Annotated in this window: 57 protein-coding genes and 2 pseudogenes (2 of these 59 running past the window's edge); 27 read left to right on the top strand and 32 right to left on the bottom strand. The window is 66.6% G+C overall.

All coding sequences use genetic code 11. The features are described 5' to 3' along the window. The 5 genes from F1D61_RS29000 to F1D61_RS28980 form a co-directional block, all read right to left on the bottom strand. Window positions 1-255, bottom strand: the 5' portion of a protein-coding gene (locus tag F1D61_RS29000; protein ID WP_203155506.1) for an urease accessory protein UreE. The gene continues 246 nt to the left of window position 1, outside the view; 255 of the gene's 501 nt are visible here — the first part of the coding sequence; its start codon is at window positions 253-255; its stop codon lies off the left edge, out of view. A gap of 28 nt (window positions 256-283) precedes the next feature. Next, window positions 284-2011, bottom strand: coding sequence for an urease subunit alpha (gene ureC / locus F1D61_RS28995; protein WP_203155504.1), 1728 nt, complete (start codon window positions 2009-2011; stop codon window positions 284-286). Next, on the bottom strand, window positions 2011-2571 hold the full coding sequence (locus F1D61_RS28990; protein ID WP_203155502.1) for an HD domain-containing protein: 561 nt from the start codon (window positions 2569-2571) through the stop codon (window positions 2011-2013). Before F1D61_RS28990 ends, ureC begins: the two co-directional genes overlap by 1 nt. Further along, window positions 2568-3188, bottom strand: a complete 621-nt coding sequence (locus tag F1D61_RS28985; protein WP_203155499.1) for an urease subunit gamma — start codon at window positions 3186-3188, stop codon at window positions 2568-2570. Before F1D61_RS28985 ends, F1D61_RS28990 begins: the two co-directional genes overlap by 4 nt. An 85-nt stretch (window positions 3189-3273) precedes the next feature. After that, window positions 3274-4137, bottom strand: coding sequence for an urease accessory protein UreD (locus F1D61_RS28980; protein WP_203155497.1), 864 nt, complete (start codon window positions 4135-4137; stop codon window positions 3274-3276). Window positions 4138-4321: 184 nt separating this feature from the next. On the opposite strand from F1D61_RS28980, the gene F1D61_RS28975 reads away from it, so the two are divergent. After that, window positions 4322-4780, top strand: coding sequence for a cupin domain-containing protein (locus F1D61_RS28975; RefSeq protein ID WP_203155496.1), 459 nt, complete (start codon window positions 4322-4324; stop codon window positions 4778-4780). 29 nt (window positions 4781-4809) lie between these two features. Here F1D61_RS28975 and F1D61_RS28970 read toward each other — a convergent pair whose 3' ends face one another. The 5 genes from F1D61_RS28970 to ileS all read right to left on the bottom strand — a co-directional run bounded on the left by F1D61_RS28970 (window position 4810) and on the right by ileS (window position 12251). Continuing rightward, window positions 4810-6105, bottom strand: a complete 1296-nt coding sequence (locus F1D61_RS28970; RefSeq protein WP_203155494.1) for a M16 family metallopeptidase — start codon at window positions 6103-6105, stop codon at window positions 4810-4812. Window positions 6106-6185: 80 nt separating this feature from the next. Continuing rightward, window positions 6186-7541, bottom strand: coding sequence for a M16 family metallopeptidase (locus F1D61_RS28965; protein WP_203155492.1), 1356 nt, complete (start codon window positions 7539-7541; stop codon window positions 6186-6188). Between the two features lie 421 nt (window positions 7542-7962). Continuing rightward, complete coding sequence (locus F1D61_RS28960) at window positions 7963-8619, bottom strand: hypothetical protein (RefSeq protein ID WP_203155490.1); 657 nt, start codon at window positions 8617-8619, stop codon at window positions 7963-7965. Between the two features lie 130 nt (window positions 8620-8749). After that, window positions 8750-9247 (bottom strand): signal peptidase II, encoded by a 498-nt coding sequence (gene lspA / locus F1D61_RS28955; RefSeq protein ID WP_203155488.1) that lies wholly within the window; start codon window positions 9245-9247, stop codon window positions 8750-8752. 28 nt (window positions 9248-9275) lie between these two features. Continuing rightward, window positions 9276-12251 (bottom strand): isoleucine--tRNA ligase, encoded by a 2976-nt coding sequence (ileS, locus tag F1D61_RS28950; RefSeq protein ID WP_203155487.1) that lies wholly within the window; start codon window positions 12249-12251, stop codon window positions 9276-9278. Between the two features lie 364 nt (window positions 12252-12615). Between ileS and F1D61_RS28945 the strand changes: the two genes are divergently transcribed. Next, window positions 12616-12855 carry a type II toxin-antitoxin system Phd/YefM family antitoxin gene (locus tag F1D61_RS28945; protein ID WP_203155485.1) on the top strand — a complete coding sequence of 80 codons (240 nt, stop codon included), beginning with the start codon at window positions 12616-12618 and terminating at the stop codon, window positions 12853-12855. Between the two features lie 3 nt (window positions 12856-12858). Beyond that, window positions 12859-13323, top strand: a complete 465-nt coding sequence (locus F1D61_RS28940) for a type II toxin-antitoxin system VapC family toxin (protein WP_203155483.1) — start codon at window positions 12859-12861, stop codon at window positions 13321-13323. Window positions 13324-13340: 17 nt separating this feature from the next. On the opposite strand, the gene F1D61_RS28935 is transcribed toward F1D61_RS28940, so the two are convergent. Further along, window positions 13341-13952: a cadmium resistance transporter gene (locus tag F1D61_RS28935; protein WP_203155481.1), complete on the bottom strand. Its 612-nt coding sequence runs from the start codon at window positions 13950-13952 to the stop codon at window positions 13341-13343. Window positions 13953-14029: 77 nt separating this feature from the next. Here F1D61_RS28935 and F1D61_RS28930 point away from each other — a divergent pair, with 77 nt between their 5' ends. Beyond that, window positions 14030-14269, top strand: coding sequence for a hypothetical protein (locus tag F1D61_RS28930; protein ID WP_203155479.1), 240 nt, complete (start codon window positions 14030-14032; stop codon window positions 14267-14269). Between the two features lie 23 nt (window positions 14270-14292). On the opposite strand, the gene F1D61_RS28925 is transcribed toward F1D61_RS28930, so the two are convergent. After that, window positions 14293-15288: a bifunctional riboflavin kinase/FAD synthetase gene (locus tag F1D61_RS28925; RefSeq protein WP_203155477.1), complete on the bottom strand. Its 996-nt coding sequence runs from the start codon at window positions 15286-15288 to the stop codon at window positions 14293-14295. Between the two features lie 307 nt (window positions 15289-15595). Between F1D61_RS28925 and F1D61_RS28920 the strand changes: the two genes are divergently transcribed. Together F1D61_RS28920 and F1D61_RS28915 are read left to right on the top strand one after the other, a co-directional pair. Next, window positions 15596-15979: a response regulator gene (locus F1D61_RS28920; RefSeq protein ID WP_203155475.1), complete on the top strand. Its 384-nt coding sequence runs from the start codon at window positions 15596-15598 to the stop codon at window positions 15977-15979. Between the two features lie 279 nt (window positions 15980-16258). Continuing rightward, window positions 16259-16789 (top strand): protein phosphatase CheZ, encoded by a 531-nt coding sequence (locus tag F1D61_RS28915; protein WP_246775592.1) that lies wholly within the window; start codon window positions 16259-16261, stop codon window positions 16787-16789. Window positions 16790-16852: 63 nt separating this feature from the next. Here F1D61_RS28915 and F1D61_RS28910 read toward each other — a convergent pair whose 3' ends face one another. The 3 genes from F1D61_RS28910 to F1D61_RS28900 all read right to left on the bottom strand — a co-directional run bounded on the left by F1D61_RS28910 (window position 16853) and on the right by F1D61_RS28900 (window position 20523). Further along, window positions 16853-17758: a TIGR01459 family HAD-type hydrolase gene (locus F1D61_RS28910; RefSeq protein ID WP_203155473.1), complete on the bottom strand. Its 906-nt coding sequence runs from the start codon at window positions 17756-17758 to the stop codon at window positions 16853-16855. A 102-nt stretch (window positions 17759-17860) separates the two neighbouring features. Next, window positions 17861-19537 carry an adenine deaminase gene (gene ade, locus F1D61_RS28905; protein WP_203155470.1) on the bottom strand — a complete coding sequence of 559 codons (1677 nt, stop codon included), beginning with the start codon at window positions 19535-19537 and terminating at the stop codon, window positions 17861-17863. A 74-nt stretch (window positions 19538-19611) separates the two neighbouring features. Next, window positions 19612-20523: an EAL domain-containing protein gene (locus F1D61_RS28900; protein ID WP_348649402.1), complete on the bottom strand. Its 912-nt coding sequence runs from the start codon at window positions 20521-20523 to the stop codon at window positions 19612-19614. Between F1D61_RS28900 and F1D61_RS34550 the strand changes: the two genes are divergently transcribed. The 4 genes from F1D61_RS34550 to F1D61_RS28885 all read left to right on the top strand — a co-directional run bounded on the left by F1D61_RS34550 (window position 20522) and on the right by F1D61_RS28885 (window position 24706). Continuing rightward, window positions 20522-20662, top strand: coding sequence for a hypothetical protein (locus tag F1D61_RS34550; protein ID WP_246775591.1), 141 nt, complete (start codon window positions 20522-20524; stop codon window positions 20660-20662). The genes F1D61_RS28900 and F1D61_RS34550 overlap by 2 nt on opposite strands. Before the next feature lie 788 nt (window positions 20663-21450). Continuing rightward, window positions 21451-21681: a heavy-metal-associated domain-containing protein gene (locus F1D61_RS28895; protein ID WP_246775590.1), complete on the top strand. Its 231-nt coding sequence runs from the start codon at window positions 21451-21453 to the stop codon at window positions 21679-21681. A 147-nt stretch (window positions 21682-21828) separates the two neighbouring features. Further along, the gene (locus F1D61_RS28890) at window positions 21829-23670 is read left to right on the top strand and encodes a sensor histidine kinase (protein ID WP_203155466.1); all 1842 of its coding nucleotides are present in this window, start codon (window positions 21829-21831) and stop codon (window positions 23668-23670) included. Window positions 23671-23791: 121 nt separating this feature from the next. Then, a complete protein-coding gene (locus tag F1D61_RS28885; RefSeq protein ID WP_203155464.1) occupies window positions 23792-24706 on the top strand; it encodes a peptidoglycan-binding domain-containing protein in 915 nt (304 codons plus the stop codon). Between the two features lie 37 nt (window positions 24707-24743). Here F1D61_RS28885 and purB read toward each other — a convergent pair whose 3' ends face one another. From purB to F1D61_RS28865, 4 genes are all read right to left on the bottom strand, one after another. After that, a complete protein-coding gene (gene purB, locus F1D61_RS28880) occupies window positions 24744-26054 on the bottom strand; it encodes an adenylosuccinate lyase (protein WP_203155462.1) in 1311 nt (436 codons plus the stop codon). A gap of 435 nt (window positions 26055-26489) precedes the next feature. Beyond that, the gene (locus F1D61_RS28875) at window positions 26490-28382 is read right to left on the bottom strand and encodes an autotransporter domain-containing protein (RefSeq protein WP_203155460.1); all 1893 of its coding nucleotides are present in this window, start codon (window positions 28380-28382) and stop codon (window positions 26490-26492) included. Window positions 28383-28538: 156 nt separating this feature from the next. Then, a complete protein-coding gene (locus tag F1D61_RS28870; protein WP_203155459.1) occupies window positions 28539-29291 on the bottom strand; it encodes an arginyltransferase in 753 nt (250 codons plus the stop codon). A 159-nt stretch (window positions 29292-29450) separates the two neighbouring features. Next, entirely contained in the window at window positions 29451-29969 is a 519-nt protein-coding gene (locus F1D61_RS28865; RefSeq protein ID WP_203155456.1) for an RDD family protein, read from the bottom strand. A 719-nt stretch (window positions 29970-30688) separates the two neighbouring features. Between F1D61_RS28865 and F1D61_RS28860 the strand changes: the two genes are divergently transcribed. Then, a complete protein-coding gene (locus tag F1D61_RS28860) occupies window positions 30689-31528 on the top strand; it encodes a transporter (RefSeq protein ID WP_203159330.1) in 840 nt (279 codons plus the stop codon). Window positions 31529-31549: 21 nt separating this feature from the next. On the opposite strand, the gene F1D61_RS28855 is transcribed toward F1D61_RS28860, so the two are convergent. From F1D61_RS28855 to hemB, 3 genes are read right to left on the bottom strand one after another with little or no spacing between them, the layout of a single operon-like run. Then, a complete protein-coding gene (locus F1D61_RS28855) occupies window positions 31550-32791 on the bottom strand; it encodes a threonine ammonia-lyase (protein WP_203155455.1) in 1242 nt (413 codons plus the stop codon). A 47-nt stretch (window positions 32792-32838) separates the two neighbouring features. Next, complete coding sequence (locus tag F1D61_RS28850; protein WP_246775589.1) at window positions 32839-33222, bottom strand: hypothetical protein; 384 nt, start codon at window positions 33220-33222, stop codon at window positions 32839-32841. Between the two features lie 14 nt (window positions 33223-33236). Continuing rightward, window positions 33237-34286 (bottom strand): porphobilinogen synthase, encoded by a 1050-nt coding sequence (gene hemB, locus F1D61_RS28845; protein ID WP_203155451.1) that lies wholly within the window; start codon window positions 34284-34286, stop codon window positions 33237-33239. Between the two features lie 473 nt (window positions 34287-34759). Between hemB and F1D61_RS28840 the strand changes: the two genes are divergently transcribed. From F1D61_RS28840 to ldtR, 3 genes are all read left to right on the top strand, one after another. After that, window positions 34760-35812, top strand: a complete 1053-nt coding sequence (locus tag F1D61_RS28840; RefSeq protein ID WP_203155449.1) for an enoyl-CoA hydratase/isomerase family protein — start codon at window positions 34760-34762, stop codon at window positions 35810-35812. Window positions 35813-35816: 4 nt separating this feature from the next. Then, window positions 35817-36278, top strand: coding sequence for a DUF6163 family protein (locus F1D61_RS28835; protein ID WP_203155448.1), 462 nt, complete (start codon window positions 35817-35819; stop codon window positions 36276-36278). A gap of 174 nt (window positions 36279-36452) precedes the next feature. After that, entirely contained in the window at window positions 36453-36968 is a 516-nt protein-coding gene (gene ldtR, locus F1D61_RS28830) for a transcriptional regulator LdtR (protein WP_203155446.1), read from the top strand. Between the two features lie 95 nt (window positions 36969-37063). Here the strand turns inward: ldtR and F1D61_RS28825 are convergent, their stop codons facing one another. After that, complete coding sequence (locus tag F1D61_RS28825) at window positions 37064-37831, bottom strand: hypothetical protein (protein ID WP_203155444.1); 768 nt, start codon at window positions 37829-37831, stop codon at window positions 37064-37066. Between the two features lie 734 nt (window positions 37832-38565). Beyond that, a complete protein-coding gene (locus F1D61_RS28820; protein WP_203155442.1) occupies window positions 38566-38856 on the bottom strand; it encodes a hypothetical protein in 291 nt (96 codons plus the stop codon). Window positions 38857-39004: 148 nt separating this feature from the next. Here F1D61_RS28820 and F1D61_RS28815 point away from each other — a divergent pair, with 148 nt between their 5' ends. Continuing rightward, the gene (locus tag F1D61_RS28815; protein WP_203155440.1) at window positions 39005-39382 is read left to right on the top strand and encodes an H-NS family nucleoid-associated regulatory protein; all 378 of its coding nucleotides are present in this window, start codon (window positions 39005-39007) and stop codon (window positions 39380-39382) included. Between the two features lie 29 nt (window positions 39383-39411). Here the strand turns inward: F1D61_RS28815 and F1D61_RS28810 are convergent, their stop codons facing one another. From F1D61_RS28810 to F1D61_RS28790, 5 genes and pseudogenes are all read right to left on the bottom strand, one after another. Beyond that, complete coding sequence (locus tag F1D61_RS28810) at window positions 39412-39813, bottom strand: hypothetical protein (protein WP_203155438.1); 402 nt, start codon at window positions 39811-39813, stop codon at window positions 39412-39414. Window positions 39814-40109: 296 nt separating this feature from the next. Then, entirely contained in the window at window positions 40110-40268 is a 159-nt protein-coding gene (locus F1D61_RS28805; protein WP_203155436.1) for a hypothetical protein, read from the bottom strand. Between the two features lie 276 nt (window positions 40269-40544). Then, a pseudogene (locus tag F1D61_RS35470) lies at window positions 40545-40742 on the bottom strand (N-6 DNA methylase); the annotation flags it as partial. A gap of 331 nt (window positions 40743-41073) precedes the next feature. Next, window positions 41074-41343, bottom strand: coding sequence for a hypothetical protein (locus F1D61_RS28795; RefSeq protein WP_203155434.1), 270 nt, complete (start codon window positions 41341-41343; stop codon window positions 41074-41076). Window positions 41344-41455: 112 nt separating this feature from the next. Next, entirely contained in the window at window positions 41456-42304 is an 849-nt protein-coding gene (locus F1D61_RS28790; protein WP_203155432.1) for a DUF5677 domain-containing protein, read from the bottom strand. A gap of 214 nt (window positions 42305-42518) precedes the next feature. Here F1D61_RS28790 and F1D61_RS28785 point away from each other — a divergent pair, with 214 nt between their 5' ends. Genes F1D61_RS28785 through F1D61_RS28775 form a run of 3 tightly spaced genes read left to right on the top strand, consistent with a single transcriptional unit; the run spans window position 42519 to window position 44148 of the window. Next, entirely contained in the window at window positions 42519-43241 is a 723-nt protein-coding gene (locus F1D61_RS28785) for a hypothetical protein (RefSeq protein WP_432443332.1), read from the top strand. A 2-nt stretch (window positions 43242-43243) separates the two neighbouring features. After that, window positions 43244-43681 carry a hypothetical protein gene (locus tag F1D61_RS28780; RefSeq protein WP_203155430.1) on the top strand — a complete coding sequence of 146 codons (438 nt, stop codon included), beginning with the start codon at window positions 43244-43246 and terminating at the stop codon, window positions 43679-43681. Then, window positions 43678-44148 carry a hypothetical protein gene (locus F1D61_RS28775; protein WP_203155429.1) on the top strand — a complete coding sequence of 157 codons (471 nt, stop codon included), beginning with the start codon at window positions 43678-43680 and terminating at the stop codon, window positions 44146-44148. The genes F1D61_RS28780 and F1D61_RS28775 overlap by 4 nt, the downstream gene beginning before the upstream one ends. A gap of 385 nt (window positions 44149-44533) precedes the next feature. Here the strand turns inward: F1D61_RS28775 and F1D61_RS28770 are convergent, their stop codons facing one another. Next, window positions 44534-45217, bottom strand: coding sequence for a hypothetical protein (locus F1D61_RS28770; RefSeq protein ID WP_203155427.1), 684 nt, complete (start codon window positions 45215-45217; stop codon window positions 44534-44536). A 261-nt stretch (window positions 45218-45478) separates the two neighbouring features. On the opposite strand from F1D61_RS28770, the gene F1D61_RS28765 reads away from it, so the two are divergent. From F1D61_RS28765 to F1D61_RS28740, 6 genes are all read left to right on the top strand, one after another. Beyond that, entirely contained in the window at window positions 45479-46489 is a 1011-nt protein-coding gene (locus tag F1D61_RS28765) for a DUF4238 domain-containing protein (RefSeq protein ID WP_203155425.1), read from the top strand. Between the two features lie 770 nt (window positions 46490-47259). Beyond that, entirely contained in the window at window positions 47260-47403 is a 144-nt protein-coding gene (locus tag F1D61_RS28760; protein WP_203155423.1) for a hypothetical protein, read from the top strand. Between the two features lie 200 nt (window positions 47404-47603). Then, window positions 47604-47942 carry a hypothetical protein gene (locus tag F1D61_RS28755; RefSeq protein WP_203155421.1) on the top strand — a complete coding sequence of 113 codons (339 nt, stop codon included), beginning with the start codon at window positions 47604-47606 and terminating at the stop codon, window positions 47940-47942. Continuing rightward, the gene (locus F1D61_RS28750; protein WP_203155419.1) at window positions 47939-48223 is read left to right on the top strand and encodes a hypothetical protein; all 285 of its coding nucleotides are present in this window, start codon (window positions 47939-47941) and stop codon (window positions 48221-48223) included. The genes F1D61_RS28755 and F1D61_RS28750 overlap by 4 nt, the downstream gene beginning before the upstream one ends. A 394-nt stretch (window positions 48224-48617) precedes the next feature. Beyond that, window positions 48618-49280 carry a hypothetical protein gene (locus F1D61_RS28745; RefSeq protein WP_203155417.1) on the top strand — a complete coding sequence of 221 codons (663 nt, stop codon included), beginning with the start codon at window positions 48618-48620 and terminating at the stop codon, window positions 49278-49280. A gap of 529 nt (window positions 49281-49809) precedes the next feature. After that, the gene (locus F1D61_RS28740) at window positions 49810-50199 is read left to right on the top strand and encodes a hypothetical protein (RefSeq protein ID WP_203155414.1); all 390 of its coding nucleotides are present in this window, start codon (window positions 49810-49812) and stop codon (window positions 50197-50199) included. A 203-nt stretch (window positions 50200-50402) separates the two neighbouring features. Here the strand turns inward: F1D61_RS28740 and F1D61_RS28735 are convergent, their stop codons facing one another. Together F1D61_RS28735 and F1D61_RS28730 are read right to left on the bottom strand one after the other, a co-directional pair. After that, window positions 50403-50975, bottom strand: a complete 573-nt coding sequence (locus F1D61_RS28735; protein WP_203155413.1) for an SLATT domain-containing protein — start codon at window positions 50973-50975, stop codon at window positions 50403-50405. A 1-nt stretch (window position 50976) separates the two neighbouring features. After that, window positions 50977-52284, bottom strand: coding sequence for an SMODS domain-containing nucleotidyltransferase (locus F1D61_RS28730; RefSeq protein WP_203155412.1), 1308 nt, complete (start codon window positions 52282-52284; stop codon window positions 50977-50979). A gap of 212 nt (window positions 52285-52496) precedes the next feature. Between F1D61_RS28730 and F1D61_RS28725 the strand changes: the two genes are divergently transcribed. The 3 genes and pseudogenes from F1D61_RS28725 to istA form a co-directional block, all read left to right on the top strand. Beyond that, window positions 52497-53117, top strand: a complete 621-nt coding sequence (locus tag F1D61_RS28725; protein WP_203155411.1) for a hypothetical protein — start codon at window positions 52497-52499, stop codon at window positions 53115-53117. A 522-nt stretch (window positions 53118-53639) separates the two neighbouring features. Continuing rightward, entirely contained in the window at window positions 53640-54095 is a 456-nt protein-coding gene (locus F1D61_RS28720) for a hypothetical protein (protein WP_203155410.1), read from the top strand. A 110-nt stretch (window positions 54096-54205) separates the two neighbouring features. Next, a pseudogene (gene istA / locus F1D61_RS28715) lies at window positions 54206-54524 on the top strand (IS21 family transposase); its annotated part runs 1175 nt beyond the window's last position; the annotation flags it as partial.

Genomic DNA, 54524 nt, shown 5'->3' with positions numbered 1-54524 from the left:
GTCGGTCGGCGCCCGGATCTCCAGCAGGCGCTCGGGCGCCGCCTCGACCCAGATGAGCCGGCCATCCTCGAGCCTCAGCGCGTCGCCGTCGTCGAGCACCACGGGCTCCGGCAGATCGAGCAGGAAGGTAAGGCCGCCGACCCCCCGCATCGCCATGCGGCGGCGGTGGCGGTCGCCGGAATCGAGCACGATGCGGTCGACGATCTCGCCGGAGCCGAGGGCGTCGCGGCGGATGACGCGGGTGGCGCGGATCATGGGGGACGGAAACCGCCTTTCAGGTCGCTCAGAACAGAAAGTAGCGCTGCGCCATCGGCAGCACCTCGGCGGGCTCGCAGACCAGCAATTCGCCGTCGGCGCGCACGTCGTAGGTCTCGGGATCGACCTCGATCACCGGGGTGGCGTCGTTGTGGATCATGCTCTTCTTCGAGATGCCGCCGCGCACGTTCTCGACCGCGACCATCTGCTTCATCACGCCGAGCTGCTCGCGCAGACCTGCCTCGATCGCGGCCTTCGACACGAAGGTGAGCGCCGTCGAGGCCGGTACCCGGCCGAAGGCGCCGAACATCGGCCGGTAATGCACCGGCTGCGGCGTCGGGATCGAGGCGTTGGGATCGCCCATCGGGGCCGCCGCGATGGCGCCGCCCTTGACGATCAGGTCCGGCTTCACCCCGAAGAAGGCGGGCGACCACAGTACGAGGTCGGCGAGCTTGCCGACCTCCACCGAGCCGATATGGCGCGAGATGCCGTGGGCGATGGCGGGATTGATCGTGTACTTGGCGACGTAGCGCTTGGCGCGGGCATTGTCGTTGCCGGACGAATCGCCCGGGAGCGCGCCGCGCTGGCGCTTCATCTTGTCGGCGGTCTGCCAGGTGCGGATGATCACCTCGCCGACCCGGCCCATCGCCTGGCTGTCCGACGACATCATCGAGAGCGCGCCGATGTCGTGCAGGATGTCCTCGGCGGCGATCGTCTCCTTGCGGATCCGGCTCTCGGCGAAGGCGAGGTCTTCCGGAATCGACGGGTCGAGGTGGTGGCACACCATCAGCATGTCGAGATGTTCGTCGATGGTGTTGCGGGTGAACGGCCGCGTCGGGTTGGTGGAGGAGGGCAGCACGTTCGGCAGCCCCGCCACCTTGATGATGTCCGGCGCGTGGCCGCCGCCCGCTCCTTCCGTGTGGAAGGCGTGGATGGTGCGGCCCTTGAAGGCCGCGATCGTGTCCTCGACGAAGCCCGATTCGTTGAGCGTGTCGGTGTGGATCATCACCTGGATGTCGTGGGCGTCCGCCACCGACAGGCAGCAATCGATCGCCGCCGGCGTGGTGCCCCAATCCTCGTGCAATTTCAGCGCGCAGGCGCCGGCCCGGATCATCTCGACCAAGCTGTCGGGCTTCGAGGCGTTGCCCTTGCCGGCGAACGCCAGGTTCATCGGGAAGGCGTCGGCCGCCTCGATCATCCGGGCGATGTGCCAGGGGCCCGGCGTGCAGGTGGTGGCGAAGGTGCCGTGGGCCGGGCCCGTGCCGCCGCCGAGCATCGTGGTGATGCCGGAATTCAGCGCCTCGTCGATCTGCTGCGGGCAGATGAAGTGGATGTGGCTGTCGAACCCGCCGGCGGTGAGGATCTTGCCCTCGCCGGCGATGACCTCGGTGCCCGGCCCGACCACGATGGTGACGCCGTCCTGGATGTCCGGGTTGCCGGCCTTGCCCAAAGCCGCGATGCGCCCGGCCTTGAGGCCGACATCGCATTTCACGATGCCCCAATGATCCAGCACCACCGCGTTGGTGATAACGGTGTCGACGGCACCGCCGGCATTGCTCGCCTGGCTCTGCCCCATCCCGTCGCGGATCACCTTGCCGCCGCCGAACTTCACCTCCTCGCCGTAGCGGGTGTGGTCCTGCTCGACCTCGATGACGAGGGCGGTGTCGGCGAGGCGGATGCGGTCGCCCTTGGTCGGCCCGAACATCGCCGCGTAGGCGGCGCGGGGGAGGCTGGCGGCTTTCGGGGTGTTGGACATCAGACCGCTCTCCGCGCCGCATCGGCGGATTGATCGAAGATGGATTCGAGGGCCGCATTTGTGCCGCGGCACCCGGCCACGACGCGTTCGGCCCAGGCGACGTAATCGAGGAGCCGTGTGCGATCCCAGTCGTCGGGCGGACTCGACGCGAGGGAGCGCAGGTTGCTGATCTTGTCGGCGATCTTGATCGCCTTGGCATCGGGCGACTTGTGTGGCCCCCGCTCGACCTGAAGGCGCTTGCGCTCCGCCTTGGGCAGCGACTTGTCGTCGGTGACCTCGGTTACGAGGTCGGCGACGACGGGTCCGAAGAGGACCGTGAGTTCCTCGTGGGTCGTGCCGGTATCCTCGATCGAGTCGTGGAGCCAGCCGGCGGCGACCAGCCAGGCATTCGGCGCGTCCGCAGTGTCGGCGAGGAGCGCGGCGACCTCCGCGAGGTGGTTCACGTAAGGCTCCCGCGCGGCACCCTTGCGGCGCTGGTCCGCGTGCCGGCGGGCCGCGAAATCGGCCGCCCGCGCGACGAGCGCGACGTGCTCGCGAAGAACCTTATCGTAGGGGCTCACAGCGCCCCCATCACGTCGCCCCGGAACCCGTACACCGCGCGCCCGCCGCCCATCGGGATCAGCACCACCTCCCGGGTCGAGCCCGGCTCGAAGCGCACGGCCGTGCCGGGTGCGATGTCGAGGCGCTGGCCGCGGGCCTTGTCGCGGTCGAAGCGGAGCGCCGGGTTGACCTCGAAGAAGTGGTAATGCGAGCCGACCTGGATCGGCCGGTCGCCGGTATTGGCGACCTCGATCACCGTGCGGGGCGCGCCTTCGTTGAACACGATCTCGCCGTCCGGCGTCGTCACCTCGCCCGGCACGTCGGCGGCGGGGGTGCCGCGGATCGGGTGGTGGACGGTGACGAGCTTGGTGCCGTCCGGGAAGGTGGCCTCGACCTGGATGTCGTGGATCATCTCGGGCACGCCCTCCATCACCTGGTCGGCGGTGAGGACCTGGGCGCCGAGCCGCATCAGCTCGGCCACGGTGCGGCCGTCGCGGGCGCCCTCGACCACGAAATCGGTGATCAGCGCCACCGCCTCGGGGTGGTTGAGCTTCACGCCCCGGGACAGGCGGTTGCGGGCCACCATGGCCGCCATGGCGACGAGGAGCTTGTCCTTCTCGCGGAGGGTCAGCAGCACGGTCGGGTCTCTCCGGTCAGTGTGGCCCCCATCCTTCGCCGAGGCTTGAGCGCGAGGCAAGATTTGGGAGGCAAGATCCGAGCCGTCACGTCTGCCACACCCGCGGCAGCGGCCGGCCGCGAAACCCTTCGAGGATCCGCGCGGCGGCGAGGCGCAGGGGGCCGATCTCCCGGCCGAGCAGGCGCAGCACCAGCATCCCGTTCCAGGCGCTCGCCCCGGCCTCGACCGACAGGGCCTCGCAGCCCGACGCCGCGATCAGCTCGCGAACCTGGTCGAGGCGGCTCTCCGCATCGGGGCCGAGGTGCAGCAGGGTCGCCATGGCGCGGGCGCCGCCGGCCACCGCGCGCTTCCCCAGCGTCTCGGCGATGTCGGCCTCCAGCCGGAACGTGTCGGCGTAGACGAGCCGCCCGGCGCGGCGAAGGCGCCAGGAATCGGTCAGCGCGCCGTCCCGCATCACCTCGCCCTTCGCGGCGCGGCCGAAGACCAGGGCCTCGAACAGGGTGAGGCGCGCGTCCAGGGCGATCTCGGCGGAGAAGCTCCGGGCGAGGCGGGCGCCGTCGAACAGGATCGTCTCCTGCGGCAGCCAGGCCAGGGCGGCCTGCGCGTCCAGGGTGAGCGCCACGTCGAGCCGCGTCACCGGCCCGTCGGACCGGTAGATCTTCTCCGCCGCCGTGGTGGTGAGGACGAGGTCGGACCCCGGACCGAGCCGCGCCTCGACCGTGAACCGGTCGCCGCAGGCGATGCCGCCGGCGCTGTTGAGCAGGACGGCCTCCATCGGCGCGATCCTGCCGGGCCCATGTTCCGGCCGCGGCAGGCGCAGGCGCAGCGGCCCGGATTCGGCGAGGTCGGTGGTCCGCGTGGCGCCGCCCGGCATCCGCGCCACGCTGAGCGCGACGTGTCCGATCGAGCGCTGGCGGCGGAGGGCGTCGGGAAGGGAAGATTGCTGCATCACAGGCCCGGAGGCGGGCGCGGACGGCCCTTTCCGCCCCGCTTAGACCGCGCCGGCTGCCCGTCAGGCAAGCCCCTACGCGGTGCTTCGGTCAGCGGCCGATGCCGATCGATGCTCAGCGAAGGTGCGCGCCGAATGGCTCGAAGCCGCTTAAAGTCGCCGTCGCTCACGCGGAGGACGCGCCATGTCATCTGACCAAAAGTCATCTGATGCCCTCTCGTCGGAGGGCACCTGCCGGGTCGTGCGCCCTGGCTCGACAATCGTCGGCAAGCAGGCGCTGACCTACGCGCCGGCGGTCTCGGCCGAATCGGTCGGATCGCAGGGGCTGCACATGCAGCTCGTCACTCTGCCGCCGGGCGCACGGGCGAAGGCCCACCTGCACGAGGCGCACGAGACGGCGCTCCACGTGCTCTCGGGGGTCGCCGGCACCTGGTACGGTCCCCGGCTGGAGCACCACCTGTGGAGCCGGGCCGGCGATTTCGTCTACATCCCGGCCGGGGTGCCGCACCTGCCCTACAATGCCAGCCGCACCGAGACCTGCACGGCGGTGATCGCCCGCACCGACCCGAACGAGCAGGAGAGCGTGGTGCTGCTGCCGGACCTGGATGGTCTACGGCCGCCGGAGGGGGACGTGATGGCGTAGGGCCGGCCGCAGGCGACCGGCCCGCGGGCTCACATCGCCGTCGGCCGCCCGGCCGCCACCACCAGCAGCTTCCCATCACCCAGCGTCCGGGCCGCCGCGCGGCGGATGTCGGCTTGCGTCACCGCGCCGATCAGGCCGTTGCGGCGCGAGATGTAGTCGATGCCGAGACCCTCGAAGGCGATCTGGACCAGCTGGTGGGCGATCTTGGTCGAGGTGTCGAAGCCGAGCGCGTAGGAGCCGGTGAGGTAGTCCTTGGCCTTCTGCAACTCGTCGTCGTCGGGGCCGTCGCTCGTCAGGCGGGCGATCTCGTCGGCGATCACCGTCAGGCACTCGGCGACGCGCTCGTTCTTGGTCGCGGTGTAGCCCCAGGTCATTGAGGCGGCGCGGTGGCTCACCAGCGAGGTGCCCACGGAATAGGCAAGGCCGCGCTTCTCGCGCACCTCCTGGAACAGCCGTGAGGTGAAGGCGCCGCCGCCCAGAATGTGGTTGAGCACGTAGGCCGGGATGAAGTCGGGATCGCGCCACGGCACGCCGTCGGTGCCGAAGCGCAGGACCGATTGCGGCACGTCGAGATCGACGACGATGCGCCGGCCGAGGCCCGTGATCCTGGTCGCCGGCACCACGGTCAGGTCGCCGCCCTCCGGCAGGGCGCCGAAGGCGGCATCGAGGGCGCGCAACAGCGCTTCCTCGTCGATCGCGCCGACGGCAGCCACCTTGACCCGGCCGCGGGCGATGAGCCGGCGATGCATCGCCACGAGGTCGTCGCGGGTGATCGACGACACGCTCTCGATCGTGCCCGACGAGGGCCGGCCGTAGGGGTGTCCCGGATAGGCCTCGGAGAAGAAGCGGCGCGAGGCCATCACGCCGGGGTCGTTCTGCTGGTAGCGCAGGCCGGCGAGCATCTGGGCCCGCACCCGCTCGATCGCCGCCTGGTCGAAGCGCGGCTGGGCGAGCGCCAGGGCGAGCAGCTCGATCGCCTCGTCGGCGTGCTTGACCAGCATCTTGAGCGAGCCGCCGATGGCGTCCGGCCCGGCATGGAAGCTCAGCTCGATGGCGCGGGCGGCGAGCCGCTCCTGGAAGGCGTCGGAATCGTGCGGCCCGGCGCCCTCGTCGAGGAGGCGGGCGAGCATCTGGGCGGTGCCGGCCTTGCCCTCGGGATCCTGCGCGGCGCCGCCCTCGAAGGTGAAGGCCAGCGCGATCAGCGGGACGACCGGCGACGGCACGTGCCAGGCCTCGATGCCGCGGGCCGAGAGGACGGGGCGCGCCTGGGTCGGCGACGAGGACGAGGCGGCGACAGTGCGGGAGACGGCGTCGGCCGGGGTCATGAGGACCTCTTGTTATCTCGGACAAAAAGACGGTCCGCCCGGCGGCCGGCAGAGGCCCCGGGCGGTCATAAGGATCGGGATCAGGCCGCCGCCGGGCCCTTGATCAGGTAGCCGGTGACCGAGCGGGCCGGCACCAGGTAGCGCTCGGCGACCGCCGCGAGGCGCGGGGCCTGCACCGACTCGATCTCGGAGGGCCAGCGCCGCACCTCCTCGATGCTCTCGCCGATGGCGAGCGCCGAGCCGAAGATGCGGGCGAGCGAGGACTGGCTGTCGGAGGAATAGACCGTCTCGGCGACGAGGCGGGTCTTCGCCCGCTCGATCGCGGTGGCGGACAGGGCCTCGGAGGGGGCGCGGGCGAGCGCCCGGTCGAGGGCTTCCTCCAGCTTCTCCAGGCTCACGCCCTCCGCCGGCACGGCGTAGACCGAGAAGCGGGTGTCGTCGATCGCCGAGCCCATGTACCAGGCGCCGGCATTCACCGCGACGCCCTGCTCCAGCACCAGGCTGCGGTAGAGGTAGGAGGTCGGCCCGCCGCCCAGAACCTCGGCCAGCAACTCCAGGGCGTGGCTCTCGCCATCGCGGGCGGTCACGCAGGAGGGGGTGAGGTAGAGGCGCTGCAGGGTCGGCTGCTCGACCTTCGGGTCGGCGACGCTCAGGCGCCGCGCGGCGCGGGGCTCCGGCTCCCGCGGCCGCACCCGCTGCGGCCGGGCGCCGCGTGGCGCCACCACGCCGTAGGTGTCGTCGGCCAGCCGCCGGACCTCGTCGGCAGTGACGTCGCCGGCCACCACCAGGATGGCGTTCTCCGGGGTGTAGAAGCGGCGGTAATAGTCGAGGGCGTGGGTGCGGTTCAGCTCCTCGATCTCGTGCATCCAGCCGATGATCGGGATGCCGTAGGGGTGATGGACGAACAGCGAGGCCGCCATCGCCTCGGAGAGCTGGGCCGCCGGGTCGGTCTCGACCCGCATCCGGCGCTCCTCCAGCACCACGTCGCGCTCGGGGGCCACCACGGCGTCGTCGAGGATCAGGCCGGTCATCCGGTCCGCCTCGAAGCTCATCATGGTCTTGAGGTTCTCGCGCGCCACGCGCTGGAAATAGGCGGTGTAGTCGAACGACGTGAAGGCGTTCTCCTGGCCCCCTAAGCTCGACACCGCCTTCGAGAAGGCGCCGACCGGATGGGTCTCGGTGCCCTTGAACATCAGGTGCTCGAGGAAGTGGGCGATGCCGGACTGGCCGAGCGGATCGTCGGCCGAGCCGTTGCGGTACCACACCATGTGGGTGACGACGGGGGCGCGGTGGTCGGGCACCACCACCACGTCGAGGCCGTTGTCGAGCACGAAGGACGCCACTTCGGGACCGCCCGCCTCCGCTCGGCCGAAGGGCGCCGCGTCGGTGCGCAGGGTGGCGCTGACGGGGCAGACGAGGCCGGGGGCGGGGCGCATCCTGACTGGGGGCATCCTGATCTACCTTAGCCGGGCGGCCGGGGGGCCACCCGTGTTGGATCGTGAACCGGCTCACTTAAGAGAGGCTTGCGGCTCATGCGAGTCACGGGCCAGCGGGGCGTCCGAGCCGGCCGGCGGGCCAGCCACCGGGGTCGCTGGCCGTTAGAGACCCTGTTCTAGAGCATTTTGTGGCAGGGGGGACCCGAGAACTGCGGAGAAATGCGCTCGACGCAGATCGGACCCGTTATGGTCCAGTTTAAACCTGAACGGACATTCATCGGAAGCTTGACCCTCCCGCGGCCGAGGCGGTCCTTGGGGCAATCCGGCCCGGATTCCTGCGGACCGGTCGGGTCTCGACCAGCGAAAACCCCGGGCCGCCTTGGCGGCCCGGGGTCTGGAACTCACGACGATCTCGGAAAAGTTACTGGCGCGAGCGCAGATAGGCGCCGGGATCGGCCTGCTCGCGGTCGCTGATCATCGCGTTCGGGCCGCGCTCGGTGCGGGCGAGCTTGCCGTTCGGCGGCTTGCGGTAGCCGGTCGGCGGCTCGGTCAGCGTGTCGCGGGAGGGCTCGACGTCGGGGAGGTTGGGGTCCTCGTCCTTCTTGCCGGCCAGCAGCTGCATCGGATTGAGCCAGAACGATTCCTTGACGTTGTCGCCGGGCTTGTAGGTCGGCTCCGTCGTCACGCTGGCGCCCTCGCGCCGGCCGCTCCGCATCTCCTGGATCGGCAGGGTGGCGTTGTTGTCGCTCATCCGGCCGCCATAGCCGCGGGTGATCGGCTTGCGGTCCTCGGCGGCGCGGCGCTCGCGGGCGCTGGTCTCCGGGTCGGTGGGCCATTGCGGGTTGGCCTCGCGCACGGCGCGGCGGTCGACTGGCGGCGGCAGGGCGGCCTTGTCCATGTGCGGCGGCAGCACCAGGGGGGCGCGCTCGCGATAGGTGATGGTCGGCCGCTGGGGCTCGATCAGGCCGATCGACGACAGGGCGTTCTTCATCGCGACGCCCTCCTGGGCGTGCGCGCCGGCCGAGACCGCGAGGCCGGCCACCGTCACCGCGGCGAATATCGTGCGCTTGTCGAGCATGCTGGCCCCTGCCTGTTCCGCCCCATGATTTACCAGCTTGGGTGGTGGCGGTTTCGGGCGAAGGTATGGCGTGGCCGTATCGGGCTGCAATGCCGGCAACCGGCGTTGCAGCCACGACACACAGGCAGTTTCAGGTCCGCTCGCCGGTTGCCGGGGTGCGTCGGCGCTCCAGCACCAGCCCGTCATAGAGGAGCCCGACCACCCCGAAGACGATGCCGGCATCCGCCACGTTGAACACGTACCAGGACCAGGCGCCGGCATGCAGGTGGACGAAGTCGAACACCGCCCCGTAGGCCGCCCGGTCGATGGCGTTGCCGATCGCCCCGCCGACGATCATGCCCAAGGAGCCGGCGAGCCAGCGGCTGCCGGCCCGCGCCATCCACACCGACAGCGCGACCGAGGCCACCAGCGACACGCCCACCAGGACCCAGCGCCCGAGCGCCGAATCCTGCTGGAACAGCCCGTAGGAGACGCCGCGGTTCCACACCACGATCAGCTGCGCGAAGGGCGCGAGCACCACCGGCTCGCGCACCGGCAGGTCGGCGACGAAGAGCAGGCCGAGCTTCGTCGCCTGGTCGAGGACCAGGGTGACGAGCGCGACCAGCAGCCCGAAGGGGAGGGGACGCATGATTGTTCCTCGCCCTGTCCCTGCCCCCTTACTCGGCGGCCTTGGCGTGGAGCGCGTCCCACTCGCGCAGGGCCTGCGCGTCGCGGGGCGTCACGTCCGGGTAGTCCGGATCGCTGCCGACGCTGTCCAGCACCTTCCACGAGCGGGCGCATTTGCGCCCTTGCGCCAGGGCCGGCACCACCGCGACGCCCTTCACCTCATCGAGTCGGAAGGCCTCGGCCGGACCCTCGCCGGCCTCGACCGCGATCCGTGAGGTGATGCACACCTCCGCGAAGTCGACGCCGTCCAGGCTCGCCAGCAGGTCGGGATCGGCGACGAACACCGTCGGCGCCGCCTCCAGGCTCGCGCCGATGCGCTTGCCCGCGCGCTCGATCTCGAGCGCACCCGTCACCACCCGGCGCACCCGGCGGATCTTGGCCCAGCGCTTGGCCAGCGCCTCGTCGCGCCAGGAGGCCGGGGTCTCCGGCAGGGTCTCGGTATGGACCGAAGCGGTCTCGGAGGGGGTGCGCGCGAGCCAGGCCTCCTCCGCCGTGAAGGCCAGCACCGGGGCGAGCCAGACCGTGACCCGCTTGAACACCTCGTCGACCACGGTGAGCGCGGCCCGCCGGGTCTGCGACGAGATCGGGTCGCAGTAGAGCGCGTCCTTGCGCACGTCGAAGTAGAACGACGACAGGTCGCCGGTCATGAAGCCGTTGAGCAAGGCCACCACCCGCTTCGTATCGAAGGTGCGGAAGGCGTCGCGGATCTCGCTGTCCAGCTCGGCCAGCCGATGCAGGATGAAGCGCTCCAGCTCCGGCATGTCCTCGAGAGCGACGCGGTCCTCGGGCCGGTGATGGGCGAGCGTGCCCAGCATCCAGCGCAGCGAGTTGCGCAGCTTGCGGTAGGTCTCCGAGAAGGTCTTGATGATCTCCGGGCCGATGCGCAGGTCGTCGGTATAGTCCGACGCCGCCACCCACAGGCGCAGGATGTCGGCGCCCGAGCCCTTGATCACGTCCTGCGGCGCGACGACGTTGCCCTTCGACTTCGACATCTTCTCGCCCTTGGGGTCGAGGACGAAGCCGTGGGTCAGCACCACGTCGTAGGGCGCGCGGTCGCGGGTGCCGCAGGATTCGAGCAGCGAGGAATGGAACCAGCCGCGATGCTGGTCCGAGCCCTCGAGATACATCACCGTGTCGTCACCGCCGTCGCGGCGGCGGCGGATGCCGGCGAGACCCGGAAACTCCGTCGGATCGTCGAGGGTGAAGGCGTGGGTCGAGCCGGAATCGAACCACACGTCGAGGACGTCGGTCACCTTCTCGTAGGCCGCCGGGTCGTGCTCGGGGGCGAGGAACCGGGCGCCGTCGGCGTCGGTGAACCAGGCATCCGCCCCCTCCGCCGCGAAGGCGGCGTGGATGCGCGCGTTCACCGTCTCGTCGCGCAGGATCTCGCCGGTCTCGCGGTGGACGAAGACCGTGATCGGCACGCCCCAGGCGCGCTGGCGCGACACCACCCAGTCCGGGCGGTTGGCGATCATGCCGGTGATGCGGTTCTGGCCTTGCGGCGGCACCCACTGGGTGACGGCGATCTCGCGGAGCGCCACGTCGCGCAAGGTGGCGCCGTTCAGCGTCTCGACCGGCTTGTCGAGGGCGATGAACCATTGCGGCGTGTTGCGGAAGATGACCGGCTTCTTCGAGCGCCAGGAATGCGGGTAGCTGTGCTTGAGCGTGCCGCGGCCGACCAGCGTCCCGGCGGCGGTGAGCGCCGCGATCACCGCCTTGTTGGCGTTGCCCTTCTGGCCCTTCTCGTCGAGCACGCGGGTGCCGGTGAGGCCGGGGGCGGCCTCGGTCAGCACGCCGTCGGCATCGACCGTGTAGGGGATCGCCGTCTCGATGCCGCGCTCACGCAAGCTGCGGCCGTTCGCCATCCAGACCTCGAAATCCTCGCGGCCGTGGCTGGGCGCGGTGTGGACGAAGCCGGTGCCGGCGTCGTCGGTGACGTGCTCGCCCTCTAACATCGGCACGGCGTGGGCGTAGCCGTCGTTCCAGGCGGCGAGCGGATGCGCCAGCGTCACGCCGGCGAGGTCGTCGGCGGAAACGTCGCTCAGTCGCTCGAAGGATTCGACGCGCGCGGCCTTGAAGACGTCGCCCGCCAGTTTGTCAGCAACAACGTAACGAACACCAGGTTGAGACCAGTTCTCTTGAGGAGCAGCAACGACACGATACAGTCCGTAAGACACTTTTTTGGAATAGGCGACGGCCCGGTTGGCCGGGATCGTCCACGGGGTGGTGGTCCAGATGACGACGCGGGCGCCCTGCAAGTCGGGGGCCGTCTTCGACTCGACGACCGGGAAGGCGGCCCAGATCGTGTCGCTGACGTGGTCCTCGTACTCGACCTCGGCCTCGGCGAGCGCGGTCTTCTCGACCACCGACCACATCACCGGCTTCGAGCCGCGATAGAGCTGGCCGGTGGTGGCGAAGGTCATCAGCTCGCGGGCGATCGCGGCCTCGGCCGGATAGGCCATGGTCAGGTAGGGATGGTCCCAGTCGCCGGTGACGCCGAGGCGCTTGAACTCCTCGCGCTGCACCGAGAGCCAGTGCTCGGCGAAGGTCCGGCACTCGCGCCGGAACTCGACCACCGGCACCTCGTCCTTGTTGCGGCCGGCGGCGCGGTACTGCTCCTCGATCTTCCACTCGATCGGCAGGCCGTGGCAGTCCCAGCCCGGGACGTAGTTGGCATCGTGCCCGAGCGACCCTTGCGTGCGGACGACGATGTCCTTCAGGATCTTGTTGAGCGCCGTGCCGATATGGATGTGGCCGTTGGCATAGGGCGGGCCGTCATGCAGCACGAATTTCGGCCGGCCGGCGGCCGCCTCGCGGATGCGGGCATAGAGATTCGTGCGCGCCCAGCGCTCCAGGATCTCCGGCTCGCGCTGCGGCAGGCCGGCCCGCATCGGGAACTCGGTGACCGGCAGGAACAGGGTCTCGGAATAGTCGCGCCCGGCGGCGGCGGATTTGGGCTCGGTCATGGGGTCAAAGGCTCGTCTGGGGCGCGGACGCGCAGCCCGTTGAGGGAATCGCAGCGGCGAAACGGCAGCAACCCGGCCTTCCGCGCGGCCGCGAGCGGCCCTCAGGCGGAAGCCGGGCTCGTAATTCGCCGGATGGCGACGCAGCGCGGGTGCGATTCGGTCATCCGGCGCTTCTAGCAGCGGCGGGCGGACGGGGGAAGCGGGGTGATGAGGTTAGGCTGGCCCACTTCCATCGGCAGAGAGTGCGCGATCATGCTGTCGCTGCGTCAGCCTCGGCCATTCCGCCGCCCGGCACGAAGAGAGAATTTCCTTTGCCATCGCCTGCAAAGCCAGCATTATGACTACAGTGGTCATGGAGCGGCAGATGCAGGAAATTCAGCTGCGAGATGCAAAAGCGACGTTGTCCGCGGTCATCGATCGCGCCCGCCAGGGCGAACCCTCGGTGATCACCCGGCATGGCCGACCCGAAGCCGTCTTGCTGAGCTATGAGGAGTGGCAGCGTCTGTCGCAGGTCCCCTCGTTCGGCCGGATGCTCATGTCTGCGCCGTTGGAGGAGGACGATCTACCTCCGCGCGTGGGCGGATTGCGGGATGTCGAGTTCTAGCGCGTGTATCTCGTCGATACCAATGTCGTCTCTGCCGGCGCCCCGACCAATGTCGCCACCGCGTCTGGCCTCGTCGCCTGGATGGACCGCACCAGTGCCAGCCTGTATCTCTCGGTCATCACCATCGCCGAGATTGAGGCCGGCATTGCGAAGTGCCGCAGGCAGGGTGCGCACCGCAAGGCCGACCGACTGGTGGAGTGGCTGACAATTCTGCTGCACCTCTACGGTACACGGATCGTGCCGATCGATCTCGACGTGGCGCGGCACATCGCCCGTCTGATCGACCTGACGCGCGAGCAGGGCCGCGAGCCCGATCTGGCGGATCTCGCCATCGCCGCGACGGCTCTATGCCACGGCTGGACAGTGCTGACCCGCAACCTCCGACATTTCAACCCGCTGGGTGTGCCGGCGCTCGATCCCTTCGCGGCGCTGCCAGCCGATCCACCGAGGCAGACGCTCGATCACTGATCGCCGTTGACCCGCACTCATCGCGCCGAAACCCACCCGGGAGCCCACGACAGCGTCCCCGCCTCCACCAGCACCATCACGCCGATCCCGATCAAGACGAACGGCGTCGCCACCCGGCCGATCCGGCGGATCGGGGCGCCCAGGGCGGGATGATGCACGAGCCAATGGGCGAGGCCGAGCCAGAGCGCGACCATGGCGGCGAAGACGGCGACGATCAGGAGGAGGCGCGGGCCCGATGCGGTGGCGAAGACCGGCGTGTAGATGCCGATATTGTCGCCGCCATTGGCAACGGTGACGGCGGCGACCGCCAGCACGGTGCCGAGCCCGGCAGGCTCGCCCGGCGCTTCGTCCTCGGCGCCGGAGCGCAGGGCGAGGAGACGGGACGAGCCCAGCGCGATCGGCACCAGACCCGTGAGTCCGAGCCAGGCCGGAGTCACCACCAGGGACAGGAGCGCACCGGCGAGCGAGGCCAGGACCAGGGCGGCGAGGCCGAGGACCTGACCGATGGCGATCTGGCGCGGGCGGTAGCGCGAATCGGAGAAGAAGCCGATCAACACGAAGAGATCGTCGAGATTGGTCGAGGCAAACAGCGTGATCGCCAGGCCGAGATCGGAGAGAAGGGCGATCATCGTCCGGGTCGATCCACTGGAACGAGGCGCGGGGTGGCGCGGTTGACCCAGGACTTCATCGAATCCGGAGCGTCGCCATGCGGATCCTGCTCCCCGCCCTCGCGCTCGCCGCGCTCCTCGCCACCCCCGCTCTCGCCCGCGAGCCGCGCACGCCGCCGCGGCCGGTGCCGGAGGACATCGACGCTACAGGATCCGTTACGCCGACCGATCCGCTGCTGATCCCAGACGAGGAGCGCGGCCCGACGCGGCGGATGAAGCGTCCGCGCGAGCAGAGCCCCGACACCGAGGCGCCGATCCGCGAATTCATTCCGGAATAGTCCGCGCCCTCACCCCGGGCCGGTCACCCCAGCATCGAGGGCGTGCAATCCTCGGCGAGCCTCCGCTTCGCCTCGGCGGCGTCCGCATGCATCTGCACCACCAGGGCGTCCGCGCTGTCGAACCGCGCCTCGCCGCGGATGAAGCCGACGAACTCGACCGCGATGCGCTGGCCGTAGAGATCGCCGGAGAAGTCGAACAGATAGGTCTCGAGGAGCGGCGCGCCGTCGTCGAAGGTCGGCCGGCGGCCGTAGCTCGCCACGCCGTCGCGGATGCCGCCATCGGCCAGCCGGACCCGGACCGCGTAGATGCCGTGGGCGAGCGCGCAGGCGTCGAGCGCGACGTTGGCGGTCGGGAAGCCGAGGGTGCGGCCGCGCTTGTCGCCGTGGCGCACCTCGCCCTCGACGAACCAGCGGTAGCCCAGCAGGTGGTTGGCGGTGGCGATGTCGCCGGCCTCCAGGGCCGCGCGGATCGCGCTCGACGAGACCGGCGCCTCGCCGCCGCCCGCCGCCACCGCCGGGACGATCCGACAGGCGAGGCCGTTCTCGGCGCAGAGCGCCTCCAGCATCGCCGGCGTGCCCTCGCGGCCGCGGCCGAAATGGAAATCGTGGCCGATCACGACGCCCGACAGGCCAAGCTCGCCCTTCAGGGTGTCGGCCACGAAGGCGGCGGCTCCGGTCCCGGCGAGGCCCGCGTCGAACCGGCGCACGAAGGCGCCGTCGATGCCGAGCCGGCGCAGCACCGCCAGCTTCTCGCCCTCGCCGGTGAGGCGGAACATCGCCGTCTCGGGAGAGAAGAAGGCGCGGGGATGCGGCTCGAAGGTGACGACGGCGCTCGGCCGCCCGCGCGAGGCCGCCATCTCCCGCACCGCCGCGATCAGCGCACGGTGGCCCTGGTGAATGCCGTCGAAATTGCCGAGCGCCGCGACCGCGCCGCGCAAGGAGTCCGGCACCGGCTCGCCGTCGCGATGGACCGGGAAGGGCGACACGACGGGGCGCGGGGCAGTCTCGTCGCGCGGCATCAAGGGTCCTTGGATAAGGAGGCAGGGGCTCTGTCGAAGGCGGCCGGACCCTGTCGAAATCCGCCCCGTGGGTCAAGCCGCACCCGCGCGAGGCGCGGGGCGCCGGCAAGAGATCAGGAGAGGCGCAGGACGCGGTCGTGGGACGGTCGAAGGCGGGTCGAACCGCGTGCCGGCGGGTTAACCGCTTCTCAAGGGGGGTGGATGTACAAGCCTAGACCAGAAGCGCCACCCGGCGCTTCCCCTGATGATCCAAGCGGGGTTCGTCGCGCACGGGGATGCGTCGCGCCCGCGAACGGAGCCGTAAGCCATGGCACTCGACCTCGGCATGCCGATCCTCGTCGTGGATGATTACCAGACGATGGTCCGCATCATCCGCAACCTGCTGAAGCAGCTCGGCTTCGAAGACGTCGACGATGCCTCCGACGGCACCGGCGCCCTCGCGAAGCTGAAGAACAAGAAGTACGGTCTCGTCATCTCCGACTGGAACATGGAGCCGATGACCGGTTACGAGCTGCTGCGCCACGTCCGGGCCGACGACGCCCTGCGCACCACGCCGTTCATCATGGTCACCGCCGAGTCGAAGACCGAGAACGTCATCGCCGCGAAGAAGGCTGGCGTGAACAACTACATCGTGAAGCCGTTCAACGCCCAGACGCTGAAGACCAAGATCGAGGCGGTCTGCGGCGCGTGATCCTGCCGGCTCGGTGACGGGGCGGCATCTCTCGGGCGCGGGATCGGGCGGCCAGGTCCGGTGGGCCTGCCGCGCATCCCGCGCCGGATCGCCGGGCTTCCATACCGGTGCGAGGGGGCCTGAATGCAGAAGACCCACACCCGGAGCGCCACCCGGGACATCCGATCCGAGAACAACCCACGCGCGGGGAGGGATCACATGCTCAGGCATATGACGGCGGGGCCGCGATCCGCTCTCAACCGGCTGCTCGGAGGCCAGGGATCCGGAGGTCAAGCGCCCGTGGCTCGCGCGACCAAGGCCGAACCGGCGGACAAGACGATCCCGGTGAGCGAGCTGCTCGAGATCGCCGACTACATCACCAAGCTCAAGCGGGGCATCGCGGCGTTGCGCGCCCAGGAGCTGACCCGCGACCGCATCCCGATGGCGCATGACGAGCTCGGCAGCGTCGTCGCCGCCACCGCGAGCGCCACCAACCGGATCATGGAATCGGCCGAGGCGATGATGGCCATCGAGGCCAAGACCCTCCCCGAGTACCGCCGCCAGGTCGAGGCGCATGTCGGCGACATCTTCGAGGCCTGCACCTTCCAGGACATTACCGGCCAGCGCATCTCGAAGGTCGTGGAGGCCCTGGGCCAGCTCGAGAAGCGCCTGTCGCAGTTCTCCACCGTGGTGAACGTGCGCGACGGCGAGGCCGAGCACGACCCGGAGGAGGCCCGCCGCAAGGCCCGCGCCGAGCGGCTCCTGCTCAATGGCCCGCAGCTCAAGGGCCCGGCGACCCCGCAGGACGCGATCGACGCCCTGTTCTCCTGACGGCCCGTCGACCGAGGGGCCAAACCGGGATGCGGATTGGCGCGCCCCGGTCTTTCGCCGTCGCTACCAGCGCAGCAGGTCGATCACGCCGTCCGGATGCACGGTCTGCGCTTCGAGCCAGTGGGCGATGTCGCCGATCGGCGCGCCCGCCGCGACGCCGAGTTCTTCGGCATGGATGCCGCGCGCCACCAGCAGCGAGGCGACGCCGAAGGCCCGGGCGCCGGTGATGTCGGTGCGGATCGCGTCGCCGATGGCGAGCACCCGCTCGCGGGGGAGGGGAGCGCCGCCGTCGAGGCCTTCCGCCGTCGCGAGCGCCGCCTCGTAGACCGGGACGTGCGGCTTGCCGGCATAGACTACCGCGCCGCCCATCTCCTCGTAGAGCGCCGCGACGGCGCCCGCGCATTGGATCAGCCGCTTGCCGCGCTCGACCACGAGATCGGGATTGGCGCAGATCAGGGTCACGCCGCGGGCGGCCCAGGGCTCGAGCACGGCGCGGTAATCCGCCGCCGTCTCGACCTCGTCGTCGAGGAGGCCGGTGACGACGACGTGGGCGGCGTCCTCCGGCCCGCCGCGGGCGAGGTCGAGCCCGTCGAAGATCGGCAGGTCGCGGTCGGGCCCGAGATGATGCACCGGCGCCGCCGCCCGCTCCGCCAGCAGCCGGCGGGTGAGGTCGCCCGAGGTGACGATGGCGTCGTAGGCGGTGCGCGGCACGCCGAACCCGTCGAGCAGCCCCTGCACCGAATGCCCCGGCCGCGGCGCGTTCGAGAGCAGCACCACCCGGCGCGGGCGGGGCCCCGGCAGGGCGCGGAATCGCGTCAGCGCCTCGCCCGCACCCCGGTGGGCGTGCATGCCGTCATGCAGCACGCCCCAGATGTCGCACAGGATCAGGTCGAAGCCGGACGCGACGTCGGCGATCCCGTCCAGGATCGCGACCTCGCCCGGATGCGCTGCGCGGATCATCTCGGCCATCTCGCCCGCCTCGCTCGTGCTGCATCGCAGCAGACAATTCCCCCGGACCTAAAGGCGGATCGTCCCGAACGCAACGCCCTGCACGGATTTGCCTGAAATCGTTTACAGGATCGCCATCCGGTCGACGTCGACGAGGCCGCGATCGGTGATCTTCAGGTGCGGGATCACCGGCAGCGGCAGGAAGGCGACCTGCAGGAACGGCTCGGGCAGGGTGCAGCCGAGCCGGCGGGCGGCCTCGCGCAGGGGCGGCAGGGCGTCGCGCACCACCTCGAAGGTCCAGTCGCTCATCAGCCCGGCGATCGGCAGCGCCAGTTCGGCCAGGATGCCGGTCTCGTCCGCCACCACGAAGCCGCCCTGCAGGTCGATCAGGCGGTCGATCGCCCGCGCCATGGCGGCCGGATCGGCGCCGACGACGCAGAGATTGTGGCTGTCATGCCCGACCGAGGAGGCGATGGCGCCGCGGGTGAGCCCGAAGCCCCGCACCAGGCCGCGCCCGATGCTGCGCGTGCCGTGGCGCGCCACCACCGCCACCATCGCCACGTCCTGGGTCGGATCCGGCACGCCGGCCAGCGTCAGGCGCAGGTGCTCGGTGATGATCCGGCCCGGCACCACGCCGATCACCGAGGTTTCGCCCAGGGGGGCCGGCACGGCGAGGTCGGCGGCGGTCACCGGCTCCGCCCGCACGCTGTCGCGGCCCGGGGGTGGCGTGATGCTGCGGGTGGAAAACAGGGCCTCGTCGACGAGGCGGCCGGCCGAGAATACGGCGGAGACCGTGCAGGCCTCCAGATCGTCGAGGAGCACGATGTCGGCCCGCTTGCCCGGCGCGATCATGCCGCGGTCGGCGAGCCCGAAGGCGCCGGCCGCGCTGAGCGAGGCGGCGCGGTAGGCGGCCAAAGGCGGCACGCCAAGCCGAATCGCGGTGCGGATCAGGTGGTCGAGATGGCCTTCCTCGGCGATGTCGAGGGGATTGCGGTCGTCGGTGCAGAAGGCGAGGAACGGCGCCGTCCGCTCGGTGAGGAGGGGGGCCAGGGCGTGCAGGTCCTTCGAGACCGAGCCCTCGCGGATCAGCACGGTCATGCCCTTGCGGATCTTCTCCAGCGCCTCCTCGGCGCTCGTCGCCTCGTGGTCGGTGCGGATGCCGGCGGCCGCGTAGGCGTTGAGCGCATTCCCCGACAGGAGCGGGGCGTGACCGTCGACATGGCGCCCGGCGAAGGCCGCGAGCTTGGCCATGCAGCCGGGATCGGTCGCGACCACGCCGGGGAAGTTCATGAACTCGGCCAGGCCGAGCGACCGGGGATGGTCGCGATAGGCCGCGAGATCGTCCGCCTCGATCCGCGCGCCGGAGGTCTCGAGGTCGGTCGCCGGCACGCAGGAGGAGAGCTGGACCCGGATGTCCATGATCGTCTCGCCCGAGGCGGCGAGCGCGTAGTCGAAGGCGGCCTTGCCGAGCACGTTGGCGAGTTCGTGCGGGTCCCAGATCACTGTCGTGACCCCGTGCGGCAGCACGCAGCGGTCGAATTCGTGCGGGGTGATCAGCGAGGATTCGATGTGGAGATGGGTGTCGATGAAGCCCGGGACGGCGATGCGCCCCTCCGCCTCGATCACCCGGGCGCCCTCGTAGCGGCCATAGGTCCCCACCACCGTGTCGCCGCAGACCGCGATGTCGGTCTCCACCAGCTCGCCGGTGACGAGGTCGAGGAGGCGGGCGCCGCGAATCACCAGGTCGGCGGGTTCGCGGCCCGCGCCTTGGGCGATCCGGCGGGCGATGAGATCCGACATCGGGGGCCTTTTTTGCTGAAAGGGTCCCCGATGCTAGGCGGAAGGAACGGTCGCCGCTACCGCTTCGTCACCCGTCAGACGGCTCTGCGCAGCACATCCCGGAAGGCGCGGCGCACCGGCGGCTGCGGGTCGTCGGCCGGCGGGGTCGGCTCGGGCTCGGGGGCGGGCGGGGCGGGGGGCGAGAGCACCTCGGGCCGCACCACGCGGGGCGGCGAGAACACCGTGCCCTGCGCCAGGGGCAGGTCGAGGTCGATCAGGTCGGGCACGTCGGTCTCGCGCTCGACATCCTCCGCCACCAGCCGGATCCCCGACCGGGCGAGCCCGAGGGCGACCGCCGCGCCGTGCTCGCTCAGCAGCATCTCGACGCCGACCTTGGCGTAGCTCGCCCCGCAGGAGGCCAGGGCCGCGGCGTCGACGCGCGGATCCTCGACCCGGTCGACGGCGAGCCCGATCCGGTCGCGCAGGGAGCGGAGCGCACTCGCCTGCTCGGCGTCGAGGCTGCGCCAGCTGCGCTGCGGCAGGGCCAGGATCAGCCGGCCGGCGAGTTCGGGATGCAGGTCGATCAGGCGGCCGACCGCCCGCAGGAAGCCCGGCTCGAACAGCGAGCCCGGCGACAGGGCGTAGGCCACCGGCGTCTCGCTGCCGCGGGAGGCGAGGTGCTGGCCGATCGCCGTCACCCGGGCGAGCATCAGCCGGTCGAGCTCGGTGGTGCGGCCGTGCCGCTCCAGCACCCGCACGAAGTCTGGCGGGGACAGGAGGGCCTCGCCGACGCGCAGGCGCGCCAGGGCCTCGTAGAACGCTACCTTGCGCTGCGGCAGGCTGACGATCGGCTGCAGGTAGACCTCGAGGCCGTCGGTCAGGGCGGCGAGGATCTCGGCCTCCGGCCGGGCCTCGGGGGCGGGCTCGGGCACGAAGGCCCGGCGCTGCGCCGGAACCACGTCCCGCGGCAGGATCGGGTCGGAGGCCCAGGGGGCCGACGCCGGCATGGACGTCGGGCTCGGGACGGGCGAGGGGGCGGGCTCGGCCTGCCAGGACGGCGCGGCCTGCGGCGAGCGCGGCGCCGCCGGCGGGGGCGTGAAGGACGGGGCCGCGGCATGGGGCTGCGGCATCGGGACCGCCCCATAGGGAGCCGCCGGCGGATACGGGACGGAGGCGGCCTGTGCCGGCGCGGCCTGCATCGGCGGCGGAGGCTGCATCGCCCGGGGGCCTGCGGGGCCTGCATCACCGGTGGGGCCTGCATCGCCTGCGGGGCCTGGGCCTGGGCCGGTGCGACGGGCGGCAATCCGGCGGACGGCCCGTCCTTGAGGCGGATCAGGTCCTCGTCCTGGGCCGCCACCGCCATGGCGAGTTCGCGCACGATGCCGCCGAGGAGGCCGATCTCGGCCGTGACCTCGGACAGGCCGCTCTCCAGGTTCGCCACCGGCGCGGCCGGCGCCTCCCGCTGCTCCAGGGTCAGCAGGCGGCGCGACAGCCCGTCGATCTCAGCCGACAGCGTCTCGACCTGGCGGGCGAGGCGAGCGGCGCGGCGCCAGGCCAGGGCGGTCGCCAGGCCCCCGAGGCCCGCCGCCGCCAGCGCCGCGCCGGCCACGGCCCCCAGCAGGGGCGCGGACAGGAAGGCGACGGCGAGACAGATCCCGCTCGCCAGGAGGATGGAGAGACTGAGGGCAATCCGGCCCACCGACCACCCGCCGGCGCGCCGGCCGGTGACGAGGGCCATCGCGATTCCTCTTACGCGTCGAGGACAGGCCGGGTTCCGCGAAATCCAGCTTCCCCGGTTGTCGCCGAGGTGCCGAATACCCGCAAGACGCCGCCTCGGGCTGCCCACGGATTTCGCGGGACCCTTGTCCGGAATGCCGCAATACCCGAGATGGCTTGCGCGGCCCTGGTGCGTCGCAGCGGAAGGGAGAGTCAAGATGACGGATCGGTCCGGCGAACGGATGGAGCTGCTGATGAAGGTCGAGGGGATGACCTGCCAGGGCTGCGTCGCGGCGGTGACGAAGGCGGTCCAGCGCCTCGACCCGGCGGCGCAGGTGAGCGTGGACCTCCCGGCGGGCCGGGTCGCGATCGTCACCGACGCCCAGGCCCTCGAGGTGGCCCAGGCCCTCGGCCGCGCCGGGTACGAGGCGGAGGCCATGACCGGGTAAGGTCGTGCCCGCGCCGAAGGGATCGGGGGACAAGATTCCCGGGCTCGGCGCGCTCTAACGTTCGTTTAAGCCGGCTCTGCGAGGGTTTGGTCAGTTCGCAGTGTAGGGGCGCCGGGGCCGCGAGGTCTCCCGCGCTGGCGTGGCGGTGTGCGTATCAACAGTGCCTTTGCGTCCCTGATCGATGCCCGGCTGACGGGGCTCGTCCACGACTCGGTCGCGGGCGACCCGGCCGAGCGGTCCCGCCACGAGCGGTTCCTGATCTCCCGGCTCGCCACCGGTGCCGTGCTGATGGCGATGCTGCCGCCCTATCTCCTCTGGCGCGGCGTTCCGACGCTGGTCGAGGCGGCGGTGGCCGCCTGCCTGGTGCTCCCGGTGATTGCCGCCCTGCTGCTGGCGCGCACCGGGAACCTCACGCTCGCCCACGGCCTGTCCTCGGCGGCGCTCACCGGGCTCATCGTCTGCCTGGCGAGCCTCACCGGCGGGCCGGCCTCGGCGGCCGCGATCTGGCTGGTGATGATCCCGGTCGAGGCCCTGCTCGCCGGCTCGTACCGCGCCGCCCTGGCGGCGGCCGTCCTCGCGGCCTTGGGCGCGCTGGCGGTGGCGGTGATCGAGCCGGTTCCGGCTTCGGGCCTCTTCGCCTGGTCGGCGGCGCTGGCGATGCCGGTCTTCGCCCTCACGGCGATCTGCCACGTGCTGGCGCTCTCCGTCGAGCATTGCCGCCGCGAGGGGCGCTGGAGCGACCGGCTGAACGCCGCCTCCTTGCGCGACGCGCTGCTCCTCGACGCCATCGACGACCTCGTGACCTGGCACGACCGCAACGGCAGCGTGCTCCAGGCGAGCACCGCCGCCCGCTCGCTCGCCGGGACGGTGCCGGATGCGCTCGAAGGCCGCGGCCTGTTCAACCGCGTCCACGTCTCCGACCGGCCGGCCTTCCTGACGGCGCTGAGCGCCGCCGCCGGCCAGGCCCAGCCGGTGACGGTGCAGTTCCGCCTGCACGCCGCCGGCGCGGCGGGCGAGGCCGGCCGGGTGATCTGGGCCGAGATGCGGGCCCACCGCGTGCCGGACGCGATGCGGCCGGCGGCCGGCGAGGCCGCCGTGGTGGCGGTGACCCGCGACGTCTCGGAGCACAAGCGCCGGGCGGAGGAACTCGATCAGGCGCGCGCCGTCGCCGAGCGCGCCGACGAGGTGAAGAGCCGCTTCCTCGCCACCGTGAGCCACGAGCTGCGCACGCCGCTCAACGCCATCATCGGCTTCTCGGAGATGCTGGAGGCCGAATCGACCCTGGCGCTCGGCCCCGAGCGGCGGCAGGAATATGCCGGCATCATCCATTCCTCCGGCCGGCACCTGCTCGAGGTGGTGAACGGCCTCCTCGACATGTCGCGGATCCAGAGCGGCAACTTCGACTACGCGCCCGAGCCGTTCGACCTCGGTGGCCTCGCCCGCGGCGTTTGCGACCTGATGCAGATCCGCGCCGACCAGGGCGGCGTGCGCCTGCGGCGCGAGATCCCCGCCGACCTGCCGGAGGTCACCGCCGATGCCCGCGCCTGCCGGCAGATGCTGATCAACCTCCTGTCGAACGCCGTGAAGTTCACGCCGCGCGGCGGCGAGGTGGTGCTGTCGGTGCGCCGGGTGTTCGACCGGGTCGAGATGGCGGTGGTCGATACCGGCATCGGCATCGCCGAGGCCGACCTGCCGCGCCTCGGCAACCCGTTCTTCCAGGCCGGGCTGGGTGCCGGCGCGGCCTATGGCCGCCCGCACGAGGGCACGGGCCTGGGACTCTCGGTGGTGCGCGGCCTCGTCGGCCTGCATCACGGCGAACTCGCCGTCGAGAGCAGCCCGGCCTGCGGCACGCGGGTCGTCGTCACCCTGCCGCTCGATTGCCGCGGCGGCCGTGCCGCCAATCCGGGCGAACCGGTGCCGATCCGCACCGGTGCCCTTGCCCGCGGCGTCGTCGACGAGGCGCCCGCCACCCTGCGGCTGACGGGCTGACGTGACCGATCAGCCCACGACCCGTCCCTCCCTGGTCCGCACCAAGGGGGGGACATCGACAGGTGACCGATCGAAGGCGGCCCGGCTCAAGCCGGACCGCCCAACGCCGGAAGGAGATGCGATGTCCGAGGCGCCGGCCCGGAAACCCGCCGAGGCAGCAGCCCGGCGATCCGATCCCGACCTGGCGCTGACCGCAGAGGCGCGCCCGGCGCCGCGCGCCCGGCCGGCCCCCCGGGCGCCGCGTGCGCCGCGGCCCATTCCGCGCCCCGCCGGCCCCCTCGATCGATTGCGGGTCCGGGCCGACCGGATCCTGCGCCATCCGGCCGGCATCGTCGGCGGCCTCCTCGTCCTCGGGGCGGTGGCGGCGGTGGCGGCGAATGCGCTGAGCTTCCAGACCGGGCGCCACCCGGCGCCCCTGTTCGCCAAGGCCCCGCCCTCGTCCGCACCCGCCGACACGCTGGCAGCCGACAAGGCCGCTTCCGCGGCGTCGGCCCGGGCCTCGAACGATGGGGCCCGCGCACCGGACGAGACGGGGCAACGGGCTTCCGGAGAAGCCGCCCCACGGGCGGGAAAGCCCGACGGGATCGGCGCGCTGATCCGGGGCGAGGATCACACCACCGCCTCGGTCGGCCCGAAATCCGCCCCCGCGAGGACCGCGAAGCCGGCACCGGTGAAGGAAGCCTCCGCCAGGGACCCGGTGCCTAAGGAGAGGCCTGCCAGGGACACCGCGGCGAAGGCCGCCTCCGCGAAGGCGAGTCATGCGCCGGTCCGGGAGGCGCGGGCCGAGGAGGCGGTCAAGGCCTCGGCGCTCCACGCGGCACCGGTGCCGGGGGCAAAGCCCGACAAGGCGGTCGCCTACGCGCAGCGCGCCCTGATCAAGCTCGGCTACGGCCCGCTCGCCGTCGACGGCATCGCCGGTCCGGGCACCCGCGCGGCGCTCGCCCGCTTCGAGCGCGAGCGCCGCCTGCCCGGCGCCAGCGTGGCGCGCCGGACGTTGCAGGAACTCGAGGCGCGCTCGGGACTCAAGCCGGAATAGGGGCCGGGCGCCGCGCGGCGCCCAGCCCGTCCACGTCTTACTCGGCGCTGCCGAACACCCGCCGGAAGATCGTGTCGACATGCTTGAGGTGGTAGCCGAGGTCGAAGCACTCGGCGATCGCCTCGGGCTTGAGCGCCGCGGTCACCTCCGTATCGGCCTGGAGCAGGGTGAGGAAGTCGCCCTCGCCGCGCCAGACCGGCATCGCGTTGCGCTGGACCAGCCGGTAGGCGTCCTCGCGCGACACGCCGGCTTGGGTCAGCGCCAGCAGCACCCGCTGCGAGTGGACGAGGCCGCCGAGCCGGTTGAGGTTGCGCTCCATCTGCTCGGGATAGACGAGCAGCTTGTCGACCACGCCGGTGAGGCGGGCGAGCGCGAAATCGAGGGTCACGGTGGCATCCGGGCCGATCATACGCTCGACCGAGGAGTGCGAGATGTCGCGCTCGTGCCAGAGCGCCACGTTCTCCATCGCCGGGAGCGCGTAGGACCGGACCATGCGGGCGAGGCCGGTCAGGTTCTCGGTCAGCACCGGGTTGCGCTTGTGCGGCATCGCCGAGGAACCCTTCTGGCCCTCGGAGAAGTATTCCTCCGCCTCCAGCACCTCGGTGCGCTGCAGGTGGCGCACCTCGATCGCCAGCCGCTCGATCGACGAGGCGACGACGCCGAGCACCGCGAAGAACATCGCGTGGCGGTCGCGCGGGATGACCTGGGTCGAGACCGGTTCGACCGTCAGCCCCATCTGCGCGGCGACGTATTCCTCCACCCGCGGGTCGATGTTGGCGAAGGTGCCGACGGCGCCAGAGATGGCGCAGGTCGCGATCTCGGCCTTGGCGGCGACGAGGCGGGCGCGGGCGCGCTCGAACTCGGCATAGGCCTGGGCGAGCTTAAGCCCGAAGGTGACCGGCTCGGCATGGATGCCGTGCGAGCGGCCGATGGTCGGGGTCAGCTTGTGCTCGAAGGCCCGGCGCTTGAGCGCGGCGAGCAGCCCGTCGATATCGGCGATGAGCAGGTCCGCGGCGCGGGCGAGCTGCACGTTGAGGCAGGTATCGAGCACGTCCGACGAGGTCATGCCCTGGTGGACGAAGCGCGCCTCGGGCCCGACGATCTCGGCGAGATGGGTCAGAAACGCGATCACGTCGTGCTTGGTGACGCGCTCGATCTCGTCGATGCGCGCGACATCGAACACCGCGTCACGGCCCTTCTCCCACACCGTGGCGGCGGCCTCCCTCGGCACCACGCCGAGTTCGGCGAGCGCGGTCGTGGCATGGGCCTCGATCTCGAACCAGATCCGGAAACGCGTCTCCGGCGACCAGATCGCCGTCATCTCGGGCCGGCTGTAGCGGGGGATCATCGTCGAGGCTCCTGCTCTAAGGGGCGGGGGGTGATGCCGCGACGGCTAGGGTAAGCGGGTCGAGAAGGCAAGGAAGGGGAGGGCGGTGGCCACAGCGCCCTTCGATTGCGGCTCGAACCGGGGCTGCGCCGAGCCTTCGGATCGAGGTTTCCACCCGCGACCTCATCCTGAGGTGTCAGTCGATTGAAAATCGACTGACCTCGAAGGAGGGCTCCAGGGATCGCGCTGGCATCTGGAGCCCTCCTTCGAGGCTCCCGTTGGTCGCACCTCAGGATGAGGTCGGGGATGGGAAAGGCTGGTACTGCAAGTAAGCGGTTCCGTTCTCGAATTTTCGTCAAGCCTCTGGCTTGGCATAGACAATTCGAGATGGCTCAATGGCCCGATGCGTCAGCATCTCGGGCCATTGGTATAACGTGGTCGTGAGACGCCGCCCCCTCAAAACCGCATCGTCAGCCCGCCATTCACCGCATACCCATCCCCACCCGTCCGGGCGAAGGTCGTCCCCCCGGTCAGGGTCAGGCTCACCCCCGGCGTCAGGTCGGCGGCAAGGCCCGCCTCGACGAGGCCGTAGGTGCCCCGCGCCCCACGACCGAGCGGGGTGAGGATCGGCAGCAGCGGGGTCGAGGTGAGCGAGGTCACCAGGGTACGGCCGCCCTCCAGGAATTCGTGCTCGGCGGTGACATTGACGAAGGCCCGCAAAGGCAGGCCGACGAGGCTGAAGGGCGCGGCGCGGACCTGCAATCCGGCGCGGCCGACCAGCGAGTCGAGGCCGGTGGCGCCGACCGATTGCGTCAGCACCGGGTCGCCCCGCTCGGTATAGGCGCCGACCCGGGTGGTGGCGTAGGTGAGGCCGACGATCGGGCCGAGGCGGACGGGGCCGAACGCGTCGAACAGGTAGCCGGCCTTCGCCGCCACCGCGACGCTGTCGCCGCCGGTGGCGCCGTTCAGCGGGTCGATCAAGCCCGGCCGGGTCACGGCATAGTCGTGGCGGCCATAGGCCAGGACCGCGTCGGCGAACAGGTTCCGACCCGTGAACGAGCCGTAGGCGGCAAAGCCGTAGCTGTCGATGTCGATCGACCCGGCGCCGCCCCGCAGGTTCGCGTGCGGGTTGGCGTAGTTGAAGGCGAAGCCGAAGCGGATGCCGGGCGTCGGCGTGGCCTCGAGGCCGATCGTGCCGCTCGGGCTGTCGTAATCGTAGCCGGTGGCAAAGCCCCGCGTCGCCCGGCTGCCGCCGGCATAGCCGCCCTGGCCCCACACGATCAGCGGGCTCGCAGCCGCCCCGAGCGGTGCGACGCCGGAGCCCGCCAGCGCCCCCGTCACGGCGCCGGGAGCGGGGGCGAAGAGCCGGTAGGCGTCGAGGCGCTGGAGCAGGGCGCCGGCGAAGCTCGTCGTGCCGATCTGGCCGAGCTCGGCCTGGGCGGCGATGCCGTTCGGCGCGGCGACCGCGTTGGCCATGTAACGCGACAGGACGAGGTAGCCGCCCTCGGTGAGATGCACCCCGTCGAGGGAGAGGAAGGTGTTCTGCACCGCCTTCGGCGCCGTGAGGCAGGCGGCGACGAGGGCGCAGGGCGCGGTGGCGTTGGTGAAGCCGTAGCGGCCCGGATCGGCGATGATGCGCTGGAAGATCTGGCCGTTGTCGAGGAGAAAGATCCGGGTGCCGGCGGTCGCGTAGGGCGCGAGGCCGGCCTGGAGCCCATCGAAGTAGCTGCGGGCGAAGATGTCGCCCGAGGCGGCGTTGCCGGAGGCGGCCACCCGCGGCAGGCCGTTCAGGGTGGTGAAGCCGTTGAACACGATCGTCTGCGCGCCGGCGCCGACGATCTGGCCGACGCTGCTCACCGCATTGGCCGCCGAGGCCCGGCCGAGGAACGGGGCCTGGGCCGGGGTGAGGCCGCCGAGCGTCGCCGCGATGCCGTCATTGCCGCCGATGTTGATGGCGACGAGGGTGCCGGGGCCGAGGCGCTGGCCACTCGCCAGGAACGCCGCCACCTCCTGGGTCAGGCCCGGCAGCAGGGGCGAGCCGACATTGCCGGTGCCGGTCTGGGCGCCGCCGACGGCGTAGTTGGTCACCGCCCCGCTCGGCAGGCCGTAGATCGCCTGGAGCCCGTCGACGAAGTTGGCGCCGTTGGAGTAGCGGCCGTCCAGGTAGGGTGCGGGGAGGGGGCGGCCGGTGAGGCGCACGATGTTGCCGGTATCGGCGTAGCTGTCGCCGAAGACCGTCAGCCCGGTCACGCCCTGCGCGGAGGCGCCCTGCACGCCAGCGAGCGCCGTCCCGGCGAGCCACGCACCGATCCATCCCGCCCGGCGCAGGCGCCCGAACCCGTTGCCCATCGTCGTCTCCCCCGCAGCCCGCGGCGCTCTTCACGCGCCTGCGGCCTCGCCATGGGAGGGCGCGGGGCCAGTCCGGTCAAGCTCGAGGTGATGGCGTTACGCAACAGACAAGAAAACGGGCCGTCCTGTGGCCGGCCCGCGACAGTCTTCGCGTCTTCAGGCTTCCTCCACCCGGGCCCATCCATTCGGCATCAGCCGCTCCTGGGGCGTGAACTTCGCCTTGTACTGCATCTTGCGCGAGCCCTCGACCCAGTAGCCGAGATACAGGTAGGGCAGGCCGAGGCTGCGGGCGCGCTCGATGTGGTCGAGGATCATGAAGGTGCCGAGCGAACGGTCGGCCTCCGCCGGATCGTAGAACGAATAGACCATCGACAGCCCGTCGGAGAGCACGTCGGTGAGGCAGACGGCGATCGGCGAACCGGTGCCGCGGCCGTTGATCGCGGTGTCGGGCCCGCGCTTGCGGTAGACAACCAGATGGGTCTCGACGTGGCTGTCCTCGACCATCATCGCGTAGTCGAGCACCGTCATGTCGACCATGCCGCCGTCGCCGTGGCGGGCATCGAGGTAGCGGCGAAACAGCGCGTATTGCTCCGAGGCCGGCCGGTTGGCCTGGGCCTGGCCGACGAGGTCGCGGTTGCGCTTCAGCACCCGGCGCTGGCTGTCGCTGGGCGCGAAGTCTCCCACGACCACCCGCACCGAGATGCAGGCCCGGCAGGTCTCGCAGGCCGGCCGGTAGGCGATGGTCTGCGAGCGGCGAAAGCCGCCCTGCGTCAGGATCTCGTTGAGGTCGCGGGCGCGCCGGCCGACGAGATGCGTGAAGACCTTCCGCTCCTGCTGCCCGGGCAGGTAGGGGCACGGCGAGGGCGCCGTGAGGTAGAATTGCGGTGCGTCCCGCGGATGGCTGGTCACGCGTCGTCGGTCTCGCAGGGGGCCGGCCAGGGGGGTGGCACAGGCGCCGGGATGGCCAGGATAGCACCGGCGCGGCCCGCCTCAACAGGGGCGGGCCGCGCCGGCACGAATTCCTTGGATGTAAGCGCGACCGGCGCCGAAGGTTGCAGCCTCAGTCGCTCACGCGTCGCGGACGACCGCGAGGTCGAGGATCAGGTCGTGGCCCATCCGCCGGTCCGCCCGGACCACGCCGATGCCGATGTCGAGGAGCCAGAGCAGGAAGGTCGACAGCGCGACATAGAATAGCAGCGCGTGGACGCCGGCCGTGATCCAGTCGATCGGCCCGCCGGTCGTCGCCCGCACCGCCCGAAGGCCCATCATCCGCATGCCGAGCGTGCTCTGGCGCGGCCCGCCGACGGTGATCGCACTGTAGATGACGCCGCTCGCCGGCAGGATCGCGTAGAGCGCCCACGCCACGCCGAAGGTGATGACCCCGAGGAGCGAGATCGCCAGCCACAACAGGCAGCTGAAGCCGAAGATGAACGCGATGTCGAGCAGGTAGGCGATGAAGCGCCGCGACAGCGAGCCATGCGCCACCAGCACCGGCGGCCCGGCCCAGCCCGGCGGGGGCGCATAGCCCTGCTGGTAGGGACCGCCATAGGACCCGCCCTGGGGACCACCTTGCCAGGAATTCGCCATTCGCTCGTCTCCGCTCGTCCACCAGGTGCCATAGGTGGGCGCGGCATCCATCGCTCTCAAGGGCAACTCGCTCCCGGGCGTCTCGTCCCGGGGGGTGACGGCGTCGGCCGATCTCGCACCTGCGTCATCCCGCGAATGCGGCGCCCGTCGGTCCATCCCGTGCCTCTGCACACATTGCCGTAGATGATGGGGGATTAAACTGGCGATAGACTGGGTGTGTGTTCACGCACATCGATGATGTTTGTCGTCGATCAAGGTCGTTCCAGCGCAATCGGCGTCCTTCTCCACGGCGGGGCGCCGAAAGATCGGGGATGGCTTCCATGACGACGATCGGTCTCCCGAAGGCTCGCCGCCGTTGCGACGGCCCTGCCGCTCCTCGACGCGCCGATGGTGGCCGACCGGGCGGCGACATCCCTCGACCGGCGCGATTCCGGGATGCGGCTTTGGGCGGCGCAGCCGGGACGGCGGTGAGCGCGACACCCCGGCACCGGCCACGCGCGACGCCCGAGGCGACACGGCTCCGCCCAGTTCCTCTGGGGAACGCGACTTAAGGAAAAACCCGGGACAGCGACGGAGCCGATGCGATGCGAGATTAAAACCCGGTCGTCATTCGTTCAACAAACAAACAAACGGGAGGACGATCCTTGGCAGAAGCCCCTCATGCGAGGACGAGCCCGAAACGGGAGGGACGGCCGCACGCTGCCGCGCTCGGTGCCGCGGTGGCAGCTTGCTTCCTCGTCGCGGCGTCCGGGCCCGCCCGGGCCGGTTCCGCGGCGCAGCCCGGCCAGTCGCTCGGGCTGCCGGTCGGTGCGCAGATCCCGCACGGCGTGTACTGGATCACGACGACGAATTTCGGCGTCCGCGACACCGGCCCAGGGGTGACGCCGCTCAACGTCAACGCCACGACCCTGGCCTGGGCGACGCCGTGGGACATCCTCGGCGGGCGGCTGCAGCTCTTCGCCGCCGGATCGTACTCGGCCATCAGGCCACAGGACAGCGACTGGCAGAGCGGCCTCGGCCAGCCGCTGCTCGCCGCCCAGCTCGCCTGGGACCTCGGCGGCGATGTCGGCTTCAGCTATCTCCTCGGCGGCTACCTGCCGAGCCAGACCGGCTTCGCGATCCAGACCTCGTCCCTGACGCACCGCTTCGCCCTGAGCTACGTCGGCAACGACTGGAACCTGACCGGCCACCTGTTCTACGGCCACTTCCTCGACGACAGGTCTCGTTCGGGCACCGTCTATCCCGATTACCTGAACCTCGATCTGACCGCGACGAAGAAGTTCGGCAAGTGGCAGGTCGGCGGCGTCGCCTTCGCCTCGACCGACCTGCCGACCGGCGTGGCGGGCGCCCGGCCCCAGGGGCAGATCGCGGTCGGCGGGCTGATCGGCTACAATTTCGGCCCGGTGAATCTCCAGGCCTACGTCACCCGGGATCTGGTCGACCGCAACTACGGCGGCCGCGACACCCGGGCGTGGCTGCGGGCGGTGGTGCCGCTCTACCAGGACAAGCAGGAGGCGGCGCCGAACCGCACCCTCGTGACCCGCGAGCAGTCGCGCTGAACCCCTGCGGCGACCGGTGGATCAGCCGCCCGTCGCCGCGTTGCCAAGCGGCCCGATCCGCCGCGGCTCCAGCCCCTCTCGCCTGAGGGTCTCCAGGATCTCGGCGGTATGGCTCGGGCCCCGGGTCTCGATCGTCACGTCGATCGAGACGCTTTTGGCCGGTACGTCGAGATGCAGGCGGCCATGCGAGACCTCCAGGATGTTGGCCCCGAGTTCCCCGAGCCGCCCCGCCACCTGGCCGAGCACGCCCGGCCGGTCGCTCGCCGTCATCCGGAACGAGATGATCCGGTCCGCGCGCTCCAGTTCGCGCACCATCACCGAGGCCAGCAGCCGCGCGTCGATGTTGCCGCCGCACAGGACCAGCCCGACGGTGCGGCCGGCGAAGAGATCGGGCCGGGCCAGCAAGGCCGCGAGGCCGGCGGCGCCCGCGCCCTCGGCGAGGCTGCGCTGGAGCGTGGCGTAGTCATGGACCGCCCGCTCGATCTGCGGCTCGTCGACGAGGACGATCTCGCGCACGAGGTCGCGGATGATCGGCAGGGTCAGGCGGCCGACGGTCTTGACGGCGATGCCCTCGGCGAGCGTCGGCCCGCCGATCGGCCGGTCCTGCCCGTCGATGGCGTTGAGGAAGGAAGGATAGAGCGCGGCCTCGACGCCATACAAGGCCACCCGCGGCCGCAGGCTCGCGGCCATCGCGATCCCGCTCATCAGGCCGCCGCCGCCGATCGGCACCACCAGGCAGTCGAGGTCGGGGGCGTCCTCCAGCATCTCGAGCGCGATGGTGCCCTGGCCGGCCATCACCAGGGGATCGTCGTAGGGATGGACCAGCACGAAGCCGTGCGCCTCGACCAGCCGGTCGACCGCGGCCGCCGATTCGACCAGGGTCTCGCCCTCCAGCACCACGGTGGCGCCGTGGGCGCGGGTGTTCTCGACCTTCACCAGCGGGGTCGTCGCCGGCATCACGATGGTGGCCGGGATGCCGAGGCGCTTCGCGTGGTAGGCCACGGCCTGGGCATGGTTGCCGGCCGACATCGCCACCACGCCGCGGCGGCGCTCGGCCTCCGTCAGCGCGCTCAGGCGGTTGACCGCGCCGCGCTCCTTGAAGGCCCCGGTCGCCTGCATGTTCTCGTGCTTGACCAGAACCCGCGCGCCCGTCAGCTCCGACAGGCGCGGCGCCGGCACCAAGGGCGTGCGCAGCACGTGGCCGCGGATGGTGTGGGCGGCCCGGACCACGTCGTCCGGGGTGATGGCGTAGGGCTGGCTCAAGCGCGAATCTCCGGGCAGCCCGACTGTACGGCCTGCACCGGCCGGCGTCAGCCCGCCCCCGGCTCGGCCACCGCCGCGTCCGGCGTGTCGAGGTAGTAGTGCTTGAGCAGGTAGAGCGCCGCGCCGCCGACCGGGCCGCGGTCGCTGGTCAGGCCCGAGAGATCGGTGCGGCTCAAGCCCGAGAACTGGCAGACCGCGTAGCGGGGCAGGGGGCTGCGGCCCGCGCGGTCCTGCGAGAAGTCGATGCGGATGCTGCGGTCCTGCGGCCCGGAGGCCTCGCGCAGGACCGTGACGCGGGCCCCCGCCGGCACCAGGGTCGGCAGGGTGCGCCGGCAGATCCGGGCCTGCTCGGGGTCCGGGCTGCCCGCGCAGGCGGTGAGGCCCGCGAGCGCCGTGAGCGCCGCGAGCCCTGCCACGAGTCCCGGACTCACCCTCGCTGCCGGGGTCAACCTTGGCGCAGCCGCTCGGCGACCCGCGGGGCGAAGTAGGTGAAGATGCCGTCGGCGCCGGCGCGCTTGAAGGCGGCCAAGCTCTCCAGCATGGCCCGGTCGCCGTCGAGCCAGCCGTTCTGGGCGGCCGCCGCGATCATCGCGTACTCGCCCGAGACCTGGTAGGCGAAGGTGGGGACCGAAAAGGTCTCCTTCACCCGGCGGATCACGTCGAGATAGGGCATGCCGGGCTTCACCATCACCGAATCCGCCCCCTCGTCGAGGTCGAGGGCGACCTCGCGCAGGGCCTCGTCGGTGTTGCCGGCATCCATCTGGTAGGTGCGCTTGTCGCCGACCAGCGTGGCGTTGGTGCCGATCGCGTCGCGGAACGGGCCGTAGAAGGCGCTGGCGTACTTCGCCGCGTAGGTCATGATCTGCACGTCGCGGTGCCCGGCCCGGTCGAGCCCGGCCCGGATCGCGCCGACGCGGCCATCCATCATGTCGGAGGGGGCGATCACGTCGGTGCCGGCCTCGGCCTGGATCAGGCTCTGCTCGACGAGGAGCGCCACCGTCTCGTCGTTGACGATGACCCCGTCCTCCAGGAGGCCGTCATGGCCGTGGCTGGTATAGGGATCGAGGGCGACGTCGGTGATGACCCCGATCTCCGGCACCGCCTTCTTCACCGCCCGCACGGCGCGGCAGACCAGGTTGTTGCGGTTCAAGGCCTCGGAGCCGGTGGCGTCGCGCAAGGACGGTTCGACGAACGGGAAGAACGAGAGCGCCGGGATGCGCAAGGACGCCGCCTTCTCGGCCGCCCGCACCGCCTCGTCGATCGACAGGCGCTCGACGCCCGGCATCGAGGCGACCGGCTCGCGCCGGCCCTCGCCCTCGATCAGGAAGATCGGCCAGATCAGGTCGTCGACGGTCAGGGTCGTCTCGCGCACCAGGCGGCGCGACCACTCGGCCTTGCGGTTGCGCCGCGGGCGCTGGGTGAGACCGAGGGAGGCCGGCTCGGTCCGGGCGGCTTCCCGGGCGAGCGGCCGGGGCATCGGCTGGATCTGCGACATCCGGGATCGGGCCTCCTCGTGGCCCGTCCGCGCCGGGCCTGATTCTTCGTCGAATTCGTCCAATCCGCAGGTAGCACGTTCCGGGCGGCGCCAGAACCCGGGCGGAGGTGCAGGGACGGGAAGCGGGCGCATGGCAGGGCCGCGGCGGCGCCCGCGCCGGTGATGCAGGTTTGTCGGGGAAAAGAAGAGGCTCAAGTTTCCCCTCTCCCCGCGGGCGGGGAGAGGCCTGAGCTCCGAAGGGGCTCAGGAAGCCCGCAGGGCGAGGGTGAGGGGGTGTTTCCGGAGGAGCCTCACGCGTCGAGACCCCTTCACCCTCGCCCTGCGGGCTTGCTGCATTCCCTGAACAGGAATGCAGCCCTCTCCCCGCCCGCGGGGAGAGGGGATTACCCGCGCCCTTCTTTGCCCCTGACATCCCGTGCCGTTGACGCGGCGGGCCGCACCCGGTTAACCGCCCTTAACCGGGAGGGTGCATCATGGGCGACGCGGACGTGACGGCGGACGACACGGTTCTGTGCGAGCGGCGGGGTGCGGCCGGGCTCATCACCCTCAACCGGCCGAAGGCCCTCAATGCGCTGACCCTCGAGATGGTGCGGGCGATGCGCCGGGCGCTCGACGCCTGGGCAACCGATCCGGCGGTGACCCGGGTGGTGGTGCAGGGCGCCGGCGAGCGCGCCTTCTGCGCCGGCGGCGACATCCGCCGCATCCACCAGGAGGGCAGCGCCGGGCGCTTCACGGAGGCCGAGACCTTCTTTCGCGAGGAATACGAGCTCAACGCGCTGATCCAGCGCTACCCGAAGCCCTACATCGCGCTCATCGACGGCATCGTGATGGGCGGCGGCGTCGGCGTGTCCCTGCACGGCTCGCACCGGGTCGCGGCCGAGCGCACCACCTTCGCGATGCCCGAGACCGGCATCGGCTTCTTCCCCGATGTCGGCGCCACCCATGCCCTGCCGCGGCTGCCGGGCTTCGTCGGCACCTATCTCGCGCTCACCGGCGAGCGGATCGGCCAGGGCGACGTCGTCGCCTTCGGGCTCGCCACCCACGCCGCCCCCGCCGCCCGCTTCCCCGAGATCCGCGACGCGCTCGGTGAGGGCGGGCCGGTCGAGGCGGCGATCGGCGCCGGCGAGTCCCCGGCCCCCGGGCCGCTCCACGCCGAGCGGGCGCTCATCGATTCCTGCTTTTCGGCCGACAGCGTGCCCGAGGTGCTGGCGCGGCTCGACGCCGCCGGGTCGGACTTCGCAAGCAAGACCGCCGCGACGATCCGCACCCGCTCGCCCACCAGCCTCGTCCTGGCTTTGGCCCAGATGCGCCGTGGCGCCACCCTGTCCTTCCCGGAGGCGATGCAGCTCGAATACCGCATCCTGTGCCGGATCCTGCGCGGGCACGACTTCTACGAGGGCGTACGCTCGGTGCTGATCGACCGCGACGGCAAGCCGGACTGGCAGCCCGCCACCCTGGAGGCGGTCCGGCCGGAGGACATCGAGGCCCATTTCGCGCCGATGCCCGGCGAGCCGAGCTTCACTTAAGGCCATGCGCTCTCTCAGCAAGGTCCGGGGCGGCCCCCGGCGCGCAGGGTCCGAGGAAGTCGCCGACCGCATCGAGCGCCGGCCCCCGCGGCCCGAGACGCGCTGGGACGTGGTGCTGGTCTGGCTGATGCGGGTCGTCGCGGTGGTCTGGATGGTCAAGGGCCTGAGCGCCTGGGCCGAGATCCTGGGCGCCCGCCCCAATGCCGCGCCGTTCGAGACCGCGCCGATCGGCCGGCAGGCGGTGATCGTCTATTTCGGCGTCATCAACCTGCTGGCGGCGGTGGGCCTGTGGCTCGCCACCGCCTGGGGCGGGGTGGTGTGGCTGCTCGCCGCCACCTCGGCGATGGTGCTGGCGCTGCTCACGCCGCAGCTCCTGCCGATGTCGATTCCGAGCCTCGCCTTCGACAGCGTGATCATCGTGGTCTACTTCGCAGTCTCTTGGCTCGCGTCGCGCGAACTACGCTGATCCTCAACCTTTCTCGAAAGTGAACGATCAGGTTCATCTTCGGTTTACCGACAGAGGTAAATCGAGAATTTATCCTGTCGTTTAAACTCACATTCACGGGCGCTCCCTAATTTGAACCCATAAGCGGAGCGGGACGAAACCGCCGAGCACCCCCGTACAGAGTGAGGCGTTCCGATGAAGACCCAGGCGACGAAGGTGGCGCAGACGACCTCCGCTCCCGAGACCGAGACCGCTGTCCGTCCCCACTACCTCGAGGCTCTCCACCTGGTCGAGCGCCTGCACCGCCGGCTCCTCGACGTGATCAAGGACGAGTTCGACCGCCGCGGCCGCGAGGACGTCAACAGCGTCCAGGCGCTGCTGCTCTACAACATCGGCGACAAGGAGCTGACCGCGAGCGAGCTGCGCACCCGCGGCTACTACCTCGGCTCGAACGTCTCGTACAACGTCAAGAAGCTGGTCGAGGCCGGCTACCTGCACCACGCCCGCTCCAAGACCGACCGCCGCTCGGTCCGCATCAGCCTCACCGACAAGGGCCACGAGGTGCACGAGATCGTCCGCGGGCTCTACGAGAAGCACTCCAAGACGATCCAGCCGATCGGCGGCATCTCGGAGGACGATTTCGGCCGCCTCAACACCGCGCTCGCCCGCCTCGAGCGCTTCTGGACCGACCAGATCCGCTACCGGCTATAGTCCTGAGAAATCACACGTTTCCCCGTGAACAGGGGGCGAACTGGGGCACCCGGTCCCTTCGTGGGTCATCCGGGTGCGCGCCAGCTGCGCGCCAGTCAGGACAGCCCTCGCGCGGTGAGGCACTTCGGGGAAAGCACCAGGTGGCCCCCACCCTCGCGCGTGAACCAATTGTCCTCGATGCCGTGGACAATTAGCCATGCACCGGCTGGTCCGGGCGCGCGCACGTTTAGAGCCCACGTTTTGCCGATGTGGCCGGGGCTCAAACCTTCGCCCAGAATCGCCGCTTCGCTCCGGTCGGCGGGCTCCCCATGCCCCATCTCAAGCAGCAGCCTCCGGGCAGTCGTTACTGAGAGGCGGGGCTGGCGTTTGCTCTTCCCCTCCCATGAGGCGGGAAGCTCCATGCCAAACTGGATGGCGTGAACGATGTGATCCTCAGTGGTCAGGTGGCGGCTCTCCCACAAGCGTTGCCAGTGAGCGTCGCTCATCAGGTCGGTCGCGTGCCACCACTGAGCAAGCTCGCAATATGGCCGCCCGAATTTGTCCAACTCGCGGGGTTTGATCGCCACCCCCAGCAGCTCCTGCACGCGCAACACAAAGGGCATCCGCGCAAGACCCGGATGGCGCAGGTACAAAGCCTCTGGCTCACCGTATTCCTCATCAGGCTCCTGGTACACAATGGGGAAGCGGTACATTCGGCTTGGTGCGGGTACCTCGTCCGGATTCGTAAGGCCCCTATTGAGGTTCAGCAGGAAGTCGTTTGCCTCCAGCCCTGCCGCGATGATGCGGTCGGCAATGGGTGTTGGCGTCCGCACTGAAACTGGCGGGGCTATAAAATCGAAAGCGAGCTGGGGAACGGCGTTCACATCCTTAGTCTCCGTTGGTTGGGGTTTCTGGCTGGCCTAGCGCCTGATTCAGGCTGGCGAGGTCGCGCCGGTAGATCTCCATGGCCCACGGCTTGCCGCGGTTACGGCTGAGAGCACCTAAGATGTAGGTGCGACCGATTTCCACGGCTGCCTCAAGGCGGCTGATTCGTCCTTCGCTTCCTTCTGGTTGAGCGGTGGGCGCAGGGTCCCCACCGCTACCCACTGGCCGCTGGGGGCACTCACGATGGCCGGGGCGAGGCGCAACGGAAGGAGTGGGGAGCCCGACAGGGCTCCGGCCAGCCTCTCCGGTTGATGCCACCCGCACTTCCCCGCCGGGGCCGCCGTTGATCCGGGAGGCCACCCAAGCCAAAGCCTCGGCCTTAAGATGCTCCGGCACTCGAACTAAGACGGTCTTGCACCCCCACTTGCCTGACCCGTGCTTGCGCCCGGCTCCCGGCCTCGCTCCGCCTTTCATGCATTGTCCCCTCCCTTATCACCCGGGCGCGCAAGCGACCGGCCCAACCATCTTTTACGCTGGGCCGTAAGGCCCAACTCCCGCTTTCTCTCCGATAGCCAATTCCCTTTCTCAGACGGGCATACCGGCTGCGCGGGCTTAGGAATTGCAGGTACTCGCGCTCTGCACTTTCTCGCCACCGCCGGTGACGGCGGCGGGGCCAAAGGCTCCCCGTTCAAAACCAAGAGGTGGAAAAGAGGAGGGGGAGCTTTGGGCATACCTAGAGGGCTTCCCTTACTCTCTCGCGCAAGGAAAAGAACCTGTCAGCCCTATCTTTTGAATCCTCGTTCACATTTTCAATGAACCACCATAGATCCTTAATCAGCGAGTGAGTGTCACCAGTGAGTGAAGGCGCATTCAGTGATGCGCGAACATCAGCTTCGACCTCCTGCATAACGCTTGAAACTGCATTAAGAATATCGGTCTGGCTGCTGGGCATATAGTTTTTGAGAGAGGTTCCTTTTGCCCTCAGAATACGCTCGGCATAAACCGCCACTTTTGTTGCGCTCATGTTCTGTCTTTCGTTGTCCTTTAATATGATTAAAAACCTATTAAACGTCAATTAAAAAACTCAGCCTAGTGAGAAAATGAAAGCCCTATTGACCCGGTGAAAATTCCCGGGCCTTATAGGCTTCCTCATACCTTTTACGGAGTGGCCCATGGCCGCTAAATCTCAGGAACCTGACTACGCGGCCGACGTGGTGGAAAACTTCCGCCAACTGGAGTTTGAGCAGCAGGTATCTACCCTCCACGTCCTTCAGCGCATCATCGAGGAAGGTGCCGCCCAGCGGCGCAAGGAACTCATGGACCAGCTCGCCCAGCTGGACGCGCTGACCGGTCGGCCGGAACCTGCGCTCCAAACTAAGCAGGCAGGAGAAGGCCGTACCGGCAAGCCCGCGCCGCCTAAGTACGAATCGAAGAAAGAGCCGGGAGTTACTTGGTCTGGCCGTGGTGCCGATCCGAAGTGGCTCCGGGCCGAGATGGAAGAAAGCGGCCTCCCGAAAGAGGCATACCTGATCCAGCAGGCGGCAGAATGACGAAAGGCCCGGGAAACCCCGGGCCTCTTTCATTTGCAGATACGAAACTCGTTGACCTTGATGCACCGCTGCACCGGCGGTTTGGGTTTCGGGGGCGGCAGAGTCACCGGCGCGGGCTCCTGCACGTACCGCACCGGCGGCGGGGGCGGCGGCAACGGCTCCGGTACCGTGATGGGGATGGGGCGCACCGGCCTGGGCTCGTCCGTCTTCATCAGCAGCTTCTGGATAGGCTCGGGGATGTGCAGCTCGCACCCCCTGGCGGAGAACGCCACCGCACCGGCGGCAACGATGCCGCACAAGGCGGCGGCAAACAGCGGGTGATGGATAGCGGCGCGGGCGCGCTCGCGGATGCTGGGTCTCTCCTCGATGGGAACGGCGGCGGCGGCCGGGCCGGGCGGCGGGGTGGCTGTGGCAGGCTTGGTGGGGGTCATGGGTCCTCCTGCGGTTGGCGGGAGGATTGGGCCATGCCCTCGGGCCCGGCGGCAGCTTGCGTGTCGGGGCATATCAGGGCGGGAACGGGCAATGTGACCGCGCAAGGCGTCGGTCCGATGGCAGCCAGACTTCCCGGACCGGGCGGCGGGTCAAGGCCGGAGAGCGGCAGCGTGCCTTGAGGCGCTGAAGGGGCAGGGGTACCCCACCAACAAAAGAAACCCCGGCGCATCACTGCGGCGGGGTCTCCCACATGGACCGTAACGTGGTGCCTCACGAGATAGGGATCACCTCCTTCCTAAAAGCGGATGGCCTGCTGGCGCATCACGCGGCTGTAGTGCTGCTCCCACAACATCTTCCATGCCTCCTCGTAAGAGAGATGCTTGGTGACCTCGCCGGGGGCGTGGAGACGCGCCCGGTAGGGGTAGGCGGGCTCGACCTCCAGCCAGAATGTCAAACGGCATCGGAACGGGACCCCTGATCGGCGTCCAATCGGGCCCCCTTGTTGAGCATGCGCGACGCCCCTGCTCAGCCCGGCGAAGCGGGTCGGGGTGGCGCAGCCGGGCTGAGCAGGGGGCCAGGATGAGCCGCGCACAGGCCGCCCTCACGCCCGGTTCTTGAAGCGCCAGCTCTCGTTGCCGGTCTCGACGATCTCGCAGTGGTGGGTCATTCGGACACAGTTCATGTCCAGGTCGCTGCCGCAGAACTTGGCATGACGCTGTTTGCTGGCTGCGGCCATCAGGGTGCGCCCGCTGCCGCAGGCTGGATCGTTCACCCTTGCCCCGGGCTCGATGGGGCCGGTGATCTCGGCCATGAGCGTGCAAAGATGCTCGGGCGTGAAAAACTGGCCTTTCTCGCCCTTGGTCACTCGGTCCTGAAAGATATGGCCAAGATAGTCCCGGAACTCGCCCCGCCGGTCAGCCTCCTTCATAGCGTAGAGCCAGCCCCCAAGGGCTGAGGAGAACAGGTCCGCGTTGCGGTCGCCGCTCCGGCGGTTGTCGAGGTAGGGGCGTAGCGTCTCCAGATACAGCTCCTCCTGCTTCCCGCCGGTGAAGGCGCAGCAGGACATGGTGAGCCAGTCCGCAAAGACGCGGGAGAACGGGTGCCCCCGGGCCGCAATCTGATCCAGCGGTTTCAGGATGTGATGGGCGTCCGGATACATCGGCGGCCTCGGGGACTGGCCGCAGGGTCGCCGGTGAGCCCCGGGCCGTCAGGACGGCAGGCCGGGGCAGATGGGGGCAGAGGAATAGCCCCTTGCGGGGCTACTCGATCACGATTTCATCCGGCCGGTAGTGGCCGGAGCCGACCAGGACGGCGGTGGCCTCCTTGATGGCCTGGGCGCGGGTGCGTCGGCCGTCACGCCCGCGCACAAAGCCCTGTGTCAGGCCGATGCAGCAGGTTTCCCCGTAGATGCTCCACCGGTGGCCGTTCTGACCGGCCCCGTAGTAGTAGCCCTCGCGGGTGTAGCCCTGCCGGTCCACCCTTATCAGGGTCACAAAGACCTTCACCGGCACATAGTCGTCGGTTTCCATGGAAAAAGCTCCGGTGTGAGATAACCACCAAGCCTTTGCCAGTAGCTTACCTTTGTCCAGAAAAAGTATTTGCGTAAGGGCCGAGATTACCTTCTGCATTAACCGACCATCGTTAAGCGGATTGGGAGGGCCTATCTCCCCAAGCCAGCTCAACAGGGGTTATGATCGGTATTGGCGGCACGACGCCACTCTCAAGGATTTCCATGATCCTCGCATGGGCTTGCTCTGAGGCCGGAGATTTCTCATCGTGTGAACCGAGCGATACGATCATGGTATCCATCAAAATTCTTAGTCCCCAGTGCAGTGCAAATGGAGCCCAGTAGCTGGTGAAATTCTTGGACGCTATGTGCATCTCCTTGTGAGTGCCCCAGGCCCGGCGCATCAGTTCGTTAGGTGAAAAATGCACAAATTTCGACGTGGCCTCATATATGAAATCGTATTCCGCCTTTCTCCCAACCTGCTGAGCAATATGAGAGACCGTCGGCTTCACAGAATTCTGTCGCCATCCGAGCTTATTGCCTAGCGATTTTAGAGTTGCGCTAGCTTCGCTGCTAGCCGCCAGGAAGTGCTTCACAAATTTCATCGTGAAGCCAACCGCCTTCATCCCGTCTCGTCCGATGTAGTCGAGCTGCACTTGCATAGCTTCTCTGGCATTCTCGCGTGCCATGTTCACAATCAGCTTGGCCGCGACATCGGGGTGTTTGGCCAGGTATTCCAGCCACAGCATCTCTTCGTATGCCGGACGTAGTAAGCATACACCGAACGCACCGTGCCCTGTTTCACAAAGAGTCAGGATAGCATTTAACCCCTCCCTCTGCCGGACTACGGCAGCGCGTCTGACAATCTGATACAGCTCTTCATCGGACCCTTTAGCAAAGGGCATCCGACTGATGTCGCCAATAACAGTGTCGATGAGTCCCATCATCTCCCGGATCAGCTTTACACGCTCATCCAACGGCATTGAGTCTGGTTCTGTGCTCATAGTGCCCGCACACGTGACGAACAGAAGCAATAAACTATTTGACATGAACCCAAGCTGCAAGCTGAATAGCTGCGGGCGGGTCGCCCTCAGCGCCCGCCTGGCTAAACATTAGCTGAGGGAGCCACAAAAGAAAGCTGAGGCCGTGCATGAACATGCCCGCGTAAAAGAACGCCCAATCTTATTTTCTGGACCTATGGTCCGCGCCATCCTTGAGGGGCGCAAAACCCAAACCCGGCGGACGCTCAAGGTCCAGCCGCGCGGCCACCATTGGGAGTTTCTGCAAAGCTATCAGCTACGTTGTCGGCTCTTTGGCACTGGGAATGGCCTATGTGCCCGCTTTTCCCATCACATTAAGGAAAATCCGCTTGAGGACTGCGTTCAGTGGGTCCGCTGCCCCTACGGCCAGCCGGGTGACCGGCTTTGGGTGCGGGAGACGTGGCAGGTAGTCCGCGAAACCACCGATTATGAGACCGGCGGAGAGTCGGACATCTATGATTGGCCCGGAACACTGGAAGAAGCTCGCCAGCACCTAAACGGTGACGCTCGTTTCAGCACTAAATCAGGGCTGTATTACGCCGCTGATGGCGAAGACGTGAACCCATGCAATTTCTACGATCTAATTGGCTTGAAGGGAGAGGTTTTAGCTGAGCGCGAGATGCGTTGGCGGTCGTCCATCCACATGCCCCGGTGGGCCAGCCGCATCCTGCTGGAGATTGTCAGCGTGCGGGTGGAGCGGCTGCAGGACATCAGCAAAGACGACATCAAGGCCGAAGGAGGATGCCAGCGTGAGATGATGGCGTTCGGCCCCAATCCTGCCGAGGCGTTTCCAAAATTTTGGGACAGCATAAATGGCGCCGGAAGCTGGGACGCGTCGCCATGGGTCTGGGTCGTTGAGTTCAAGCGGGTGGAGGCATAGCCATGTCTCTACCCTACGAAAATGCCACAAGCGGCGCCTCTGCCCGCGCTGAAGCCACGAAGATCCTGCGCCGGTTCGGCTGTGATCAAATCGGCTTCATGGATGATTTCGCCACCCACACCATTATGCTCCAGTTCCGCTGGCGCGGGCACCCGGTGGAGTTCCGGGTATCGGCCGGTGGGTGGGCGGCGCTCTACCTCAAGGCCAACCCCTGGAATAGCCGCCGCCGCGGTACTGCTGCCCAGTGGGAGCGCGCGGCGCTGGAAAAGGGCCTGCTGGCGGCGGACAGCATCATCCGCGACTGGGTGAAGGGAAACGTCACGGCTGTTGAGTCCGGCGCGCTGTCGTTTGGGCACGTCTTTGCGGCCTACCTCCTCGATGGCAACGGCAGGCCGCTGATCGGCGCTGAGGCCGTCAAGCTGTTGGAGGACCGGTCATGACCACGGCATCCCCCAATCGCCTGCGTAAGGCACCCTCGCGGTTCACCACGGTGCCCAACGCGCTCCTGCGCGACGCTGAGCTGTCTCTGAAGGCCAAGGGCCTCTACTGCCTCATGTACTCCAAGCCGGATGACTGGACATTTTATGAGTCCGCTTTGGTGAAGGAAAGTAAGGATCAAAAGGACGCTGTTAGGGCTGGCTTGCAGGAGCTTCTGGACCGCGGATGGCTCAAGCGCGAGCGTTCCAAAACTGAAACAGGCCAGTTTGCGGCTTATGAATATGAAATCTGTACCGAATCAAACCAGAGCGGATTGTCCGCTCCGGCAAAACCGCCGCGGGAAAACCGCAGCGGAAAACCCGCCTCTAGTAATACTGAAAAAGAAAATACTGAAACAGATACCCCCTTACCCCCTACGGGCGTTTCGGGGGTGTTTGGAATGATGATTCTCAATTCATGGAATTGCTGAGCGCATACGCGCTCCTAAACCCTGACCGGGCTGACGCTCGCAAGGCATGGGATGTATGGGTAGCCAAGGGTCTCAAGCCGTCCTTCGGGCTCATCATACGGGCGCTGCCCTCGTTCGCCCAGCGGCCCGGCTGGCGGAAAGAGGATCGGCGCTACGTCCCTGCCCTCAGCAAGTGGCTGAGGAATGAGGAGTGGCGAAAAGTTGCGCTAAGTATCCCGACCTCCGACGAGGCTAGGAATCGCCGGGCAGTTATAAAGGCAGGCCTTGATGCATACGCTCGAATACAAACCGACGAACGTCGGGGGAAAACGCCTTCCCCCAACGATATTATTGCAGTTAAAAGATGGAAAGAATTATAAATTAAGCATATTTGCTAGATTACATCTTACTTGCACACTACCTTCTCGCGTTCTCTAACCATGTTTTTTATTAATACCCAAGCATTTCTTACTTTGAACTCAGCAATTCGAAGAGGTTCATTCAGCCGCGTTAGATCGCTGATCTCAGGAACCTTAGTATCACTGCGTAGGGTTCGCATCAGATATTGAAGGTTCTCCAATGCGTTCCGTAGCGTTACTGCTTCCGATAATGTAATAGAAGCAACATTTGCGGGCTTATACTGAGATTGCACAGCAGACATTAGCCGCTCAGAAGAAATAATTTCAAGTATATAAAGCGTTGCAGCTTCAAAAAAACGACCTTGATTGTCGCGAAGCCGCAATAAATTCTTCTTAGATGGATTTTGACTATAATCTTTTATAGCTTTTAGAAGACCTTCGTCTCCTACGTCGCCATACGGCTCGCCGTCTAGGGAGTCTATACTGAGAGCGAGACGATAAAGTCTTGTTTCCAGATCTAATAATTTATTGACAGGAAACAGGCAAAGCTCACTTTGCGGGCTTTCTCGGGTAGAAAAATATCCAAATATATAGCTTGCGTTATCACCAATCGCCTTGATTACCGTCTGAGCAACTTCGAACCAAGCGCTGACCTGCGCTGTAGCTATGCCCGGGGAATGATTCAGTGCAACGAAACTTGCGCCGGTCATTAACAAAGAACGGCGGCTCATCAGGGGATAGTTTATTCTTTCAGACATGCGTTTGTTACACCTAGTGTCAGCCGATGCGATAGAGAACAGCTAGCTATCGTTTATTGAAGGATTCGGGTGCAGTCGCAGATACCTCCACTGGCTTGCCTCTCGAGCCCCATTCTCATAGGCCAATCATCAGTGATTTCGGAGATAGCACAGTCGAGTTAGTAGGCGAAGGGGGAGTTTGGCACGATTCCCAATCTCGCAAGCCTCGAACAGAGTTAATGTTCAGAGAAAATCATGATCGACGAGATGATGCGCAAAATGACTAACGACAGGCGTAACAGCCAAAAACATCACTATATGCCAGTATTTTATCTCAAGCAATGGCTGAACAAGGATGGTCAGATCTGCGAGTACAAACGTCTGGCGAACGGAGCGGTCAAGCCACGCCGAACACATCCTTCCGGCACGGGATACGTCCGGGGGCTTTATGATTTCGTTGGGCTTGAGGACCCGGAACTTCGGGAGGCGTTCGAGAGGGAGTTTCTGAAGCCAGTGGACACCCGCGCCGCTGAGTTGCTGCAGGATATCAACGCGGGTCGCAGAGCAATGAACAACCCTGAAAAGCGCTCTGCCTGGACGCGTTTCTTGCTCTCGCTGCTCATGCGGATGCCCGAGGACATCAAGTTGCACAAGGAGAGATATATCCAAAATTGGTTGAAACCGAATCCTGATCGACGCAAGTATTACAAAAGCCGCGTGTGGCGGCCAGGCATGCCACAGCGGCTTGACGATGTACTCGCAGCCATGGATCTACAATCGATCGAGCATCGCGCGCTTGATGCCTTGATACCTCTTATCAATAATCCACGTATAGGCGAGGTCGTCATTAGTCTCCACTGGGGCAGCCTGACTCTGCCAGTCGGAGCGCCAGCTCTCCTTACCTCTGATCGCCCGATTCTACTCTCCGACGGCCTGGAAGATCCGAACTCTCATATCATTCTGCCAATCGGCCCAAAACAAATATTCTATGCGGTTAAGGATAAAGGTGTTGTCAACTTCATGATGGTAAAACCGCCAACTGAATTGGCACACATCGTGAACATGGCGGTGGTTTCTCAGGCCGTGAACTATGTTTACGGCCAGTGGGACGTACAGCTCCCCTTTGTGCAGCAATATATGGGCACGAACCAGCGCCCATCACTCATTGAACGTATGCAGCAGTACGGCTCGACGCAGGAAGCAATGGAAGATCTAAGGAGGAAAGCTCGCCGCCGAGGTGTTCGTTTGCCCGCAAGGGCCGGCTGACGTTGGCGAAAGAAGGGCCGCCTTCAATGGCCTTACACTATCTACCACCTCTTCTCCAGCCACCTTTCCCCTGATTAAGGGGACGGCTGAGATATTTCCAGTTCGCCTGTATCTGGTCCTCACGATGGAAGCGTCCGATAGGGTAAGGAGGGGCAATGCTGGAAACTGTGCCCAACATCTTCACCCTCTGGCTGAAAACATTAGGATCAATTCCGGCCTGTGAAGCTAGCTTGCACTGCCGAACCCTCCAGTGCCCGCGCATGAAGATCCGGTCCTCAGATGGAGACACATTGTCGAGCGTGGGCGGGCCATCTTTAAGGTGCTTAGCTTTGGCAAAGGCCAATTCGACCGCTGTGAATGGTTTGTAGCCGTAGACGATGTGCTGTGGCATTAGCCCTCCCTCCGGACACGTAAAGCATTCTTCTCCTCATCCGGCGTAAGGGTGAAGCTGCAGGATAGCTTCTGCTCCATTTTCCATTTCCGTGTGCGTAGGTTGTGGAACTTGCGGCGCGCCTGCAGCCGAGAAAGCCCCTCAAGGCTCACGAGAAAGCTTTCTCCCGGTTTCAGTTGCTCAAATGGGTAAACCACAGGTCGGCCAGGCGGTCTCGGCTTCTGAGGCGGCGTTGGTCCCTCCATCACAATACCTATCATATATATGCTTTCTTTGCTCTCAGACTATCGGCCGAATAAAATTGAACGTCAATTAAAATACTATTTGACGTCAGTTTAAAACAAGCAGAGCATGACCCCATAACGAAAGGCAAGAAACCATGGAACGCTACAACATCTACATGAGCCGTCACCTGTTCAACATGACGGCCGCGGAGTCGGTTGAATACGCTTTGTGGAAAGCCGCCGCCTGGGCTGGTGGGGCGGTCGTTGTGGTTTCCATCGCCGTTGCCCTGGCAGCCTAGTTAACCCCCAAGAGAAAGTGAGGATATTGTTCAACAAACTTATGGCCACGGTATCATGGGCCCTGCGGGGGTTCCCGCTTAGCCAGGAACAGCAGGCGGATACCTACCGGCAAACCTGTGAAATTATATCTCTGAAAGCGTTGCTTGAAAGCGCGCGAGAGTCGGTTGTATGTGCGCCTTTCCCGTCGAAGCGGATGCCGATGGAAGACGCGGAAGCCAAGGCGTCCACCCGGCTCCCGTCCCCGCGCCACATGGACGCTCGCCAGCTTCTCGCGGACACCCGCCTGACCAAGACCAAGGAGCGTATCCTGCTCGTCGCGCTGATGACCGGCGGGAAATACAGTGAGGTGCGCATCCGGCGTCTGTTCATCAGTTACCTGCAGCCGGTGAAGCTCTCCCACTCCATCCAGAGCCGCGTGCGCACGATCCTGGCTCGCTCCGGCGTCTACCTGCAGGAAGAGCGGTTCGGCCCCCGCAACCGCCAGAAGCGCGTGTTCCTCACCCTGCGCCAAATCGCGTTCCTGAACGGCGAGGGATGAGAGGCCGCAAGATCTACCGTGCCCCGCCGCGCGCGCCGGACACGGACTGGGTGAGGGTCGCCGGTACCGTCATCCGCACCAGCGATGCGGCTGTTCTCTTCGAGCTGCGGCGGGACGTGATGAACGCCTACGCCAAGGTCGAGCAGAAATGGATTCCGCGGAGCCTGGTGCTGGATGGTGCAGCCGTGGTGGCCGGATCAGAAAGCCTTTCTGTCCGCCGCTGGTTTGCTGAAAAGAATGGCCTGCCCATCATAGGGCTGGCTCCAACTAACGAGAGTTAACTGTTTTGGTGAGCATATTTGATTCGGGTGACTTTTTCAGCACGCGGTGGCGGCGAGTGAACGCAGAGGTTGTAAGCGTTGACTTAAATCGCCAGCTCTCCTTGCTGAAGTGAGAACTAGTCCAATCTAGAGCTAAAGCGCTGTAAGGGGTGGGAAAATTGCCTGTACGAGTGCCGCAGGTCTGACACCTTTGAGAAGGTCGTGGAACGATTTGAGTCGTATCGCGGTTCATCAGCTGGATCGAAGCCGTATCGTTAACGGCTTGGTCTGCCGGAGTTCATGCGATGAACGGTTCGGAAGGCCCTTTCTCCCCCACTACTGTGATACCCCAATGGCCAATTCCGGAGCTACCAATCCTCGAAGATAGAAACTTTTTTATCCGAAACTGGAAAAAATGCGCCTGGGGCACGACCGGAGCCTTGGCGCTCGGTTCGTTCTACGTCATTCCGCCGATACCACCATGGCCTTATGGGGAAGGATCGCAATCGCCGGAGTTGCGGCGAAGAAGGTGATCGCGAAACCGCTTGTCTCAAAAAAAGTTAGTCAAAAGGGGTACAATGTCGAAAGGATTAGGGAGGCGTTGAGTAAGATACCACCGCCTAGTAAGGTGGAGATTGGAAGCGCCCAGGAATTCAAAAGTTCGGTGCGCAAGTTCCAGGAAGGTGCATATACGCCTTTGACTGAAGTCCGACTGATGGGCGATTTCGGTCAGAAGATCGCACCGACTTTTGGCGAAGCTTATAAATTGCTGTCTAGCCGCCTAAAAAGCCAACGCGACCGTATCATGCTATATGCTATGGCCGCGAACCGTGAAAACGCTGCCCGAGCGCGCGATAAAAACCAATCTGCGCTCACAGATAAGGACATAGTCGAACTAACCATTAAAGTTTTCGACGACAAAACCATAGGGGTTTTGGAAGATCACGCCTTCTATACTAAGCCGCTGGCCCACCAAGCGCTTGAGTGCTTGATGAACGGTGCCCATATTATCCACAACGATGGCAATGAGGTATTGCTGCGTTGGGGTGATTGGACGCCTTCCGATTTCAAGGTGTAAAGTAAGGCTTCTGAAAAGTTGCTGGCCCGGGATCTATCCCGGGCTTTTTACTGCGTGAGTAGTTAAGGTATGTTAAAAGGTTTCAACAGCAATGTTAAGACTCGAAAACTGAGACGCACTCCGCTCCAGCGCAAGACCCCGCTCAGGACCAAGACGCCCCTCAAGGCCACGTCTACCCTCCGGCGCACCCCGTTGAAGCGGAAGCCGGTGAAGCGGAAGGACGGCACTCAGGGCCGCCAGTACATGGCGTTGATGGTCCAGCTACCCTGCGCCGTTGCCAATGCCCACTGCGGGGGCCGTAGGACCGTCCACCACCGTTCTGGTGCCGGGATGGGTAAGCGGGCCTCTGATCTCGACACGATCTGTCTGTGCGAGCGGCACCACCTCTACGGGCCAGAGAGCATCGAGGAGATGGGCAGCAAGGTATGGGAGCGCCATCACGGCGTCGGTCAGGGCGATCTTATCCAGCATACACGCCAGGCAGTCATAAACATGATCCTTGCATATTCCCAGCAAGAGCGGGAACATCATGCCGAACTGCTGGTTCAACTCACAAGATAAGGAAGAAACGACAATGGAAAACCAACTGGAAAACCGTTCGGCTGCTGCGGACGCCTCTCGTTCCAACGAAAGCCAGGCCCGCGCGACGCAGGCTATTCGTGATGTGAAGCCGTCCAACCGTGTCACCACCACGGAAGGCCAGGAAACCGCCACCACTGAGGCCGAACGCGAGCAAGCAGTCACCGCCCTTTCCCATGACGCCCCCACCGTCGCCGGCACTGCTCCCGTGCCCGGTGAGCCCGTTCCTGACGACAAGGAAACCAAGCGCCAGCGGCATCTCGAAAACGCCCGCCAGAAGCGCGCTGTGGCTGCGAACGCCTCCGGTCCCGATCAGCAGAAACTGCTGGCTGAGGCTTAAGCTGAAGAAGACGAAGCCAACAAGCTCTAAGTCCGTCAGGATTGTCCCACCCGGCTCCGGCCGGGTTTTTATTTGACAGCTGTCCCACTATGGCGAAGCATGGGGTAGACCGATAATGCAAACAAAAGAAAGTCTCAGGGGTACGGTAACTTGTATCAGGATTCCATTGTTGACTGTTGAATCCCCCTCGCGGGGGATTTTTGTTAGCCGTGCAGCAATGGGAAAGCTATCAGGCCAAGGCAGGCGACCACAAAGAGCGGAACAGCAATCCTGAAAGACAGGGGCAGCGTGTCCTTCCACGTGAATGACCGTTGCTCATTGATCCAGTCCCGCTCCTGTTGAGCAAAGAATTTATAGTGCGCGTACCAATCGCTGAACAGGATCTGTTTGCTGATAGAGACGGCATAAAATTCTGTTTCTAATCGTTTCAGCTCCTTATGGCTGTCTTGAACATCATTTCCAGCTTGCACAGAATGATAAAGATCGCGGAGCTGATTATATATTTGAGTCAGTTTTCTCCCAGCTTCGTCATATTTCTTGGCCTTATACGGATTGATGTAGATTGTGCAGAGTCCGAGAACGGCCAAGCACGCTGAAGGCAGCTTTGCAGACAGCGGTTCCCACACCAAAGCGAAGATACCAACGGCGCTGGATATGAATCCTATCCAACCTGGCACCTTTTCAACGATGTCAAAGGTGGCAAAGTGCTTTTTTGCACCAAAGCCGACGTTGTAGCCCGTCGTGGCTATGGATCTGAGCAGACCAGCTTTATCCACTTTATTCCCTCGTGGTGCTAATGGGAACGCGAACACGGTCCGTTGCGACGACTACACCATCCTTGACCGCGTAGCACTCGACAATATGGTCGCCTTTGAAATCGGTCGTTTCCTTGCGTTCAAGGTGTCCGTCATCCTCCACAATCTGACCGCGAATGATATTGCGTTTCACGGCGATTGGCCCCCTGTTCAGCACCTTCCAGTAAAGATCAAAAGGCGCAGGAACGTCGGTGCTTTTCACGAAGAACTTGAGGTTTTTGCTGGCTAGCAGAGGGCTTCTTGAAGCGAGTAGAGACCTTAGGAATGAAGGTCGGAACCCATTCTGGGTAACTTCGCAGTCCAGCTCGATGTCGTACCGAATGTCCACAGGGAAGCGATCCTCCACGAACTGCTCGGTATTGCGGGCGGCGTAACCGTCTGTTTTGACCATGGCCTCTACAAGCTGCGCCGCAGGGCGGGGTGGGAAATTACGACCATACACACGTCGCCAGCGGTCGTTGCGATACTCCTCTTTCTCTGCCTCAATAGCCGAAACGCAAAGCTCATAGGCGCGCTGAGCCTTTTTCCTAAAATCCTTTTTTACACGCACGCGCTGGCCGCTACCAAGGGCCGCATAGAACTCCTGCTTAGGCTGGTCAGCTAGGAATTTGAAAAAGTCACGGCTCATCCAGTCGTAAAATAGGTAGCTCTTACTGTCATAGCTCTCGGTTTGCTTGAAAAAATTATAAGCTAAAGTGTCGATTAGTAGTCCGCCCATGGCCAGGCCGTGCTTGTTCTTCCAAGCACGAGCCATGCGACACAATCGCCTTAGATTTTTATTCTTCTGCGTATCAAACTCAGCCATCGCTTCAATTTCTTCGCGCGGCTTCGTCACCTTCCAGCTGCCACCAGCGTAGCTATCCGGATAGTAAAAAGATCCATCATCGCGCTCGAAAGCAGGTTGGACTTCGATGTGGAAATCTTTGTAGAGGACTCGAACAACTAATCGATCGACCTTCACTGTGGTAGCGGGGTAACGGGCGCTGATAGCATCAGCCGTATGTTTCAACAGTGTGTACTGCCCGCTTGTCTTGTAGTCTTCCCATAGGCGAGCTGGCATGATATATATCATGTCCAAGTCGGAAATGCCTTTTATAGCCGTCCACCGGCCATAAGAGCCAACCTGAAGGCTATTGGCGAACTTAGACTCCGTATCTCTATATCTTTTATTGAGAGCTGCAGTTATTTCTCCATAGCGCAGTGAGATTGTCTCTGCGTTATTGACTTTTATATTGCCTAGAAAGGTCTTGAAGGCGTCAGCAATGCTCATTGTCAGCCTAGCCGCACTGGAGACCGGAAGGGGATGGGCGGATGAGTTAGATAAGGTGGTGATTGGCCGCGTGAGATGCCACCGAGACCAGGGTCGTAAATATACGAATCCTGTTGATAAAGTGCCCGCCTACCATCTTCCGTCATTGCTCACGACGGCATAGATCATTGTAAATCTTGCGAGAATCCCGCTGCTGCCTTACCCTTCACAGGGTGAAGGTCACGATCACCAACAATGCCACGAAGGTTGCCGCTGACCTCGATGCGGCGGCTCGTCGGCAGATCCCCTTTGCCACTGCCGTGACGCTTACCCGTGTTTCTCAGGACGCCAAGGCCGAGCTGCGCAGCGGCCTGCGTGGCTACTTCACCATCCGTAGTGGCTGGGTGAGCCGTGGGATCGTTCATGAGCCAGCCCGGAAGAGCACATGGCCCATCGCTGCCGTCGTCGCCACCAGGGATGGCTTCATGGCCCGCCAGGCCGAGGGAGGGCTTAAGCGGGCTGCGACCGGCAAGAAGCTGGGCCTGCCTGTAGACGTGCGCTCGCCTCTGTCCATGCTCACACCCCGCTCCAAGTGGCCGGGTGCACTGCTTCGCCGCAAGCGGCAGGCCTATTTTCTGATGAACGTGAAGAAGGGTAAGCTCGCCGGTCGCCAGGCTGTGTTCCGTCGCACCGGGCCAGGTAAGACGGGGCTTTCGCTGCAGTATGTGCTGCGGGATAGTATCAAGGTGAAAGGGCTATGGCCCTTCCATCAAATTGTTGAGGCCACCGTGGCCCGTACCTATGATTGGCGGTTTGGCCAGGAGCTGGCCAAGGCGTTAGCCACTAAGAGGTAAGGCCCGCTTACATTGTAGAAAGCTTCTGCCTCAAAGCCTCCAACTCCTGCTTAAAAGACGCCAATTGCTCGAATCGCAGGGGAGAGTCGATAAGTTCAATAAGGTTGAACTTAATCATAATCTCACTTTTAACACCGCGGCTCTTATCGAATAGCACTGCCCGATAGTCAGTGCCTTGGGTGCCTGTGCTTAGATAGTCCCCTTCATGGGTTACGCGGACGATCTCTTTACGTTGGCGGTCAATACCATAATAGACATGAGCCATTGTGCGCCTCTGTGGCTTATTTTTACGGTGGTGGGTGATAGATGGTGAGCCTAGATATGAAAGTCAAACAGGGGGCGTTTGGGTCCTTCTGGGGCGAAATCCTATGCGGGTGCCGCGCGGCGCGAAACATCGCCAGCGACAGCCATTTTAGGGGTTTGTAATTCTAAAATTGCAACTTACAAACTTGCAATTTGAAAGGCAGTTTAAAAGGGCCCTAGGATAGTCTGGGAGCCAAAAAGACCATTGCAAAAGCCCCCGTGAAACATTCCGAAAAGCCAGTTTCAGTTTTGCAAGCTGCAAGGGAGATTGGTCGAAGCCATACCGCGGTTCAAAATGCCATCATCGCCGGTCGGCTGACGAAATGCGTTGTCAAGGATCAGGCTGGCAAGCCCAAGATCCTCCTCTCCCTGCTGCGGGACGAATGGGCTACCTTTACCGATAAGACGGGGACCATGGATGGCCTCCGGGGCGGGAGGCCATCCAAGAAGGCAAAGCCCGGTCCGACTGAACCGCCCGTTATACGTATCGCTCCGCCGGAGTCGTTGCCGCCTGCGCGGCCATTCCGCGAGGAAATGCCGGACCACACGCCGCCGGACGCCTCGGGCCGGGTGCTCTATGACCAGAACGGCCAGGCCATCATGGGTTTCCAGGCCAGCCGGGCACTGGAAGGCCACTACGATGTGCAGCTGAAGGAGCTGAAGTACCGCCTGTGATTAGGCGTGGAATAAGGACCCCGTTTCCGGGGTGATCGGCGTCCAAACGGGACCCCCAGGATACTTCATCCAGACTGCCTCCCGCATTCGGAACGGGAGGCTCGCGGAGGATGTTGGTCGTGGAGACGGTCGCGAAGATCCGCCGCGCGTACTTCGTGCAGCATAAGCCGATCAAGCAGATCTGCCGGGAGCTGAAGCTCTCCCGCAAGGTCGTCAGGAAGGTGATCCGCTCGGAGGCAACTGCCTTCCGCTACACCCGCAGCGTCCAGCCTGCACCCAAGCTCGGGCCCTGGCGCGACGAGCTCGACCGGATGCTGGCGGCCAATACGGGGAAGCCGGCGCGGGAGCGGCTGACGCTGACCCGTATCTTCGAGGCGCTGCGGGGGCTCGGCTACGAGGGCGGCTATGATGCCGTCCGCCGCTACGCCA

The sequence above is a fragment of the Methylobacterium aquaticum genome, from assembly GCF_016804325.1.
GTDB lineage: Bacteria > Pseudomonadota > Alphaproteobacteria > Rhizobiales > Beijerinckiaceae > Methylobacterium > Methylobacterium aquaticum_C.
The sequence above is the reverse complement of the archived record's forward strand: the minus strand, read 5'-3'. Positions and strand labels throughout refer to the sequence as shown.

What these genes read in the sequence shown, in the direction of transcription:
- ureC (WP_203155504.1), bottom strand. Translation starts at nt 2,011, where the DNA reads ATGTCCAACACCCCGAAAGCCGCCAGCCTCCCCCGCGCCGCCTACGCG.
- F1D61_RS28980 (WP_203155497.1), bottom strand. Translation starts at nt 4,137, where the DNA reads ATGCAGCAATCTTCCCTTCCCGACGCCCTCCGCCGCCAGCGCTCGATC.
- F1D61_RS28975 (WP_203155496.1), top strand. Translation starts at nt 4,322, where the DNA reads ATGTCATCTGACCAAAAGTCATCTGATGCCCTCTCGTCGGAGGGCACC.
- F1D61_RS28970 (WP_203155494.1), bottom strand. Translation starts at nt 6,105, where the DNA reads ATGACCCCGGCCGACGCCGTCTCCCGCACTGTCGCCGCCTCGTCCTCG.
- F1D61_RS28965 (WP_203155492.1), bottom strand. Translation starts at nt 7,541, where the DNA reads ATGCGCCCCGCCCCCGGCCTCGTCTGCCCCGTCAGCGCCACCCTGCGC.
- F1D61_RS28960 (WP_203155490.1), bottom strand. Translation starts at nt 8,619, where the DNA reads ATGCTCGACAAGCGCACGATATTCGCCGCGGTGACGGTGGCCGGCCTC.
- lspA (WP_203155488.1), bottom strand. Translation starts at nt 9,247, where the DNA reads ATGCGTCCCCTCCCCTTCGGGCTGCTGGTCGCGCTCGTCACCCTGGTC.
- ileS (WP_203155487.1), bottom strand. Translation starts at nt 12,251, where the DNA reads ATGACCGAGCCCAAATCCGCCGCCGCCGGGCGCGACTATTCCGAGACC.
- F1D61_RS28945 (WP_203155485.1), top strand. Translation starts at nt 12,616, where the DNA reads ATGCAGGAAATTCAGCTGCGAGATGCAAAAGCGACGTTGTCCGCGGTC.
- F1D61_RS28935 (WP_203155481.1), bottom strand. Translation starts at nt 13,952, where the DNA reads ATGATCGCCCTTCTCTCCGATCTCGGCCTGGCGATCACGCTGTTTGCC.
- F1D61_RS28930 (WP_203155479.1), top strand. Translation starts at nt 14,030, where the DNA reads ATGCGGATCCTGCTCCCCGCCCTCGCGCTCGCCGCGCTCCTCGCCACC.
- F1D61_RS28925 (WP_203155477.1), bottom strand. Translation starts at nt 15,288, where the DNA reads ATGCCGCGCGACGAGACTGCCCCGCGCCCCGTCGTGTCGCCCTTCCCG.
- F1D61_RS28920 (WP_203155475.1), top strand. Translation starts at nt 15,596, where the DNA reads ATGGCACTCGACCTCGGCATGCCGATCCTCGTCGTGGATGATTACCAG.
- F1D61_RS28910 (WP_203155473.1), bottom strand. Translation starts at nt 17,758, where the DNA reads ATGGCCGAGATGATCCGCGCAGCGCATCCGGGCGAGGTCGCGATCCTG.
- ade (WP_203155470.1), bottom strand. Translation starts at nt 19,537, where the DNA reads ATGTCGGATCTCATCGCCCGCCGGATCGCCCAAGGCGCGGGCCGCGAA.
- F1D61_RS34550 (WP_246775591.1), top strand. Translation starts at nt 20,522, where the DNA reads ATGGACGTCGGGCTCGGGACGGGCGAGGGGGCGGGCTCGGCCTGCCAG.
- F1D61_RS28900 (WP_348649402.1), bottom strand. Translation starts at nt 20,523, where the DNA reads ATGCCGGCGTCGGCCCCCTGGGCCTCCGACCCGATCCTGCCGCGGGAC.
- F1D61_RS28895 (WP_246775590.1), top strand. Translation starts at nt 21,451, where the DNA reads ATGACGGATCGGTCCGGCGAACGGATGGAGCTGCTGATGAAGGTCGAG.
- F1D61_RS28885 (WP_203155464.1), top strand. Translation starts at nt 23,792, where the DNA reads ATGTCCGAGGCGCCGGCCCGGAAACCCGCCGAGGCAGCAGCCCGGCGA.
- purB (WP_203155462.1), bottom strand. Translation starts at nt 26,054, where the DNA reads ATGATCCCCCGCTACAGCCGGCCCGAGATGACGGCGATCTGGTCGCCG.
- F1D61_RS28875 (WP_203155460.1), bottom strand. Translation starts at nt 28,382, where the DNA reads ATGGGCAACGGGTTCGGGCGCCTGCGCCGGGCGGGATGGATCGGTGCG.
- F1D61_RS28865 (WP_203155456.1), bottom strand. Translation starts at nt 29,969, where the DNA reads ATGGCGAATTCCTGGCAAGGTGGTCCCCAGGGCGGGTCCTATGGCGGT.
- hemB (WP_203155451.1), bottom strand. Translation starts at nt 34,286, where the DNA reads ATGTCGCAGATCCAGCCGATGCCCCGGCCGCTCGCCCGGGAAGCCGCC.
- F1D61_RS28840 (WP_203155449.1), top strand. Translation starts at nt 34,760, where the DNA reads ATGGGCGACGCGGACGTGACGGCGGACGACACGGTTCTGTGCGAGCGG.
- F1D61_RS28835 (WP_203155448.1), top strand. Translation starts at nt 35,817, where the DNA reads ATGCGCTCTCTCAGCAAGGTCCGGGGCGGCCCCCGGCGCGCAGGGTCC.
- ldtR (WP_203155446.1), top strand. Translation starts at nt 36,453, where the DNA reads ATGAAGACCCAGGCGACGAAGGTGGCGCAGACGACCTCCGCTCCCGAG.
- F1D61_RS28820 (WP_203155442.1), bottom strand. Translation starts at nt 38,856, where the DNA reads ATGAGCGCAACAAAAGTGGCGGTTTATGCCGAGCGTATTCTGAGGGCA.
- F1D61_RS28815 (WP_203155440.1), top strand. Translation starts at nt 39,005, where the DNA reads ATGGCCGCTAAATCTCAGGAACCTGACTACGCGGCCGACGTGGTGGAA.
- F1D61_RS28810 (WP_203155438.1), bottom strand. Translation starts at nt 39,813, where the DNA reads ATGACCCCCACCAAGCCTGCCACAGCCACCCCGCCGCCCGGCCCGGCC.
- F1D61_RS28795 (WP_203155434.1), bottom strand. Translation starts at nt 41,343, where the DNA reads ATGGAAACCGACGACTATGTGCCGGTGAAGGTCTTTGTGACCCTGATA.
- F1D61_RS28790 (WP_203155432.1), bottom strand. Translation starts at nt 42,304, where the DNA reads ATGCCGTTGGATGAGCGTGTAAAGCTGATCCGGGAGATGATGGGACTC.
- F1D61_RS28785 (WP_432443332.1), top strand. Translation starts at nt 42,519, where the DNA reads ATGGTCCGCGCCATCCTTGAGGGGCGCAAAACCCAAACCCGGCGGACG.
- F1D61_RS28780 (WP_203155430.1), top strand. Translation starts at nt 43,244, where the DNA reads ATGTCTCTACCCTACGAAAATGCCACAAGCGGCGCCTCTGCCCGCGCT.
- F1D61_RS28775 (WP_203155429.1), top strand. Translation starts at nt 43,678, where the DNA reads ATGACCACGGCATCCCCCAATCGCCTGCGTAAGGCACCCTCGCGGTTC.
- F1D61_RS28770 (WP_203155427.1), bottom strand. Translation starts at nt 45,217, where the DNA reads ATGAGCCGCCGTTCTTTGTTAATGACCGGCGCAAGTTTCGTTGCACTG.
- F1D61_RS28765 (WP_203155425.1), top strand. Translation starts at nt 45,479, where the DNA reads ATGATCGACGAGATGATGCGCAAAATGACTAACGACAGGCGTAACAGC.
- F1D61_RS28760 (WP_203155423.1), top strand. Translation starts at nt 47,260, where the DNA reads ATGGAACGCTACAACATCTACATGAGCCGTCACCTGTTCAACATGACG.
- F1D61_RS28755 (WP_203155421.1), top strand. Translation starts at nt 47,604, where the DNA reads ATGGAAGACGCGGAAGCCAAGGCGTCCACCCGGCTCCCGTCCCCGCGC.
- F1D61_RS28750 (WP_203155419.1), top strand. Translation starts at nt 47,939, where the DNA reads ATGAGAGGCCGCAAGATCTACCGTGCCCCGCCGCGCGCGCCGGACACG.
- F1D61_RS28745 (WP_203155417.1), top strand. Translation starts at nt 48,618, where the DNA reads ATGCGCCTGGGGCACGACCGGAGCCTTGGCGCTCGGTTCGTTCTACGT.
- F1D61_RS28740 (WP_203155414.1), top strand. Translation starts at nt 49,810, where the DNA reads ATGCCGAACTGCTGGTTCAACTCACAAGATAAGGAAGAAACGACAATG.
- F1D61_RS28730 (WP_203155412.1), bottom strand. Translation starts at nt 52,284, where the DNA reads ATGAGCATTGCTGACGCCTTCAAGACCTTTCTAGGCAATATAAAAGTC.